The 55,235-nt window shown below is 72.9% G+C and carries 60 protein-coding genes and 1 riboswitch (2 of these 61 cut by a window edge); of the genes, 26 read left to right on the forward strand and 34 right to left on the reverse strand.

Annotated features, from left to right (window positions below; translation table 11 throughout):
- A protein-coding gene (locus IEY30_RS14500; protein WP_030199103.1) for a TrmH family RNA methyltransferase crosses the window boundary here: on the reverse strand, positions 1-4 show its 5' end (the start). 611 nt of this gene lie to the left of the window's left edge; 4 of the gene's 615 nt are visible here — the first part of the coding sequence; the start codon lies at positions 2-4; its stop codon lies off the left edge, out of view.
- 348 nt (positions 5-352) lie between these two features.
- Between IEY30_RS14500 and IEY30_RS14505 the strand changes: the two genes are divergently transcribed.
- The gene (locus tag IEY30_RS14505; RefSeq protein ID WP_030199101.1) at positions 353-1,078 is read left to right on the forward strand and encodes a DedA family protein; all 726 of its coding nucleotides are present in this window, start codon (positions 353-355) and stop codon (positions 1,076-1,078) included.
- Positions 1,079-1,187: 109 nt separating this feature from the next.
- Positions 1,188-2,138 carry a TIGR03086 family metal-binding protein gene (locus IEY30_RS14510; protein WP_030199097.1) on the forward strand — a complete coding sequence of 317 codons (951 nt, stop codon included), beginning with the start codon at positions 1,188-1,190 and terminating at the stop codon, positions 2,136-2,138.
- A 4-nt stretch (positions 2,139-2,142) separates the two neighbouring features.
- On the opposite strand, the gene IEY30_RS14515 is transcribed toward IEY30_RS14510, so the two are convergent.
- From IEY30_RS14515 to IEY30_RS14525, 3 genes are all read right to left on the reverse strand, one after another.
- Positions 2,143-2,859: a cation efflux transmembrane domain-containing protein gene (locus tag IEY30_RS14515; RefSeq protein WP_043416859.1), complete on the reverse strand. Its 717-nt coding sequence runs from the start codon at positions 2,857-2,859 to the stop codon at positions 2,143-2,145.
- Positions 2,856-3,203 (reverse strand): ArsR/SmtB family transcription factor, encoded by a 348-nt coding sequence (locus tag IEY30_RS14520; protein WP_030199092.1) that lies wholly within the window; start codon positions 3,201-3,203, stop codon positions 2,856-2,858. Before IEY30_RS14520 ends, IEY30_RS14515 begins: the two co-directional genes overlap by 4 nt.
- Positions 3,204-3,338: 135 nt before the next feature.
- Positions 3,339-4,079, reverse strand: coding sequence for a LemA family protein (locus IEY30_RS14525; RefSeq protein WP_043416858.1), 741 nt, complete (start codon positions 4,077-4,079; stop codon positions 3,339-3,341).
- Between the two features lie 131 nt (positions 4,080-4,210).
- On the opposite strand from IEY30_RS14525, the gene IEY30_RS14530 reads away from it, so the two are divergent.
- Together IEY30_RS14530 and IEY30_RS14535 are read left to right on the forward strand one after the other, a co-directional pair.
- Positions 4,211-4,504 (forward strand): DUF1905 domain-containing protein, encoded by a 294-nt coding sequence (locus IEY30_RS14530; protein WP_030199086.1) that lies wholly within the window; start codon positions 4,211-4,213, stop codon positions 4,502-4,504.
- On the forward strand, positions 4,501-5,208 hold the full coding sequence (locus tag IEY30_RS14535; protein ID WP_188960150.1) for a hypothetical protein: 708 nt from the start codon (positions 4,501-4,503) through the stop codon (positions 5,206-5,208). Before IEY30_RS14530 ends, IEY30_RS14535 begins: the two co-directional genes overlap by 4 nt.
- Here the strand turns inward: IEY30_RS14535 and pyrE are convergent.
- From pyrE to IEY30_RS14560, 5 genes are all read right to left on the reverse strand, one after another.
- Positions 5,172-5,735 (reverse strand): orotate phosphoribosyltransferase, encoded by a 564-nt coding sequence (gene pyrE, locus IEY30_RS14540; RefSeq protein WP_188960151.1) that lies wholly within the window; start codon positions 5,733-5,735, stop codon positions 5,172-5,174. The two genes, IEY30_RS14535 and pyrE, sit on opposite strands and share 37 nt — an antisense overlap.
- Positions 5,736-5,805: 70 nt before the next feature.
- Positions 5,806-6,846 carry an NAD(P)-dependent alcohol dehydrogenase gene (locus IEY30_RS14545; protein WP_030199075.1) on the reverse strand — a complete coding sequence of 347 codons (1,041 nt, stop codon included), beginning with the start codon at positions 6,844-6,846 and terminating at the stop codon, positions 5,806-5,808.
- A gap of 58 nt (positions 6,847-6,904) precedes the next feature.
- Positions 6,905-7,321, reverse strand: coding sequence for a (R)-mandelonitrile lyase (locus IEY30_RS14550; RefSeq protein ID WP_030199072.1), 417 nt, complete (start codon positions 7,319-7,321; stop codon positions 6,905-6,907).
- A 170-nt stretch (positions 7,322-7,491) separates the two neighbouring features.
- Entirely contained in the window at positions 7,492-7,953 is a 462-nt protein-coding gene (locus tag IEY30_RS14555) for a MerR family transcriptional regulator (protein WP_030199069.1), read from the reverse strand.
- A 130-nt stretch (positions 7,954-8,083) separates the two neighbouring features.
- Positions 8,084-8,860, reverse strand: coding sequence for an SDR family NAD(P)-dependent oxidoreductase (locus IEY30_RS14560; protein ID WP_030199066.1), 777 nt, complete (start codon positions 8,858-8,860; stop codon positions 8,084-8,086).
- A 52-nt stretch (positions 8,861-8,912) separates the two neighbouring features.
- On the opposite strand from IEY30_RS14560, the gene IEY30_RS14565 reads away from it, so the two are divergent.
- A complete protein-coding gene (locus IEY30_RS14565) occupies positions 8,913-9,722 on the forward strand; it encodes an exodeoxyribonuclease III (RefSeq protein ID WP_030199062.1) in 810 nt (269 codons plus the stop codon).
- Positions 9,723-9,820: 98 nt separating this feature from the next.
- On the forward strand, positions 9,821-10,774 hold the full coding sequence (locus IEY30_RS22275; RefSeq protein ID WP_373286725.1) for an alpha/beta hydrolase: 954 nt from the start codon (positions 9,821-9,823) through the stop codon (positions 10,772-10,774).
- Here the strand turns inward: IEY30_RS22275 and IEY30_RS14575 are convergent.
- Positions 10,710-12,446 carry an MFS transporter gene (locus IEY30_RS14575; protein ID WP_043416854.1) on the reverse strand — a complete coding sequence of 579 codons (1,737 nt, stop codon included), beginning with the start codon at positions 12,444-12,446 and terminating at the stop codon, positions 10,710-10,712. The two genes, IEY30_RS22275 and IEY30_RS14575, sit on opposite strands and share 65 nt — an antisense overlap.
- A gap of 7 nt (positions 12,447-12,453) precedes the next feature.
- Positions 12,454-13,164 carry an LppX_LprAFG lipoprotein gene (locus IEY30_RS14580; protein ID WP_030199052.1) on the reverse strand — a complete coding sequence of 237 codons (711 nt, stop codon included), beginning with the start codon at positions 13,162-13,164 and terminating at the stop codon, positions 12,454-12,456.
- Positions 13,165-13,309: 145 nt separating this feature from the next.
- Here IEY30_RS14580 and IEY30_RS14585 point away from each other — a divergent pair, with 145 nt between their 5' ends.
- Positions 13,310-14,017: a hypothetical protein gene (locus tag IEY30_RS14585; protein ID WP_030199049.1), complete on the forward strand. Its 708-nt coding sequence runs from the start codon at positions 13,310-13,312 to the stop codon at positions 14,015-14,017.
- Positions 14,014-14,613, forward strand: a complete 600-nt coding sequence (locus tag IEY30_RS14590) for an HAD family hydrolase (protein ID WP_030199046.1) — start codon at positions 14,014-14,016, stop codon at positions 14,611-14,613. Before IEY30_RS14585 ends, IEY30_RS14590 begins: the two co-directional genes overlap by 4 nt.
- On the opposite strand, the gene clpB is transcribed toward IEY30_RS14590, so the two are convergent.
- The gene (gene clpB / locus IEY30_RS14595; RefSeq protein ID WP_030199043.1) at positions 14,600-17,161 is read right to left on the reverse strand and encodes an ATP-dependent chaperone ClpB; all 2,562 of its coding nucleotides are present in this window, start codon (positions 17,159-17,161) and stop codon (positions 14,600-14,602) included. The two genes, IEY30_RS14590 and clpB, sit on opposite strands and share 14 nt — an antisense overlap.
- 163 nt (positions 17,162-17,324) lie before the next feature.
- Here clpB and IEY30_RS14600 point away from each other — a divergent pair, with 163 nt between their 5' ends.
- Positions 17,325-17,723, forward strand: a complete 399-nt coding sequence (locus tag IEY30_RS14600) for a DivIVA domain-containing protein (protein ID WP_030199040.1) — start codon at positions 17,325-17,327, stop codon at positions 17,721-17,723.
- A gap of 39 nt (positions 17,724-17,762) precedes the next feature.
- On the opposite strand, the gene IEY30_RS14605 is transcribed toward IEY30_RS14600, so the two are convergent.
- From IEY30_RS14605 to dnaK, 7 genes are all read right to left on the reverse strand, one after another.
- On the reverse strand, positions 17,763-18,041 hold the full coding sequence (locus IEY30_RS14605) for a hypothetical protein (RefSeq protein ID WP_052358576.1): 279 nt from the start codon (positions 18,039-18,041) through the stop codon (positions 17,763-17,765).
- An 18-nt stretch (positions 18,042-18,059) separates the two neighbouring features.
- Positions 18,060-18,725, reverse strand: coding sequence for an ANTAR domain-containing protein (locus IEY30_RS21950; RefSeq protein ID WP_052358575.1), 666 nt, complete (start codon positions 18,723-18,725; stop codon positions 18,060-18,062).
- A 194-nt stretch (positions 18,726-18,919) separates the two neighbouring features.
- Positions 18,920-21,991, reverse strand: coding sequence for an ATP-binding protein (locus tag IEY30_RS14615; protein WP_052358574.1), 3,072 nt, complete (start codon positions 21,989-21,991; stop codon positions 18,920-18,922).
- Between the two features lie 299 nt (positions 21,992-22,290).
- Positions 22,291-22,755, reverse strand: coding sequence for a heat shock protein transcriptional repressor HspR (locus IEY30_RS14620; RefSeq protein ID WP_043416906.1), 465 nt, complete (start codon positions 22,753-22,755; stop codon positions 22,291-22,293).
- A gap of 38 nt (positions 22,756-22,793) precedes the next feature.
- Complete coding sequence (locus tag IEY30_RS14625; RefSeq protein WP_030199021.1) at positions 22,794-23,804, reverse strand: DnaJ C-terminal domain-containing protein; 1,011 nt, start codon at positions 23,802-23,804, stop codon at positions 22,794-22,796.
- Between the two features lie 89 nt (positions 23,805-23,893).
- Positions 23,894-24,583: a nucleotide exchange factor GrpE gene (locus tag IEY30_RS14630; RefSeq protein ID WP_030199017.1), complete on the reverse strand. Its 690-nt coding sequence runs from the start codon at positions 24,581-24,583 to the stop codon at positions 23,894-23,896.
- Entirely contained in the window at positions 24,580-26,493 is a 1,914-nt protein-coding gene (gene dnaK, locus IEY30_RS14635; protein ID WP_030199013.1) for a molecular chaperone DnaK, read from the reverse strand. The genes IEY30_RS14630 and dnaK overlap by 4 nt, the downstream gene beginning before the upstream one ends.
- 224 nt (positions 26,494-26,717) lie before the next feature.
- On the opposite strand from dnaK, the gene IEY30_RS14640 reads away from it, so the two are divergent.
- Positions 26,718-27,980 carry a PQQ-dependent sugar dehydrogenase gene (locus tag IEY30_RS14640; protein WP_030199010.1) on the forward strand — a complete coding sequence of 421 codons (1,263 nt, stop codon included), beginning with the start codon at positions 26,718-26,720 and terminating at the stop codon, positions 27,978-27,980.
- Between the two features lie 4 nt (positions 27,981-27,984).
- On the opposite strand, the gene IEY30_RS14645 is transcribed toward IEY30_RS14640, so the two are convergent.
- Entirely contained in the window at positions 27,985-29,694 is a 1,710-nt protein-coding gene (locus tag IEY30_RS14645; RefSeq protein WP_081920504.1) for an alkaline phosphatase D family protein, read from the reverse strand.
- Positions 29,695-29,800: 106 nt separating this feature from the next.
- Complete coding sequence (locus IEY30_RS14650; RefSeq protein WP_030199004.1) at positions 29,801-30,541, reverse strand: dienelactone hydrolase family protein; 741 nt, start codon at positions 30,539-30,541, stop codon at positions 29,801-29,803.
- A gap of 34 nt (positions 30,542-30,575) precedes the next feature.
- Between IEY30_RS14650 and IEY30_RS14655 the strand changes: the two genes are divergently transcribed.
- The 3 genes from IEY30_RS14655 to IEY30_RS14665 all read left to right on the forward strand — a co-directional run bounded on the left by IEY30_RS14655 (position 30,576) and on the right by IEY30_RS14665 (position 32,756).
- Complete coding sequence (locus IEY30_RS14655) at positions 30,576-31,493, forward strand: phosphotransferase family protein (protein ID WP_229675015.1); 918 nt, start codon at positions 30,576-30,578, stop codon at positions 31,491-31,493.
- Between the two features lie 10 nt (positions 31,494-31,503).
- On the forward strand, positions 31,504-31,812 hold the full coding sequence (locus IEY30_RS14660) for a TFIIB-type zinc ribbon-containing protein (RefSeq protein ID WP_030198998.1): 309 nt from the start codon (positions 31,504-31,506) through the stop codon (positions 31,810-31,812).
- 86 nt (positions 31,813-31,898) lie between these two features.
- Positions 31,899-32,756, forward strand: a complete 858-nt coding sequence (locus IEY30_RS14665) for a DUF3626 domain-containing protein (RefSeq protein WP_030198996.1) — start codon at positions 31,899-31,901, stop codon at positions 32,754-32,756.
- A gap of 63 nt (positions 32,757-32,819) precedes the next feature.
- Here IEY30_RS14665 and IEY30_RS14670 read toward each other — a convergent pair whose 3' ends face one another.
- The gene (locus IEY30_RS14670; protein WP_030198993.1) at positions 32,820-33,422 is read right to left on the reverse strand and encodes a hypothetical protein; all 603 of its coding nucleotides are present in this window, start codon (positions 33,420-33,422) and stop codon (positions 32,820-32,822) included.
- Positions 33,423-33,444: 22 nt separating this feature from the next.
- Entirely contained in the window at positions 33,445-35,145 is a 1,701-nt protein-coding gene (locus tag IEY30_RS14675; protein ID WP_030198990.1) for an alpha/beta hydrolase, read from the reverse strand.
- A 98-nt stretch (positions 35,146-35,243) separates the two neighbouring features.
- On the opposite strand from IEY30_RS14675, the gene IEY30_RS14680 reads away from it, so the two are divergent.
- The 5 genes from IEY30_RS14680 (at position 35,244) to IEY30_RS14700 (ending at position 39,133) form a co-directional block, all read left to right on the forward strand.
- Complete coding sequence (locus IEY30_RS14680) at positions 35,244-36,083, forward strand: alpha/beta fold hydrolase (protein ID WP_030198987.1); 840 nt, start codon at positions 35,244-35,246, stop codon at positions 36,081-36,083.
- An 85-nt stretch (positions 36,084-36,168) separates the two neighbouring features.
- Entirely contained in the window at positions 36,169-36,888 is a 720-nt protein-coding gene (locus tag IEY30_RS14685; protein WP_030198985.1) for a DsbA family oxidoreductase, read from the forward strand.
- Between the two features lie 40 nt (positions 36,889-36,928).
- Positions 36,929-37,336, forward strand: coding sequence for an MmcQ/YjbR family DNA-binding protein (locus IEY30_RS14690; protein ID WP_030198982.1), 408 nt, complete (start codon positions 36,929-36,931; stop codon positions 37,334-37,336).
- Between the two features lie 182 nt (positions 37,337-37,518).
- Positions 37,519-38,298 carry a CAP domain-containing protein gene (locus IEY30_RS14695; RefSeq protein ID WP_052358572.1) on the forward strand — a complete coding sequence of 260 codons (780 nt, stop codon included), beginning with the start codon at positions 37,519-37,521 and terminating at the stop codon, positions 38,296-38,298.
- Between the two features lie 19 nt (positions 38,299-38,317).
- Complete coding sequence (locus tag IEY30_RS14700) at positions 38,318-39,133, forward strand: 2-phosphosulfolactate phosphatase (protein WP_030198976.1); 816 nt, start codon at positions 38,318-38,320, stop codon at positions 39,131-39,133.
- Position 39,134: 1 nt separating this feature from the next.
- Here IEY30_RS14700 and IEY30_RS14705 read toward each other — a convergent pair whose 3' ends face one another.
- Positions 39,135-39,827 carry a Type 1 glutamine amidotransferase-like domain-containing protein gene (locus IEY30_RS14705; protein WP_030198974.1) on the reverse strand — a complete coding sequence of 231 codons (693 nt, stop codon included), beginning with the start codon at positions 39,825-39,827 and terminating at the stop codon, positions 39,135-39,137.
- A 186-nt stretch (positions 39,828-40,013) separates the two neighbouring features.
- Entirely contained in the window at positions 40,014-41,396 is a 1,383-nt protein-coding gene (locus tag IEY30_RS14710; RefSeq protein WP_229675016.1) for an NAD(P)/FAD-dependent oxidoreductase, read from the reverse strand.
- A gap of 152 nt (positions 41,397-41,548) precedes the next feature.
- On the opposite strand from IEY30_RS14710, the gene IEY30_RS14715 reads away from it, so the two are divergent.
- Complete coding sequence (locus IEY30_RS14715; RefSeq protein WP_030198972.1) at positions 41,549-42,904, forward strand: aspartate aminotransferase family protein; 1,356 nt, start codon at positions 41,549-41,551, stop codon at positions 42,902-42,904.
- A 91-nt stretch (positions 42,905-42,995) separates the two neighbouring features.
- On the opposite strand, the gene IEY30_RS14720 is transcribed toward IEY30_RS14715, so the two are convergent.
- Positions 42,996-43,754, reverse strand: a complete 759-nt coding sequence (locus IEY30_RS14720) for a YqjF family protein (RefSeq protein WP_030198970.1) — start codon at positions 43,752-43,754, stop codon at positions 42,996-42,998.
- Positions 43,755-43,866: 112 nt separating this feature from the next.
- Here IEY30_RS14720 and IEY30_RS14725 point away from each other — a divergent pair, with 112 nt between their 5' ends.
- Positions 43,867-44,850, forward strand: coding sequence for an L-lactate dehydrogenase (locus IEY30_RS14725; protein ID WP_030198968.1), 984 nt, complete (start codon positions 43,867-43,869; stop codon positions 44,848-44,850).
- A 68-nt stretch (positions 44,851-44,918) separates the two neighbouring features.
- Positions 44,919-45,710, forward strand: coding sequence for a TetR/AcrR family transcriptional regulator (locus IEY30_RS14730; protein ID WP_229675017.1), 792 nt, complete (start codon positions 44,919-44,921; stop codon positions 45,708-45,710).
- 55 nt (positions 45,711-45,765) lie between these two features.
- Here the strand turns inward: IEY30_RS14730 and IEY30_RS14735 are convergent, their stop codons facing one another.
- Positions 45,766-46,149, reverse strand: coding sequence for a VOC family protein (locus IEY30_RS14735; protein ID WP_030198964.1), 384 nt, complete (start codon positions 46,147-46,149; stop codon positions 45,766-45,768).
- A gap of 89 nt (positions 46,150-46,238) precedes the next feature.
- Here IEY30_RS14735 and IEY30_RS14740 point away from each other — a divergent pair, with 89 nt between their 5' ends.
- The 4 genes from IEY30_RS14740 to IEY30_RS14755 all read left to right on the forward strand — a co-directional run bounded on the left by IEY30_RS14740 (position 46,239) and on the right by IEY30_RS14755 (position 50,416).
- Positions 46,239-46,982 carry a TetR/AcrR family transcriptional regulator gene (locus IEY30_RS14740; protein ID WP_043416851.1) on the forward strand — a complete coding sequence of 248 codons (744 nt, stop codon included), beginning with the start codon at positions 46,239-46,241 and terminating at the stop codon, positions 46,980-46,982.
- A 9-nt stretch (positions 46,983-46,991) separates the two neighbouring features.
- Positions 46,992-47,816, forward strand: coding sequence for a thioesterase family protein (locus IEY30_RS14745; RefSeq protein ID WP_030198959.1), 825 nt, complete (start codon positions 46,992-46,994; stop codon positions 47,814-47,816).
- Between the two features lie 192 nt (positions 47,817-48,008).
- Positions 48,009-49,406: a L,D-transpeptidase family protein gene (locus IEY30_RS14750; RefSeq protein WP_081920503.1), complete on the forward strand. Its 1,398-nt coding sequence runs from the start codon at positions 48,009-48,011 to the stop codon at positions 49,404-49,406.
- An 86-nt stretch (positions 49,407-49,492) separates the two neighbouring features.
- Positions 49,493-50,416: a helix-turn-helix transcriptional regulator gene (locus IEY30_RS14755; RefSeq protein ID WP_030198953.1), complete on the forward strand. Its 924-nt coding sequence runs from the start codon at positions 49,493-49,495 to the stop codon at positions 50,414-50,416.
- A 108-nt stretch (positions 50,417-50,524) separates the two neighbouring features.
- Here IEY30_RS14755 and IEY30_RS14760 read toward each other — a convergent pair whose 3' ends face one another.
- The 6 genes from IEY30_RS14760 to IEY30_RS14785 all read right to left on the reverse strand — a co-directional run bounded on the left by IEY30_RS14760 (position 50,525) and on the right by IEY30_RS14785 (position 54,239).
- Entirely contained in the window at positions 50,525-50,989 is a 465-nt protein-coding gene (locus tag IEY30_RS14760) for an OsmC family protein (protein ID WP_188960152.1), read from the reverse strand.
- A 49-nt stretch (positions 50,990-51,038) separates the two neighbouring features.
- The gene (locus IEY30_RS14765) at positions 51,039-52,052 is read right to left on the reverse strand and encodes an LLM class flavin-dependent oxidoreductase (protein WP_229675018.1); all 1,014 of its coding nucleotides are present in this window, start codon (positions 52,050-52,052) and stop codon (positions 51,039-51,041) included.
- A 94-nt stretch (positions 52,053-52,146) separates the two neighbouring features.
- Positions 52,147-52,527, reverse strand: coding sequence for a fluoride efflux transporter FluC (locus IEY30_RS14770; RefSeq protein ID WP_030198945.1), 381 nt, complete (start codon positions 52,525-52,527; stop codon positions 52,147-52,149).
- Positions 52,524-53,045 carry a fluoride efflux transporter FluC gene (locus tag IEY30_RS14775; protein WP_373286720.1) on the reverse strand — a complete coding sequence of 174 codons (522 nt, stop codon included), beginning with the start codon at positions 53,043-53,045 and terminating at the stop codon, positions 52,524-52,526. Before IEY30_RS14775 ends, IEY30_RS14770 begins: the two co-directional genes overlap by 4 nt.
- Positions 53,036-53,578 carry a universal stress protein gene (locus IEY30_RS14780; protein WP_030198940.1) on the reverse strand — a complete coding sequence of 181 codons (543 nt, stop codon included), beginning with the start codon at positions 53,576-53,578 and terminating at the stop codon, positions 53,036-53,038. The genes IEY30_RS14775 and IEY30_RS14780 overlap by 10 nt, the downstream gene beginning before the upstream one ends.
- Before the next feature lie 69 nt (positions 53,579-53,647).
- Positions 53,648-53,725: riboswitch (Fluoride riboswitch) on the reverse strand.
- A 73-nt stretch (positions 53,726-53,798) separates the two neighbouring features.
- Positions 53,799-54,239 carry a DUF732 domain-containing protein gene (locus IEY30_RS14785; RefSeq protein WP_030198937.1) on the reverse strand — a complete coding sequence of 147 codons (441 nt, stop codon included), beginning with the start codon at positions 54,237-54,239 and terminating at the stop codon, positions 53,799-53,801.
- A 15-nt stretch (positions 54,240-54,254) separates the two neighbouring features.
- Between IEY30_RS14785 and IEY30_RS14790 the strand changes: the two genes are divergently transcribed.
- Complete coding sequence (locus IEY30_RS14790) at positions 54,255-54,536, forward strand: hypothetical protein (protein WP_030198933.1); 282 nt, start codon at positions 54,255-54,257, stop codon at positions 54,534-54,536.
- Between the two features lie 12 nt (positions 54,537-54,548).
- Here the strand turns inward: IEY30_RS14790 and IEY30_RS14795 are convergent, their stop codons facing one another.
- A protein-coding gene (locus IEY30_RS14795; protein WP_030198931.1) for a pyridoxal phosphate-dependent aminotransferase crosses the window boundary here: on the reverse strand, positions 54,549-55,235 show its 3' portion. The gene runs 528 nt beyond the window's last position; only the last 687 of its 1,215 coding nucleotides appear in the window; the start codon falls outside the window, past its right edge; its stop codon occupies positions 54,549-54,551.

A 55,235-nucleotide genomic window follows, 5' to 3' on the forward strand; every position in this document is an offset into this window, starting at 1 on the left:
CCACGCGCCGAAGTCTACGGAGGCGAGGACCCGAGGCGAGGACAGGTGGACCGCGGGAGGACCAGGAGGAGGACGGCACGTCCGCCGTCGCGCCCGCCGGAGCGGGGGCGACCCCGAGGTCCCGGCGCGTCGCCGGCCTCCTCCTGCGCTCCCTGAGCTCATGGTGGCCCGGCCCGGCCCACGGACGGAAGGGACGCCCCCACGATCGATACGTCTTCGAGACCTGCGCTGGGAAGTGGCTGGGAGGCCGGTGGGGAGGCGCTGCGGACCCGCCGGGGAGCCGCTGGACACCCACAGCCCACGGACAGCGAGGATTCAGGGGTTCCCGGGCACACGGCATACCCTGTGACCCATGCACCTACTCGCCGCCCTGCCGGCCGTCGCTCCGGCCCTCGGCCCGAAGTGGATGGACCCCACCTACCTGCTGGAGCAGTACCAGGGGGCGTTCTTCGTCATCGCCCTGGTCATCGTCTTCGTCGAGTGCGGTCTGCTCTTCCCGATCCTGCCCGGCGACTCGCTGCTCTTCGCGGTCGGCCTCTTCATCGCCACGGGCCAGATCGACCTCAACCTCGGGCTCGCCATGGCGGCGCTGACGCTCGCGGCCTTCCTCGGCAACGTCGTCGGCTACGAGATCGGCCGGGCGGTGGGCAAGCCGCTCTACAAGCGGCAGGGGCGGTTCATCAACACCGCCAACTTCGACAAGACCAACGCGTTCTTCGACAAGTACGGCAACCGCGCGCTCGTGCTCGGCCGCTTCGTGCCGATCGTGCGCACCTTCATCACCGTCGTGGCCGGCATCGGCCGCATGCACCGCCAGCGCTTCTTCGGCTGGAGCGCCGTGGGCGCCGTGGCGTGGGTCGTCGGCGTCACCCTGCTCGGCTACTTCCTCGGCCAGGCGTTCCCCGGCCTGACGAAGAACATCGAGTACGCCATCCTCCTCGTCGTGCTCGTCTCCCTCCTGCCGATGGTCTACGAGTTCGTCAAGCACCGTCGCGAGGCCAAGGCGATCGCCGCCGAGACCGCCGACGCCGTGGGCGACATCGCCGAGAACGCGACGGGCACCGACCGCCGCTCCTGAGCCGCCACTCCTGAGCCACTGCTCCCGACCCCACCACTTGCGGCGATGCCGTGACGCCGCACCCGCCACCGGCGCACACTGGTGGGTGCAGGGGTGATGGGAGGACGTCGTGGAGACAGGCACCAGGGCCCGGCAGACCGGCCCCGACCTCGGCGAGAGCTACCGCCGGAGCGTGCAGTGGTGGGTCCAGCAGGTGCACGGCGTCGCCGACGACCAGTGGGACCTGCCGACGCCGTGCAGCGACTGGACGGTGCGTGACCTCGTCAACCACGTCGCGGGCGAGGACCTCTGGACCGCTCCCCTGATGCACGGACGCACCATCGCCGACGTGGGCTCGCGCCTCGACGGCGACCTCCTCGGTGAGGACCCGCGCGGCGCTGCCGCATCGGCGGCGACCGAGGCGGTGGGCGTCGTCGACGAGACGCTCCCCACGCACGGAGCCGTGCAGCTCTCCTACGGCGAGGAGTCGATGGACGAGTACGTCCGCCAGCTCGTCGCCGACCACCTCGTGCACGGCTGGGACCTCGCCGTCGCGACCGGCCGCGCCCGCGACCTCGACCCCGCGCTCGTCGCCGACGTGGCCGCCTGGTTCGACGGGACGGAGGACGCCTACCGCTCCGGCGGGGCCGTCGGAGCGCGTATGCCGTCCGGCGGCGACCCACAGACCGACCTGCTCGCGCGCTTCGGCCGGGACGCGGCCTGGGGACCGACGCACGCCGGCTTCGCGCAGTTCGTCGCGGCGTTCGGGCGCGGCGACGTCGAGGCGATCATGGCGCTGATGACCGACGACTGCGTCTTCGAGGCCACGGGGCCAGCGCCGGACGGCATGCGCCACGAGGGCGCGGCAGACGTGCGCTCGGTGTGGGAGTCGCTCTTCACCGAGACAGGCAGCCCCGCCTTCACGGCCGAGGAGTCGTTCGTGGCGGGCGACCGGGGCGTGCTGCGCTGGCGCTTCGACTGGGTGGCCCCCGACGGCTCGCCCGGTCACGTCCGCGGCGTCGACGTCGTGCGCCTGCGAGACGGCAAGGTCAGCGAGAAGCTGTCCTACGTCAAGGGCTGAGCGGTCAGCCGGCGCAGCAGCTGCATCCCGGACCGCACGAGGTGCAGGAGAGGTGCGGGGCACCCTGTCCGGCCGGCACATCGGCGCGTGGGACGTTGGGGGCGCAGCAGGCGTCTCCGCGCCAGGCGTCGAGTCCCTCGCGCGCAGCGATGGCGGCGATACCCAGGGCCGCGACCGGATCGGCCCATGACCACTCGAACCAGGCGTTCACGGCGAGACCGACGAGGAGCACCGCCGACAGGTAGGTGCACAGCAGAGTCTGCTTCGAGTCGGCGACCGCCGAGGCCGAGCCGAGCTCGCGTCCGGCACGTCGTTGCGCCCACGACAGCACCGGCATGACCGCGAGGCTGACCGCGGCGAGCACGAGGCCGACCATCGAGTGCTGCGCCTCGCCGGCGCCGGCCAGGCTGCGCACGGCGTCGACCGTCACGACTGCGGCGAGGGCGAAGAAGGAGCACGCGATGGCCCGCAGCGCTGGCTTCTCCCGCGCCTCCGGGTCGCTGCCTGCGAACTGCCACGCCACGACGGCCGCCGACGACACCTCGATCACCGAGTCGAGCCCGAAGCCCAGGAGCGCCGAGGAGGAGGCTGCTGCTCCCGCACTCAGGGCGATGACGGCCTCGAGCACGTTGTAGGTGATGGTCGCCGCGACGAAGAGCCGGATGCGCCGCGACAGGATCGCCCGTCGGGCGGGGGACGGCCCCAGCGACAGGGCCGTCACGGTCGCACCGCCTCGCGAGCGGCCCCGGCCACGGAGACACCGCCGCAGCAGTCCGGGTCGACCACCAGGACCAGGTCGATGAGGTCACCGAGGGCGTGGCCGATCTGTGCGTCGGTCAGCTCGTACAGCGCCCGCCGGCCCTCGGGGCGGGCGACGACGAGTCCGCACCCGCGCAGGCAGGACAGGTGGTTCGACAGCGACTGGCGTGAGACGCCCAGCGTCTCGGCGAGGTCCGCCGGGTAGGCCGGGCCGTCCTTGAGGGCCAGCAGGACCCGCACCCTCGTGGCGTCGGAGAGCGCGTGTCCGAACCGGGCCAGCGCGTGCGTCGGCGTCGCGGTGATCATGCGGTTGATGATACACGCGACGATGTATCCACCCCAGACTGAACCAGACGCCGGAGAGGCACGCAGCAGGACGCCCCGAGCGGTGGCTGGGGGCGTCCTGCTGCCATGACGGCCCTCGTCGGCCGCGCAGGCGGGTCAGGCGTTGGGCGTGCCCTGCCCGGGAGCGGAGTCGGTGGTCGGGTCGGGCTGGGCCGCACCGGGCGCCTGGGCCTGCGGGAGCGCGCCGGGCGCGGCGCCGGGCTGGGTCGACGGGCCGCCGACGGCGCCGGGCTGGGTCGAGGGTGCGACGGCCGGCGAGCCCGAGCCGCCGACCGCGTCGCCGCCGAAGCTGACGTTGGGGACGACGGCCTCGGTGGCCGGGGCCTCGAAGTACTCGGCCCGCTTGACGCCGGCCATGTTGGCGACGATGTTCGAGGGCACCGACTCGACCTTGGTGTTGAGCTCGCGCACGAGCGCGTTGTAGTAGCGACGCGAGCTCGCGATGCGGTCCTCGGTGCTCGTCAGCTCCTGCTGGAGGGCGAGGAAGTTCTGGTTGGCCTTGAGGTCGGGGTAGGCCTCGGCGACGGCCATGAGGCGACCGAGCGCCTGGCTCAGCTGGCCCTCGGCCTGGGCCGCGGCGGCCGGGGTCGACGCGCCGGACATGGCCGCGGACCGGGCCTGCATGACCTCCTCGAGGGTGCCTCGCTCGTGGGAGGCGTAGCCCTTGACCGTCTCGACGAGGTTGGGGATGAGGTCGTGGCGGCGCTTGAGCTCGACGTCGATCTGGCGCCAGCCCTCCTCGACCTTGTTGCGCAGGCCGATCAGGCCGTTGTACATGACGACGCCCACGACGGCGAGGAGCACGACGAGGCCGAGCAGGATCCAGACGATGATCATGGGTTCTCCCGAGAGCAGGGCGGTCAGTGTGCCGATCCTAGTGCGGGCGACGCACGTGCGGACCGGGCCGCTGGTGCGACGACGACGCCGCTCTCCCGGTTCCTGTCGGTGCCCAGCCCTACGGTGGGTGCATGACGACCCTCCGCTTCACCGCCGACCTCTGGCGGTGGGAGGCGCAGACCGGCTGGTTCTTCGTGACCGTCGCACCGGACGCGTCGGCGCGCATCCGTGAGGTCCCCAGGCCGCCCCGCGGCTTCGGGTCGGTCCGGGTCCGCGCCACCGTCGGCGGCACGTCGTGGACGACGTCCGTCTTCCCGGACGCCTCGCGCGGCGCCTACGTGCTGCCGGTCAAGAAGGCGGTCCGTCAGGCCGAGGGCCTCGGCGAGGGCGACCCCGCCGACGTGCGCCTCGAGGTGCTCGAGTGAGTGCTCCCAGCGGTCCCGCGCGCAACCGGGTCGACCCGTTCGGCGACGTCGTGGCCGCGCCGGGCCTCGGTGCGTGGATGGGCAACCGCGGACGCCTCCACGACGGGGCCGGCAGCCGCGACGTGCGCCGGCACCACGTCGGCCGGGCCTGGATCACGTGCGCCCTCAACTTCCGCGGGCGCAGGGTGCGCCAGTGGGACCCCGGCCACTACACCCCGCTCTTCTTCCTCGACGAGGCGACCGCCCTCGCCGCGGGCCACCGTCCGTGCGCCGAGTGCCGTCGCGCCGACTACACCCGCTTCCGCGACCTCGTCGCGGCCGCGCACCGCACGACCCACCTGCCGGCGACAGGGCTCGACCGCCTGCTCCACGAGGAGCGCTGGGACACCCGTCGACGCACCCGCCGGCTGCACGCGTACGCGTGGGGTGACCTCCCCGACGCCACCTTCGTGCTGCTGGCGTCGGGTCCGGCCGTCGTCCGGGGCGACGACCTGCTCGCCTGGCAGCCCGACAACACGTATGCCGCGTCCGCCCTCGAGCGGCCGCGCGCCGGGACCGCGAGCGTCATCACGCCGCCGTCGTCGGTCGAGGCCCTGCGCGCCGGCTACCCCGTGCAGGTGGGGCCGTTCTCTCCGGTCGGCCAGACCGGCGCCGGCCCGGGCGGGGCTCAGGCGAGCCCGAGCTCCTCGAGGGAGAAGGCGTAGCGGTACTCCACGCCGGCCTCGGCGGTGATCTTGTCGCCGGCGCCGGTCGCCCGGTCGGCGATCGTCGCGACGGCGACGACCTCGGCGCCGTCCTCGCGAGCGGCCTCGACGGCGGCGAGCGGCGAGGCGCCGGTCGTCGTGGTGTCCTCGACGACGAGCACCTGGCGGCCCTTGATGGACGGGCCCTCGATGCGCTGCTGGAGGCCGTGCGCCTTGCCGGCCTTGCGCACGACGAACGCGTCGAGGCGCTCCCCGGCGGCCGCGGCGGCGTGCAGCATGGAGGTCGCGACGGGGTCGGCGCCGAGCGTCAGGCCACCGACGGCGGCATACGTCAGGTCCTTGGTCAGCTCACGCATGACGATCCCGACGAGCGGGGCGGCCTCGCCGTCGAGGGAGATGCGGCGCAGGTCGACGTAGTAGTCGGCCTCCTTGCCGGAGCTCAGGGTCACGCGACCGTGGACGATCGCCTTGTCCTTGATGATCTCGAGCAGGCGGGCACGGGCGGCGGAGGCGTCGATGGTGGTCACGAGGCTCCATCGTAGGGCGCGGGCGCCGGGCGTCCCACCGGTGTGCGCACCGGTGGGACGCCCGGGTGGCTCACGACAGGGTCGAGGCGTCGATGACGAAGCGGTAGCGCACGTCGGAGGCGAGCACGCGCTCGTAGGCCTCGTTGACCTTCTCGGCCGGGATGACCTCGACCTCGGCACCGATGTGGTGCTCGGCGCAGAAGTCGAGCATCTCCTGGGTCAGGGCGATGCCGCCGATCATCGAGCCGGCGAACGAGCGACGGCCGCCGATGAGCGAGAAGACGTTGACGTCGAGCGGCTCGGCCGGGGCACCGACGTTGACGAGCGTCCCGTCGACGGCGAGCAGGCCGAGGTAGGCGTCGAGGTCGATCTTCGCGCTCACCGTGTTGACGATGAGGTCGAAACGGCCGGCGAGCGTCTCGAAGGCGCCCGGGTCTGACGTCGCGAAGTAGTGGTCGGCGCCGAGCCGCAGGCCGTCCTCCTGCTTCTTCAGCGACTGCGACAGCACGGTCACCTCGGCGCCGAGGGCGTGCGCGATCTTGACGGCCATGTGGCCGAGACCGCCGAGGCCGACGACCGCGACCTTCTTGCCGGGGCCGGCCTCCCACTTGCGCAGCGGCGCGTAGGTCGTGATGCCGGCGCACAGCAGCGGCGCCGCCGCGGCGGGGTCGATGCCGTCCGGGACCGTCAGGACGTAGTCGGCGTCGACGACGACGTGGGTCGAGTAGCCGCCCTGGGTCGTCGTGCCGTCGCGGTCCGTCGCGGCATACGTGCCGACCATGCCCTGGGCGCAGTACTGCTCGTCGCCGTTGCGGCAGTTGGTGCACTCGCCGCACGAGTTCACCATGCAGCCGACCCCGACGCGGTCACCGACCGAGTGCCGGCTGACGTCGGCGCCGACCTCCGTGACGCGGCCGACGATCTCGTGACCCGGCACGACCGGGAAGGGCTGCGGGCCCCAGTCCCCGTTGACCGTGTGGATGTCGGAGTGGCAGATGCCGGCGAACTCGATCTCGATGAGGACGTCGTTCGGGCCGACGGCCCGGCGCTCGATCGTGGTGGGAGCCAGCGGCTCTCCGGCGGCGGGGGCGGCGTAGGCGTTGACCTTCATGGGTTCTCCTTCTGGGAGGTGGGTCGTGCGTTTCTGGAGGTGGGTCTGGGGAGGCGGCTCAGCCCTGGGCGGGTGCCGCGGCGTACTCCTCGTCGGTCACCGGCTCGAGCCAGTGCACGACGTCGTGGTCCTCGTCGCCCTCGTTGACGGCGAGGTGGACCATGAGCCGGTTCGGGGCCGCGCCGTGCCAGTGCTCCTCGTCGGCCTCGAAGAGGACGCGGTCGCCGGGGCGGATGACCTCGACGGGGCCGCCGCGGCGCTGGCAGAGCCCGATGCCCTCGGTGACGAAGACGGTCTGGCTCAGGGGGTGGCGGTGCCAGTGCGTGCGGGCGCCGGGCATGAAGTGCACGAGGTTGGCCGAGAGCCTCGACGGGGCGGGGGCGGCGGCCACGGCATCGATGTAGACGTCGCCGGTGAACCAGTCGGCCGGTCCCTTGATGGTGCCGGTCTCGGTGGTGCTGCGGGTGATCTGCACGCTCGTCCTCCTCGGTCGGTGTGCGGGGGTGCTGGTGAGGCATGGCGCAGCGCAGGGCGGCGGGAGCCACGCCGGGGTGGAGCAGCAGGGCGGAGCAGCAGGTGGAGCAGCGGGTGGAGCAGCGGGTGGAGCAGCGGGTGGAACTGCGGGGTGGAGCTGTGGGCCGGGGGCTACTGCGGCCGGACCCGCCTCAGGGCGTCGGCGAGCGCCCGGGCCTGCTCCGAGAGCAGCTCGGCGCGCTCGGGGTCACCGGCGGCGACCGCGTGCCAGTAGTCGACCTTGATCCGCACGTAGCGCTGGCGCAGGGCGACCTGCTCTGCCTCTGCCGCGAGCCGGCGCTGCTGCTCGGTGAGCAGCCGGATCTGCTCGTCGGCCCGCTGGGCGCCGAGCGGTCCGTTGGCGACGTAGCTGCGCATGTCGGCGACGGACATGCCGGTCGCGGCGAGACACGCGACCCACATCAGCTGGTCGAGGTCGCTCTCGTCGTAGACCCGGTGGCCGCTGCTCGCGCCGCGGCTGACGGGGGCGATGACGCCGATGGTCTCGTAGTAGCGCAGCGTGCTGGCCGGCAGCCCGGTCAGGGCCGCGGCCTCCTTGATCGTGTAGGTGTGTCCGGTCGTCGGTGCGCTCACCCCTACGACGGTAGGAACTTCAAGTACTCGAAGTCAAAGGCCGCGCGGGACATCCGGGGTCGCCTGCTGCGGCGCGGGTCAGACAGGTCGGTCAGGGCGCGGGCACGGTCAGGGCACAGTCAGGGCGCGGTCAGCGGCGGACGAGGCGCGCCCGGCTGCGCACCAGCGAGCGCGGGACGACCCGCAGCAGGCCGACGATCGCCTTGTACTGCAGGCCGGGCACCGACAGGACCCGGCCCTTGCCGACGTCGTCGAGGCAGTCGGAGACGAGCCTCGTCGGGTCGAGCCACATGAAGTCGGGTCCGGGCTTGCTGATGCCGGCCCGCTGCTGGAACTCGGTGTTGGTGAAGCCGGGGCACAGGGCCGTCACCGTGACGCCCGAGCCGGCGAGCTCGCTCGCGAGGCCCTCGCTGAAGGTCGTCACCCAGGCCTTGGCGGCGGAGTAGGACCCCGAGGCGATGAAGCCCGCCACCGACGAGACGTTGACGATGCGCCCGCGGCCGCGCTCGCGCATCGCGACCCCGGCCGCGTGGGACAGCACGAGCACTGCACGGGTGAGCACGTCGAACGCCGCCTCCTCGACCGCGACGTCGTTGCGCAGGAAGCTGCGGCGCTGGCCGTAGCCGGCGTTGTTGACGACCACGTCGACAGGCCGGTTCGGGTCGGCCACCCGGTCGGCGACCGACTGCAGCGCCGCCCGGTCGGAGAGGTCGGCGACGAGCACCTCGGCCGACACGGCATACCTGCTCGTCAGCTCTGCGGCCACGGCGTCGAGGCGCGCGCGGTCGCGGGCGACGAGCACGAGGTCGTGCCCGCGGGCCGCGAGCTGCCGCGCGAACTCGTGGCCGATGCCGGCGCTGGCGCCCGTGACGAGGGCCATGGGTCGCGTCGCGCGCTCTGCAGTCATGCGGCTCACCCTAGGCACACGGCGTCGGCGCGGCGGTCTAGGGTGGCCGACTGTGCGCATCGCCACCTGGAACGTCAACTCCATCCGGTCCCGCATCGACCGCGTCGCCGCCTGGCTCGAGCGCAGCGACGTCGACGTGCTCGCGATCCAGGAGACCAAGGCCCGCGAGGACCAGTTCCCCCTCGAGCGGTTCGAGGCCCTCGGCTACGAGGTGGCCCACCACGGCCTCAGCCAGTGGAACGGCGTCGCCGTCGTCTCGCGCGTCGGCCTCGAGGACGTCCGCGTCGGCTTCGACGGCCAGCCCGGCTGGGGCGAGCCGGCCGCGCCCGAGGCCCGCGCCATCGGGGCGCTGTGCAACGGCGTACGCGTGTGGTCCCTCTACGTGCCCAACGGCCGGGCGCTCGACGACCCGCACCTCGGCTACAAGCTGAGCTGGCTCGAGGCCCTCGCGGCTGCCGGCCGGGGCTGGCTCGCCGACGACCCCGACGCGCAGATCGCGCTGCTCGGCGACTGGAACATCGCACCGACCGACGCCGACGTGTGGAGCGTGCCCTACTACGAGGGCCGCACGCACACCTCGCCCGGCGAGCGGGCCGCTTTCCAGGCCGTCGTCGACGCGGGCTACAGCGACGTCGTGCGCCCGCACACGAGCGAGCCGGGCACCTTCACCTACTGGGACTACACCCAGCTGCGCTTCCAGAAGCGCCAGGGCATGCGCATCGACTTCGCGCTGTGCTCCCCCGCCCTCGCCCAGCGCGTCGTCGGCGCCGCCATCGACCGCGAGGAGCGCAAGGGCAAGGGCGCGTCGGACCACGCCCCGGTCGTGTTCCAGGTCGGCGAGGCGTCGGGGTCCGACGCGTGAGGCGCCACGACCGCCGCGGCATCGTCACGCCCGACGGGGCGATCCTGTCCGTCCACACCCACGTCGACCCCGAGCTGCCGCCGGACGCACCGACGCTCGTGCTGGCCCACGGGTGGGCCGTCAACCACGAGAGCTGGCTCCCGGTCGTCGAGAAGCTGGCCGGCGAGCCGGTCCGGATCGTGCTGTGGGACCAGCGTGGGCACGGACGCTTGACGATCGGGCTGCGCCGGACCGAGATCGCCTCGGTGTCGGTCGAGCACACCGGGCGCGACCTCGACGTCGTGCTGCGCAGCGTCGTGCCGCCGTCGTCCCCCGTGCTGCTGGCCGGGCACTCGATGGGCGGCATGACGGTCATGGCGCTCGCGGAGCAGCGGCCCGACCTCTTCGGCTCCCGGGTGCGGGCGGCGCTCCTCGTCGCGACGGCGTCATCCCATGTCGCCCTCGGCGAGCGCACCGGCGAGGCGGCCGTCATGCGCCTGGCCGCCAAGGGCCTGCCGCTGCCCCCCGGGCGGCAACGGCCGGATCCGCGCCCTCGTGCGCGGTCTCTTCGGCGACGGCGCCGACCCGGCGGACGTCGAGGCCGCGTGCGAGCAGGTCGCCGCGACCAAGCTGACGACCTTCGCTGCCTTCTACGGTGCGCTGCTCGGCGTCGACCAGCGCGCCGGCTTCCCCGCGCTCGAACGTGTCCGGGTCTCCATCGTGGCCGGCCGCCTGGACTCGCTCATGCCGGTGACGCGAGCGCGCGCGCTGCGTGTCGCCCTGCCGCACGCGACCTTCGTCGACATCGCCCGCAGCGGCCACATGCTGCCGTGGGAGGCCACCGACGTCCTCGCCGAAGAGGTGCGCGGTCTGCTCGCCGAGATGCGCGCCGGCACCTCGACCGCCTGAGCGGCCCGACCCCGCAACACACCGAGCAGGCGCCAACCGTGACGGCTACAGCCGCAGTGGTTGCCCGCTGCTCGGTGTGTTGCCGGGACGAGGGGTGGGTCAGAGGGCGACGAAGCGAGGCGCGTCGGCGTCGGCCGGCTCGGCCGCGGTCACCCGGCCGCTGACGCCGAGGGTGAACGCCACCGCGGCACCGACGAGGGCGGCGATCGCGCCGCCGAGGAAGACCGTCTGCACCTGGACGACGCCGGCACCGATGAGGGCATCGGTGTCGAGCTGGTCCGGCAGGCGGCGCACCGCCTCGAAGTAGCGGTTGAGCCCGATCGATGTGAGCAGGGCGAGACCGACGACCATCCCGACCATGCGCGCGACGACGACGAGCGAGCTCGCGACCCCGTGCGCGTCGGCCGGTGAGTCCGCGAGCGCGGCGTTGTTGACCGGCGCGAGGGCCAGGCCCATGCCGAGCCCGACGACGACGAGCACGACCGTGGCCGGCAGCGTCTGGCTGACCGAGTCGAGGGTCCAGCGCGACATGACGACCAGGCCGCCGCCGGCGAGCAGGAGCCCGACGCCGGCCACGGCGCCGTCGCCGAGGCGGCGCAGCGACCAGCCGCCGAGGAGCGCGCCGACGGGCACGGCGAGCAGGAAGCGGACCAGCACGAGGGCGGCACCGGTCTCGTCGTAGGTGTCGGTGAGGCGCGCGAGCAGGGGCACGTCGACGACGACCGCCACGAGCGCGGCGCCGACGAGCAGGCTGACGACGAGCGCGCGCAGCCCGCGGGCCCCGACGACCCCACGCGGGATGAGCGGGTCGGCGGCGCGGCGGTGCCACCACGCGAGCACGATGAGGGCGACGGCACCGACCGGCAGCAGGCTGTAGCCGAGCGGTCCGACGACCTCCTTCTCCGGGTCGGACGACGCGAAGGTCAGCACGAGGCTGCCGAGGGCGACGGCCACGAGTGCCGCCCCGACGAGGTCGGCGCGCCGCAGGACGGCCCACCAGCGAGGGGCGGTCAGCACCACGACGACGAGCAGCAGCCCGAGGCCCACCACGCCGATCGGGGTCAGCACCCGCGACGTGCCGCCGAACGGGACGAAGGGCGCACCGAGCGCCACGTCGGTGACGAGCGCCTCGGGCGCCGCGAGCGCGAGCCCGGTGACGCCCAGCCCGAGCACGGTCAGCACCGCCGCCACGACCGGGACGGCCCGCCCTCCGCGGGACCGCGCGGGCTCGGGCGCCGACCCCGACGGGCGCCCGCGGGCGCCGAGGAGGTGGATGACGACATACAGCACGAGGGCCGCAGCGACGTTGAGCCAGAAGATCGCCCGCCAACCCGACCATGCGAGCACGACCGCGCCGATCACCGGCCCGAGCACCGAGCCCAGCTCCTGCACGGCACCGACGACGCCGAGCGGCGTGCCGCGCCGGTGCGGCGGCCACAGGTCAGCGACGAGCGCGAGCGTCGCCGGCACGAGCCCGCCGCCGCCGATGCCCTGGAGCACGCGCCCCGTGACGAGCACCGGCATCTCGACGGCGAGCGCCGTGACGGCCGAGCCGACGACGAAGACGAGGAGGCAGCCGAGCAGGATGCGGCGCCGGTCGAGCAGGTCGGACAGGCGGCCGATGAGCGGCAGCACGGCGATGTAGCCCAGGAGGAAGCCGGAGATGATCGGCGTCGCGCGCTGCAGCGCGTCGATGCCGATGCCGACCCCGGCCATCATGTCGGTCAGGGCGAGGACGACGACGTAGGTGTCGGCGGCGGCCAGGGCCACGGCCGCGGACGCCGCCGAGAGCAGCGCGAAGCGGTGGGTGCCGACGGGCTGGGCGCTGGAGGTCACCGGCAGGTCAGGGCTTGGTGATCGTGACGGGCTTGCCGTACTGGTCGAGAGTCAGGGTGTAGGTCGAGGTCGTGCCGGCCCCGAAGAACGGCCCCGTGATGACGACCTGCCTCAGCTCCTGGGCGTCGGTCAGGCCGTAGGTCGCCGTGAAGGTGCCGTTGGGGTCGCCGATGAGGAAGAGGTCGGTGACCGCCTTGCCCGGCACGCTGCCCTTGATCGTCGTGAGCACCTCGGAGCCACGGCGCACCTGGTCGCCCGCGACCGGCGACGTCGTCGCGGTGAGCAGGGTGGTCAGGCCCTTGTCGGGCGAGAAGAGCACGGCGGGGTCGGGCAGTCCGAAGGCCTTGGGGTCGATCTTGTTGGTGCCCGGGATGAGCGGCAGCTTGGCGTAGACGTCGCCGTCGAGCGAGGTGATCTCGGCGTCGGCCTGCACGCCCTTGAGCGTCACCTTGAAAGTGCCCTTGAACGCCGGCGGGTGCTTGCCCCAGCCGTCGGCCGACACGACGCCGCTCGCCCCCTGGGGCACGTCGGCGCTCGCCAGCGTGAGGTGCACCGACGGCGCGGCGTCGACCTTGGCCTTCGCGGCGGCGAGGCGCTGCGCCGGCGACTGCTGCGTCTGCCCTGCCGAGGAGCCCCCCGGGTCGCTCGAGCAGGACGCCACCGTGACGACGCAGAGCGCCGAGAGGGCGGCGGCGGCGAGCTTTCCCGTGATGCGCATGGGGGTCAGGCTAACCGAGCGGAGCCGCCCCCTCCGGTCGGCCGCGCGGGGCCGCGCTCGGGCGGTCTCGTCGATGTGGGTATGGCTAGGGTCGGGGACGATCACGGCGGGACAACCCCGCCACCTGACGAAGGAGCACGAACCCATGGCCCTGCTCGGAGTGATCCTGCTGCTGATCGGCGCCGGAGCCGGCGTCGTCACCTACCTGGCGACGCACGCCGCCGCCGGGACGGTCGCCGTCTCGGCCTTCGGCTTCACTCGCAACGCGACGCCGCTCGAGCTCGCGATCTACGGCGCCGTCGCGGTCCTGCTCTTCGCGCTCGGCTGGGCGATGGTCTCGGCCGCCGCCCGCCGCCGGGTCCGCCTGCGCCGTGAGGAGAAGGAGTCGGCCCGTCTGGCCGAGGTCGAGGAGAACGCCGAGGCCGCCCGCCGCGACCACGAGCACCGCCTCCAGGAGTCCGGCCTGCGCGACGAGGACCTGCGCCGCCGCGAGAGCGAGCTGGCGGCCCGGCACGAGGGCCTCGACACCCGTGAGGCCGAGCTGTCGCGCCGCGAGGCCGAGTGGCGCGAGCGCGAGGGCCCGTCGGTCGCCGACGTCGTGACTGGTCGCGCCGAGGGCAACGTCCACGAGGGCACCGCGTCGTGGACCGACGACGAGCGCTCCGCCGGCAGCGTCGAGCGCCCGGCCGAGACCCGCGGCAGCCGGCGCACCGACCGGACCGACCAGACCGAGTCGGTCGACCCCACCGGTTCCCACGCCGACACCGGCCACGACACCGGCTCGACCTCCGACTCGACCGCAGACCCCGCCTACGCCGACGAGCGCGCCCAGCAGCGCGACGGGGCGGTGTGAGGGAGCACACGGCATACGTCTTCGACCTCGACGGCGTCGTGCGGGACTTCGCTCCCGGCGACGCGAACCCGGCCATCGAGGCGGCGCTCGGGCTGCCCGCCGGGCACGTCGCGGCGACGGCGTTCCGCAGCGAGCTGCTGCTGCCGACCATCACCGGCCGGCGCAGCTTCGACGAGTGGTATGCCGCCATCTGCGCCGCGCTCGAGGACGTCGTCCCCGAGCCGGCGCGGGTGCGCGAGCACATGACGCGCTGGCGCGAGCACCGCGGCACCGTGATCGACGAGACCGTCGAGCGTCTCGAGACGCTCCGCTCGGCCGGGCACCGCACCTACGTCTTCACCAACGGCACCGACTACGTGCCGCAGGAGATGGAGCTGCTCGGGATCACCCGCCTCTTCGACGGCCTGCTCAACAGCGCGGACTTCGGCGTGGTCAAGCCCGACCCGCTGGCGTATGCCGCCGCCCACCGGGCGATCGAGGCCGACCTCGGGCGCGTGGTGGCCCGTGACGAGGTGTGGTTCACGGACGACCGCGACGAGAACGTCGCGGCCGCGCGTGAGTTCGGTTGGGACGCAGAGGTCTTCAGCCGAGGGTGAGCGACTCCCCTGCGGCGTCGACGCCGACCTGCACGGTGGCGCCGTCGCGGACCTCGCCCGACAGCAGCCCCCGGGCCAGCCGGTCGCCGATCTCGCGCTGGACGAGCCGGCGCAGCGGGCGGGCGCCGTAGGCCGGGTCGAAGCCACGGGCCGCGAGCCACTGGCGGGCGTCGTCGGTGACCTCGAGGGTGATTCGCCGGTCGGCGAGCCGCTCGGCGAAGGCCCGCACCTGCAGGTCGACGATGTGCGCGAGGTCGTCGCGGCTCAGGGCGTCGAAGACGACGACCTCGTCGAGCCGGTTGAGGAACTCCGGCTTGAACGACGAGCGCACGATGCCCATCACCGACTCTCGGCGCGCCTCGGGGCTCAGCAGCGGGTCGGTGAGGAACTGCGACCCGAGGTTGGAGGTGAGCACGAGGATGACGTTGCGGAAGTCGACGGTGCGACCCTGGCCGTCGGTGAGCCGCCCGTCGTCGAGCACCTGGAGCAGGATGTCGAACGTCTCGGGGTGGGCCTTCTCGACCTCGTCGAGCAGGATCACCGAGTAGGGGCGCCGACGCACGGCTTCGGTGAGCTGGCCGCCCTCCTCGTAGCCGACGTAGCCCGGGGGCGCCCCGATGAGACGCGCGACCGAGTGCCGTTCGGAGTACTCCGACATGTCGATGCGCACCATCGCGCGCTCGTCGTCGAAGAGGAAGTCGGCGAGGCTCTTGGCCAGCTCGGTCTTGCCGACACCCGTCGGGCCGAGGAAGAGGAAGCTGCCGGTGGGCCGGTCGGGGTCCGAGACGCCGGCCCGCGTGCGGCGGACGGCGTCGGAGACGGCGCGCACGGCGTCGGTCTGCCCGATGAGGCGGGCGCCGATGTGCTGCTCCATGTGCAGCAGCTTCTCGGACTCGCCCTCCATCAGCCGCCCGGCGGGGATGCCGGTCCAGGCCGAGATGACGTCGGCGATGTCGTCGGCGCCGACCTCCTCCTTGACCATCGGCTCCTCGTCGACGGACGTGGCCGCCGCCTCGCGCTCCTGGGCGGTCGCGAGCTGCTTCTCGAGGGCCGGGATGTCGCCGTAGGCGAGCTTGGACGCACCCGCGAGGTCGCCCTCGCGCTGGAGCCGGTCGGCCTGCACCCGGAGGTCGTCGATCTGCGCCTTGATGTCACCGACGGCGTTGAGGCCGGCCTTCTCGGCCTCCCAGCGGGCGTTGAGGGCGGCGAGCTCCTCGGACCGGTCGGCGAGGTCCTTGCGCAGCCGGGCGAGCCGCTCCTTGCTCGCCTCGTCGGTCTCCTGCTCGAGGGCGAACTCCTCCATCTTGAGCCGGTCGACGGCGCGACGCAGCTCGTCGATCTCGACGGGGCTCGAGTCGATCTCCATGCGCAGGCGTGAGGCGGCCTCGTCGATGAGGTCGATGGCCTTGTCGGGCAGCTGCCGCCCGCTGATGTAGCGGTCGCTGAGGGAGGCGGCCGCGACGAGCGCGGAGTCGGCGATGGTCACCTTGTGGTGCGCCTCGTAGCGCTCCTTGAGCCCGCGCAGGATCGCGATGGTGTCCTCGACCGACGGCTCGCCGACGAAGACCTGCTGGAAGCGGCGCTCGAGGGCGGCGTCCTTCTCGATGTGCTTGCGGTACTCGTCGAGCGTCGTGGCGCCCACGAGCCGCAGCTCGCCGCGGGCCAGCATGGGCTTGAGCATGTTGCCGGCGTCCATGGCGCCCTCGCCGCCGGCGCCCGCGCCGACGACGGTGTGGATCTCGTCGATGAAGGTGACGATCTGCCCGTCGCTGCCCTTGATCTCCTCGAGCACTGCCTTGAGCCGCTCCTCGAACTCACCGCGGTACTTCGCGCCCGCGAGCATGGCTCCGAGGTCGAGGCTGTAGAGCGTCTTGTCGCGCAGGCTCTCGGGCACGTCGCCCTCGACGATGCGCTGGGCCAGGCCCTCGACGACGGCGGTCTTGCCCACGCCGGGCTCACCGATGAGGACCGGGTTGTTCTTCGTGCGGCGGGACAGGACCTGCACGACCCGGCGGATCTCGGCGTCGCGGCCGATGACCGGGTCGAGCTTGCCCTCACGGGCGCGGGCGGTGAGGTCGGTGCCGTACTTCGCGAGCGCCTCGAAGGTGCCCTCGGGGTTGTCGGAGGTCACCGGTCGCCCGCCGCGCAGCTCGGGGATGGCCTTCTCGATCGCGTCGGCGTCGAGGCCGAACTGTCCCGTGCGCGCGATGGCGAGCAGCAGGTGGTCGGTCGAGACGTACGAGTCGCCCATGGCGGTCATGTACTGCTGCGCCTGCTGGATGACGCGCAGTCCCGTGGGCGAGAGCTGCGGCTGCTGGGTGCCGCCGGTGACCTGCGGCATCGAGGCCATGGCGCGCTCGGCCGCGGCCGTCGCGGCGGCGACGCTCGAGCCCGCTGCGGTGAGCAGAGCGGGGGTGGTCGTGCCGCTCTGCGCCGCCAGCGCGAGCAGCAGGTGCGCCGGCTCGATGTTGGGGTGGTGCTTGCCGGTGGCCGTCGTCGCGGCCTGGGCGAAGGCCTCCTGCGCCTTGGTGGTCAGAGACAGGTCCATGCGTGCTCCTGGTAACGGGATGGGTTCACAGGCGTCAACCGGTGCTGACTTGAGTGTATTCCGCTCAACTTCGTGCGTCAGGAGAAGGTGACGTATGCCGCCCGGCGCGCGCCGCCGGGCCCGTTCCCACGCTCCGTCTCCTCCTCCACCTAGTCTCGGGCGCATGGACCGAACCGCTCTCGCCGACGAGCTGCGCACCGCGCGCTTCCGCACGACCCAGTTCCGGGCCGGCTACAAGGAGGACGCGATCGACGACGTCATCGACACCATCGTCGGGCAGCTGACGGTCGGCGCGGCCGACCACGAGATCGTGCAGACGGCGCAGTCCAGCCGCTTCCCGACGACCACTGGCCGGCGCGGCTACGAGATGGCCGACGTCGACGCCCTCCTCGAGCGGGTCGTGACGAGCCTCGGCGGCGCGGCCACCCCGACGTCGCCTCGGGACGGCGCCCCGACGTCGTCGTCGACGCCTCCACAGACGACCTCGACGTCGGCCGAGCCGCTCCCCTCCGCGCTCATCGAGCCGCCCCGCGGCTTCCTGGCGCGCCTCCTCGGGCGCTGACGGCCCCCGACCTCCTCAGGCCCCACCGGCCCCACCGGCTCAGCCGTGCGGGTCGGGGTCGTACCACCCGTCGTGCACGGCGGCGAGCGCCTCGAAGCGCACGGCATACGCAGGGTCGGACGGCGTGCGCACGTAAACCGCCCACTCGTGGGCCTCGGAGTCGTCCTCACCGGCGAGCGCCTCGCGGACGACGCGGACGTCGGAGAGCCCCTCGGCCTCGAGGTCGTCGGCGAGCGACTCGGCCTCGTCCCGCTCGGGCAGCACGATGAGGTGCTCCCTGGTCGCGTTCCCGTCGTCCGCTCGTGCAGTCGTGCCCACGGCGCCAGCGTAGGACGGTCAGACCACCTCGTCCGGCTCGGCACCCGTCTCGATGACGCGCCGGGCCACCTCGCGCAGCTTGACGTTGTGGTCCTGCGACGCGCGACGCAGCACCTCGAACGCCTCCTCGGACAGGATCCGGTGGCGCTCGATGAGGATGCCCATGGCCTGGCCCACGAGCCGGTGGCTCTCGACGGCACGCTCGAGGTTGGCCTCGTTCTGCCGGAAGCGGTCCACCATGACGATGCGGTCGACCGCATGGGCGAGCGAGTGCAGCAGCAGCTCCGCGACGACGCAGTCGGCGACGCCGGGCTGCGCGGTCACGGCGCCCCCCACCCACACCCGGCAGGTGGCGCGGGCGCCCGACGACTCGAGCAGGATCCCGCGCCCGTCCTGGGCGCGGGCCTCACCGGCGGCGGTCGGCGCGGAGAGGACCGAGCGCACCGAGGGCGACAGGGCCGCCGGCGGCACGACTCCGGAGGCGCTCGCGTGCAGGTCGTGCTGGGTCGCCGTCACGCGCAGCACCGCCTCGCCGCCGAGCACGGCGCCGATCGTCGAGGCCGCCACGGCGAGGGCCTCCTCGAGGTCCTCGGAGCACACGAGCAGCCGGGCCGCCGCGGTGACGCGGGCTGCGTGCTCGACGCTGTCGTCGTTCGCAGCCGTCGCCGGTGGCAGGGCGGTCACGGGGCCTCCTGGGTACGCGTGGGAAGGCCCGCGAACTTGGAGGCAGCACAGTGTTGCATCCCGCCCCACCACCGGACAAAACCAGACACGGTGCAATCTCCTGATGGGCACGTCGACGCCCGTCGCAGATGTGCCGGGACGCCGCGGCCCCCGGAGCCGCGAGGGCGCCGGGGGCCGTTGGGGTGCGGGTCGGGTCAGGCCCGGTCGGGGTCCTGACCGCTCTCGACGACGCGGGCCGCGATCTCGCGCAGCTTGATGTTGCGGTTGAGCGACGCCTGCCGCAGCATCTCGAAGCTCTGCTTCGCCGTGATGCGGTGGCGCTCGATGAGGACGCCGACGGCGTGGCCGATGAGCCGGTGGCTCTCGATGGCCTGCTCGAGCTGGTGCTCCTTCTCGGCCCGCGCCTGCTGGGCGACCACCCGGTCGACGGCCTGGCCGAGCGACTGGGCGAGGAGGTCACCGACGATGAGCTCGTCACTGGAGACGTGGCGCGGCTCGTCGAACTGCACCCAGGCCCGGCAGTCGGACTCGTGCGCCGAGGGCAGGAGCAGCAGTCCCTCGCGCTTGTCACCGAGGAGCACCTCGTGGCCGTACGGCGAGGACATCAGCCCCTCGCGCACGCCGTCCTCGAGCTCCGAGACGTCGACCCGTCCGCGCGGGGAGAGCACGACCGGCTTGCCCTTGGTCGGGGCCACCCGCAGCGTCACCCCGCCGTCGAAGAGCACGGTGAAGCCGGTGACGGCGGTCGCCAGCACCTGGTCGAGGTCGTCGGCCGTCGCGAGGTCGGCGGCGATGCGCGCGGCGAGCTCGCGCCGCATGCGCGACTCCCGCTCACGGGTCTCGTCGCGCAGCACGACGATGGTGAAGCCGTCGTACTCGGCCGTGCCGGGCACGCTCGCGGCCCGGACGTGGACCCACGCCTCGCCGCCGCCGCGCCGCAGGATGCGGTAGCGGTCGTCCTCGACCGGCCGGCCCGCCTGCAGCAGCTCCATGCGTCGCTCGTGCTGGCGCCGCTCGTCGGGCGACTCCGACTCGGGGATCCACCACGGGTAGGGCGGCACGAGCGGGCCGTCGGCGAGCGACCACCCGAACGTGCGGGTGAAGACGTCGTTGACCTCCACCACGAGACCGTCGACGTCGGTGACGACGAACGGCTCCTGGATGGCGCCGAGGATGGCCCGCAGCCACGCCGCGTCGCGGGACCGTGACCGGGACCGGACGAGGTTGGCGGCGAGTCGGGCCCGCAGCTCCTCGGGCTGGAACGGCTTGACGACGTAGTCGTCCGCGCCCTGGAGCAGCCCGGTGGTGCTCGCCTCGACACCGGCCCGTGCCGACAGCAGCACCACCGGCAGGTCCCGCAGCGCAGGGTCGGCCCGGATCTCTCGCACGAGCGTCAGCCCGTCCATGCGGGGCATCATGACGTCCGCGAGGACGATCGCCGGACGACGCAGGCGCAGGTGCTCGAGGGCCTCGACCCCGTCGCGCACCGAGACGACGTCGTAGTCGACGACGCAGTGCCGTGCGATGTAGTCGCGCATGTCGTGGTTGTCCTCGACGACGAGCAGCGTCGGCCGGGCTCCCTCGAGCGGCGACGAGCTCGGCGCGCTCGTCCCGGCAGCGGCGCGGGAGGTCGCGCCGGCCGCCACGCTCGCATCCATGCCGGCCGCGACGTCGTCGCGGATCACCCAGCTGCTGGCCTCGTCGATGAACGACTCGGCCGACCGCACCGTGATCGAGGGGCGCAGCGCCGCGCGCGACGCCGGCTCGCCCCACGGGAACGACACCGTGAAGGTGCTGCCTCGGCCGTGGACCGACTCGACCCAGACGCGCCCGCCCATGAGCTCGACGAGCTGGCGCACGAGAGACAGGCCGATGCCGGCCCCCTCGCGCGAGCGGCGGTCCTCGCCGCGGTCGAGCTGCCGGAACCGGTCGAAGACGAGGTCGAGGTCCTTCTCGAGGATGCCGATGCCGGTGTCGCTGACCGCCACGGCGAAGCCCTCGTCGCTGCCGGTCAGCCGCAGCGTGATGCCGCCCCGCGGGGTGAACTTCAGCGCGTTGGAGAGCAGGTTGAGCACGACCCGCTCGAACATGTCGACGTCGACGAACGCCTCGTGGTCGAGCTCGTCGCAGCGCACCTCGAAGGTCAGGCCGGTGCGCTCGATGGCCGGCCGGAAGTTCGCGGCGATGCCGGTCGTGAGCTCCTCGACGTCGGCCGACACCCAGTGCGGCTCGACGGCTCCAGCCTCGACCCTGGTCAGGTCGAGGATGCGGTCCACGAGGGCGGTGAGCCGGTCGGTGTTGCGGCGGATCAGCTCGAAGCGCTGGCGCTGCTCGGGCTCGAGCCCGTCGGCCGCCAGGGCGTCCTGGACGGGTCCCGCGATGAGTGTGAGCGGCGTGCGCAGCTCGTGGCTGACGTTGGCGAAGAAGTCGGACTTGGCGGCGTCGAGCTCGGCCAGGGCCTCGGCGCGGTGCCGCTCGTCCTGGAGGCTGCGGATGCCCCTGAGCGCGCTCGCCACGTGGGCGGCGCACAGCTCGGCGTACGTCTGGAGCTGCGCGTCCCACGGCCGCTGGGGGTTCTCGGTCAGCAGCAGGTGCGCCGTGGGGTCGGCGAGGCCGGGCTCGACGACCGGGACGACGTGCACGCGTCGTCCTTCGTCGTCGACGGCCGGGGTGTCGGCACCGGGCGGACCCCAGCGCAGGTCGGTCGTGACGTGGTCGTGCCGGTGCGCGCGCAGGACGTCGAGGGCGCGGACGCGTACGTCCTCGGGAGTCCCGGCGCCGGCGAGCGCGGAAGCCAGGCTCGAGGAGACCTCGGTGCGACGCTCGGCGAGAACCTTCACCGTCGTCTCGGTGGCCACGTTGAGGATGCCGACGACAGCGCCGGACTCGTCGTGGATCGCGCCGTAGGACCACGTGAAGTAGGCCTCCTCGAGGAAGCCCGCACGGTCGACGACGAGCAGCTCGTCCTCGACCCACGTCGCCGCGCCACCGCCCGTGACCTCGGCGAACATCGGTCCGATGACGTCCCAGACCTCGGGCCAGACGTCACGCACGGGCCGTGCCCACGCACCGGGGTGCTTGCTCTCGCCGAGCAGGGTGCGGTAGCCGTCGTTGTAGACCATGACGAGGTCGGGTCCCCAGCACACGAGGATGGGGAAGCGGGACGACAGGCTGACGTCGACCATGACGCGCAGCGTGTCAGGCCACGACTCGAGCGGGCCGAGCGGCGTCGTTGCCCAGTCGGTGCTCTCGAAGAGGCTCGCCATCTCGCCCTGGTGCGCGGCCCCGTCGGCAGGGAGGTGCGCCGACGATGAAACCGGGAGGTCGCCCTCCGGATGGTGCGGGGTCACACGACCTCCGGGAGTGGGATCAAGATGCAGCCTCCGGCGGCTTCACACGGGCGCGCCCCATCTGCTTGAGGCCGCTGCACAGTCTGTCACATGAGCGCGGCCCGGCGGCCCGCTACGCGGAGGACCACACCGCGCGACGTCGGGGGCGATCCCTCCCAGGGCTTGCGGCAGGGCCTGCGGCACCACTTGCGGCGGGGCTCGGGCCCCGCCTCAGCTCACGCCTGTCGTCCGCGGTCGGGTCGCCAGACGACGAGGGCCTGCGAGGAGGGCGACCGCGGCGGTCGCTGGCCGGGGCGGACGGCCACGACCTCGCCTCGCGGCCCGACGGCGAAGACGCGGGCGCCCGACGACAGCGCGACCTGCGCGGCCGCCAGCTCGGAGCTCAGCTCCTCGACGCGAGAGCGGAGGGCTGCGACGTGGTTCTCGAGGTCGAGGATGCGCTGGATGCCGGCCAGCGACACCCCCTCCTGCGACAGTCGCTGCACCTCGCGGAGCAGCTCGACGTCGCGCGTGCTGTAGCGGCGCCCACCGCCGCGCGTGCGCGACGGGGAGACGAGCCCGAGGCGGTCGTACTGGCGCAACGTCTGGGCGTGCATGCCGGCGAGCTCGGCCGCGACGGAGATGACGAAGACCGGGGCGTCGTCGTCGTGCCCGCCGGTGCGGGCGCTCTTGCGGGCCATCATCGCCACCTCCTCTCGTCGGGCTCTCGTCAGGCGCGTCAGGCTCGGGCGCGCTGGAACAGGTCGGCGCGCGGGTCGTGGCCGTCCTCAGCCGCGGCCATCTTCTCGACGGCCTCGCGCGCCTCGTCGGTCAGCCGCTGCGGGACCACGACCTGCACCTTGGCGAGGAGGTCGCCGACGTGGTCGCCTCGCTTGACCCCACGGCCCTTGAGCCGCAGCACGCGGCCGCTCGGCGTGCCGGGAGCGACCTTGACCTTGACCGAGCCGCCGTCGAGCGTGGGCACGGCGACGGTCGCGCCGAGAGCGGCCTCGGCGAAGGTGACCGGGAGGTCGAGCGTGAGGTTGTCGCCGTCGCGCCCGAAGACCGGGTGCTTGTCGACCGAGACCGTGAGGATCAGGTCACCGGCCGGGGCGCCGGGGTCGCCCTGACGGCCCTTGCCGCGCAGACGGATCCGCTGACCGTCCTTGACGCCCGCCGGGATGCGGGCGTTGATGCGCCCGAGGTCGGGCGAGCTGAGCGAGACCGTGGAGCCCTGCACGGCGTCGCGGAAGGCGATGTGGGTGCTCGCCTGGACGTCGGCGCCCGGGCGGGGGCCGGGCGTCGCGCCGTATCCGCCGTAGCCGGCGCCGGGTGCGCCGCCGCCGAACATCTGGCCGAGGATGTCCTCGAGGTTGGGCTGGCCCCCGGCACCACCGGTGTTGAACCGGACGCGCTGGCCACCGGGGCCACCCGCGCCACCGAAGGCCGAGAAGATGTCCTCGAAGCCGGCACCCTGACCTCCGGCGCCACCCGCGGTGAAGCGGGCACCGCCGTGGGACATGGCACGGATCGCGTCGTACTCGCGGCGCTTCTCGGGGTCGGACAGGACGGCGTACGCCTCCCCGACCTCCTTGAAGCGCTCCTCGGCCTTGGCGTCCCCGACGTTGTGGTCGGGGTGCATCGTGCGCGCGACCTTGCGGTAGGTCTTCTTGATCGTCGCGGCGTCGGCGTCCTGGGGCACGCCGAGGATCGCGTAGAAGTCCTTCTCGAACCAGTCCTGACTAGCCATGGCGCACCTCCTCCTTCGCGGTGACTCTCACGCTGCTCCCATCATCGGGTATGCCGCCGGGCTGCGGGTGCAGCCCGGCGGCGGACGTCTCAGGCGGGGTCGGCAACCGACACCCGCGCGGCCCGGACGAGCCGGTCACCGATGCGGTAGCCCGGCTGCAGCACCTGCACGACGGTGGTGCCCGTCGCGCCCTCGGGAAGCTCGGCCTCGACGTGCATGAGGGCCTCGTGCACGTTGGGGTCGAACTCCTGCCCAGCCTCGCCCAGGCGCTCGACGCCGTAGCGACCGAGGGTGGACTCGAGCTTGTCGGCGATGGCCGCGAACGGGCCACCGGCAAGGTCGCCGGCCTGGCGCGCCATGTGGATGTCGTCGAGCACCGGCAGCAGCGACTCGACGACGCTGCCCACCGCGGTGTGCCGGATGACCTCGCGGTCGCGGTCGACGCGCTTCTTGTAGTTGACGTACTCGGCCTGCAGTCGCTGCAGGTCCGCGAGCAGCGTCGCGGCCATGGTGTCCTCCTCGGCGAGGGCGACGCCCTCCTCCGGATCGGAGGACGGAGCGGAGTCGCCTGCGGGGTGGTCGAACTCGTCCTCGCCACCGGGCTCGGACGAAGCGCCCGGGCCGCCCTCGTAGTACGTGTGGTGGCGCTCCCCGTGCTGGGACTCGCCGGAGCCGCCCTGGGGCGGGGTGCCGGCGGCGTCGCCGCCGGCACCCGTCGCGCCCGTGCCGGTCACATCGGCCTGCTCGCCGGACGTGCCCTGGTTCGGGGACTCGGTCACTTGGCGTCCCTGGCCTCGTCGTCGTCGACGACCTCGGCGTCGACGACGTCCTCGTCGGCGTTGCCCGACGCGTCCGACGTGCCCGACGTGCTCTCACCCGAGGGCGAGCCGTCCTGCGCACCGGCGGCGTTGGCCGAGGCCTGCTCCGAGGCGTAGACGGCCTGGCCCATGGCCTGGGACTTGGTGTTGAGGTCCTCGACCTTGGCCTTGATGTCGTCGGCGCTGGCCTCGGAGCCCTCGGCGATGGACGCCTTGAGGTCGGCGAGCGACTCCTCCACCGGCGTCTTGACGTCGGCCGGGACCTTGTCGCCGGACTCCTTGAGGAAGGACTCGGTCGAGAAGACGAGCTGCTCGGCCTGGTTGCGGACCTCGGCCTCCTCGCGACGCTTCCGGTCCTCGTCGGCGTGCGCCTCGGCGTCCTTGACCATCTTGTCGATCTCTTCCTTCGACAGCGCCGAGCCGCCGGTGATCGTCATCTTCTGCTCCTTGCCGGTGCCCTGGTCCTTGGCACTGACGTTGACGATGCCGTTGGCGTCGATGTCGAAGGTGACCTCGATCTTCGGCACGCCGCGCGGGGCCGGCGCGATGCCGGTCAGCTCGAAGGTGCCGAGCGACTTGTTGTGCTGGGCGATCTCGCGCTCACCCTGGAAGACCTGGATGAGGACCGACGGCTGGTTGTCGTCGGCGGTGCTGAAGATCTCCGAGCGCTTCGTCGGGATCGCGGTGTTGCGCTCGATGAGCTTGGTGAACAGGCCACCCTTGGTCTCGATGCCGAGCGAGAGCGGCGTGACGTCGATGAGCAGGACGTCCTTGCGCTCACCCTTGAGGACACCGGCCTGCAGGCTCGCGCCCATGGCGACGACCTCGTCGGGGTTGACGCCCTTGTTGGGGGCCTTGCCGCCGGTCAGCTCGGTGACGAGCGCCGTGACGGCCGGCATGCGGGTGGAGCCACCGACGAGCACGACGTGGTCGATGTCGGCGACCTTGATGCCGGCGTCCTCGATGACCTTGTGGAACGGCGCCTTGGTGCGGTCGAGGAGCGACTTGGTCATCTGCTCGAACTGCGCACGCGTCAGGGTCTCGTCGAGGTGGATCGGGCCCTCGGGCGTCATCGAGATGTACTGCGCCGAGATGTTGGTGCTCGTCGCGGTGGAGAGCTCCTTCTTGGCGCGCTCGGCCTCGTCCCGGAGGCGCTGCATCGCGATCTTGTCCTTGGACAGGTCCTGGCCCGTCTTGTTCTTGACCTGCGTGATGAGGTGCTGGACGACGACGTCGTCCCAGTCGTCTCCACCGAGGTGGTTGTCACCGTTGGTCGCGCGCACCTGGATCGTGGCGAAGCCGTCCTCGGCGTCCTTGCCGACCTCGAGGAGGGACACGTCGAACGTGCCGCCACCGAGGTCGAAGACGAGGATGAGCTCGTCCTCCTTGCCCTTGTCGAGACCGTAGGCGAGAGCCGCGGCGGTGGGCTCGTTGACGATGCGCAGGACGTTGAGGCCGGCGATCTCACCGGCCTCCTTGGTGGCCTGGCGCTCGGCGTCGTCGAAGTACGCGGGGACGGTGATGACGGCGTCGGTCACCGACTCGCCGAGGTAGGACTCGGCGTCGCGCTTGAGCTTCTGGAGGATGCGGGCGCTGATCTCCTGCGCCGTGTAGGTCTTGCCGTCGATCTCGGGCGACTTCCAGTCGGTGCCCATGTGGCGCTTCACGGAGCGGATCGTCCGGTCGACGTTGGTGACGGCCTGGCGCTTGGCGACCTCGCCGACGAGCACCTCGCCGTTCTTGGAGAACGCGACGACGGACGGGGTCGTGCGCCCGCCCTCGGCGTTCGCGATGATGCTCGGCTCGCCGCCCTCGAGGACGGAGACGGCCGAGTTGGTGGTACCGAGGTCAATTCCGACCGCACGTGCCATGGGTGACTCCTTGTGAGCTAGGTGGAGATCGTGATGCTGATGGTCTGGTGAACAGGTCCTCGCTCAATCTGCTCCGGCCCGGCCATGATTGTCAAAACCGGACTCGCAAATCTTGCGTTCACTCGACTCAACTCTGGGGTCGCCCCGATTGTTCCCGGCGATGGACCGGGGTCATCCCGGAGGGCGCACAGGCTCGCTCGCTACCGTCGGTGACGGAGGTCCCCATGCCCGAGCGCACCGGCCGGGTCGCCCTCGCCGCGACCGTGGCCCTCGCCCTGTCCGCCGCCGCCTGCTCGTCGGGCGCCCCGTCATCCGGCACCAGCACCTCGCCCGCGAGTGGCCCGGCCACGACGTCTACGTCGACCACACCGGCGCAGACACCGTCGACCACACCGGCGACGACGGCCCCGACCCCACCTGCCTCGACGACGACGCGCACCGCCACTCCGTCGAGTCCGGCACCGACCTCGGTCGCCGGCCGCCCCACGGGCAACGCGACGGTGGTGCGCACGCTCGCGACCGGCATCGACGTGCCATGGGGCCTCGCGCGCCTGCCGGACGGCAGGGTGCTCGTCTCGGCCCGCGACAGCTACCGGATCGACCGGCTCGACGTGGCCGCGGGCCGGCTCACCCGGGTCGGCACCGTGCCCGGCGTCGTGTCCAACGTGTCCCAGCAGGGCGAGGCAGGCCTGCTCGGCATCGCGGTCTCGCCGACGTTCACGCGCGACCGCCTCGTCTACGCGTACTTCTCGACGGCGTCGGACAACCGGATCGCCGCGATCCCCTGGGACCCTTCGGCGCCGGCCGGGCGGCAGCTCGGCACGCCACGCGTGCTCGTGCGCGGCATCCCTCACAACGTGCACCACAACGGCGGCCGCCTCGCGTTCGGCCCGGACGGCTACCTCTATGCCACGACGGGCGAGGCGCAGCGGCCCGCACTGGCCCAGGACAAGGGCTCGCTCGGCGGCAAGATCCTGCGGATGACGACCTCCGGCCGGCCGGCCCCGGGCAGCCCGTTCGGCACGCTCGTCTGGTCCTACGGCCACCGCAACGTCCAGGGCATCGCCTGGGACGCGGCCGGGCGCCTCTGGGCCTCGGAGTTCGGCGACCACAGCGCGGACGAGCTCAACCTGATCCGCCCCGGCCGCAACTACGGGTGGCCGCAGACCGAGGGACGCACGAGCCGCGCGGGCATCACCGGGCCGGTCGTCCAGTGGGGCCCGCCGCAGGACTCCCCCAGCGGCATCGCCATCGCCGGGGGCTCGGTGTGGATGGCGGCGCTGCGCGGGCAGCGGCTGTGGCGGATCCCGCTCGACGGCGCCCGCACGACCGCAGCGCCGCAGGACTTCCTCGTCGGCCGCTACGGCCGGCTGCGCAGCGTGCTCGCCGTCGACGACCGGACCATCCTCGTCACGACGAGCAACCGCGACGGGCGACAGGCCCCAGGCGCCGGCGACGACCGGATCCTGCTCGTCCGCGTCACCTGACGCGTCAGCCGGTCGGCAGCCGCACGCTCGAGACCGTCGTCAGCACGGGGTGGGCGTCGTCGCCGTCGCGGACCTCGCCGCCGCGCCAGACGATGGAGAGGTCACGCCCCTGCACGGTCAGCTCGGCGAGGCAGTTGTCGAACCACGGCCCGTCGGTGACCACCCAGGGGTAGGCGGGGTCGGGCACGCGCTTGGACCGCTCGGCGACGAAGCGCATCGGCCGCACCAGCCCCCGCGCGAACGCGGACATCATGACGCGGATCGCCCGTGGCATCGGGTTGCGGATCGGCGAGCAGACGGCCTGGATGACCCGCGAGGTGGCGCCGTGGCGCGTCCTCGCGTCGACGACCTCGGCGACGTAGGAGTTGTGGACGTCGCCGGAGAGGAAGACGACCGTGGCCGGGGCGCGGCCCCGCTCGCCGCGCGCAACCTCCATGACCATGTCGAAGACCTCGACGAAGCCGTCGTTGAAGGCCGCCCAGTGCTCGAGGTCGATGGACTGCCGGGCCTTCTCGGCGACCTGGGCGACGAGCTTGCCGCGCGTGCCCGTCGCGAGCACCTCGTCGATGGCCTCCAGGTCGTGCAGGCCGGGCGGCAGCATGAAGGGCAGCGACGTGCCGATGAGCAGGTGCTCGACGTCGCCCGTCAGCTGCTCGTCGAGCCAGCGCATCTCGTCGGGGTCGAGCATCGAGCGGTGCTGCGGCTCGAGCACGCGCGCGGCCCGGGAGTCGACGACGACGAGCCGGCTGTCGCCGAGGTCGCGCCGGAAGCTCCAGCGGTAGACCTCCGGGTGCCGGTCCGAGCGCCGGGCGAGGTCGAAGACCGCCTCGGTGAGGTCGAGCTCGCCGACCCCGTCGTCGTCACCTGCCTCGCCGCCGGCGATGACCCGCGCATAGATCTCGTCGTCGGCGAGCTGCGCGGGCGAGAGGTTGCCGATGTGCTGGTAGACCCAGTACGACGACAGGCCGCCCATGAGGCGCTCGTGCCACCACGGGGTGCGGTTGATCTCCTCGTGCCAGGTCCACGAGGTGTTCCAGTCGTCGCGGATGTCGTGGTCGTCGAAGATCATGCAGCTCGGCACGGTGGACAGCAGCCACCGGTTGGCGTCGTCCCCCCAGGCAAGGCCGTAGAGGTGGGCGTACTCCTCGTAGTCCTTGATCTCCTCGCCGGGCGGCTCGTCGAGGCTCCGCCGCGCAGCGATGAACTCGCGCATCGCCTCCGACGTCTCGTCGGCGTAGACCTGGTCGCCGAGGAAGGCGACGAGGTCGGGCCACTCCTCCTCGCCGCGCGCGAGCGCGAGGGCGAGGGTGCGCAGGGCATCGACGCCGTTGGTCCGGTGGCCCTTCCGGTCGTGCGGGACGGTGGTGCGGCACGACCCAAAGAGCAGCCGCGTCGGACGCCCACGGTCGATGGTGCGGATGCGCGGCGCCGGGAACGGGCTGTCCGGCTCGGGCCACACGGACGCACCGTCGATGCTCACGGCATACGACCAGTCACCGCCGGGCTCGAGGCCGTCGACGACGACGAGGGCGTAGTGGTGGCCCTTGACCGAGAAGGTCGGCGCCCTCCACTCGCGACCGTCGGCGTGCACGGTGGCCACCCCGGGTCCGGACGTCTCGAGCCACACCGTCGCGTCGGTCTCGCCGACGTAGCGCAGCATCGGGCCGAGGACGAGCGGGCCCCGGCGGGCGGGCGAGCGGTCGGGTTCGGTCATGCCACAGGCTTACTCCACGCGCGCCGCCGCCGGGCAGGAAAGCCCTGTGCGAGACCTGTGGGCCAGAAGCCAGGGAAGCCCGAGGGGCCCGACGCAGGCGCCACGCTCACCGCGCCACGTGCTCGCCGAAGAACGCGAGCGTGCGCTCCCACGCGTCGGCGGCGACCTCGGCGTTGTACTTCGAGGGTGAGGTGTCGTTGAAGAAGGCGTGCCCGACCCCGTGGTAGACGCGCGCCGTGAAGTCGACGCCGGCCTGCTCCATGCGCGACTCGAGCTCGGGGACGCCGTCGGTGATGCCGTGGTCCTCCTCGCCGTAGAAGGCGAGGACGGGGCAGGTGATGGTCGCGGGGTCGGCGTTCTCGGGGAAGGTGCCGTAGAAGGGCACCGCGGCGCGCACCCGCGGGTCGGCGGCCGCGAGGGCATAGGCATACGTCCCCCCGAAGCAGAAGCCGACGACGCCGACGCGCCCGTCGACACCCTCCCCCTGCACGAGCGCGTCGACGACGGCTCGCAGTGCCGGGACGGCCCACGCGGCGAACTCCGGCTGGCGCGCGGGAGTGGTGGCCGCTCGCATCTGCGGCTGCGCGGCGAGCCGGTCCTCCTCGGAGGCGCTGAACATCAGCTCGAAGATGCGCGCCCCGACCTCGGGCGTCAGCCCGACGTGGCCGAGCAGGTCCGGCGCGACGGCGACGTAGCCCTCCGCGGCGATGCGGTCGGCGACGTCCTTGATGTGGTCGGCCAGGCCCCAGATCTCCTGGATGACGACGACCGCGCCGCGCGGCTGCCCGCTCGGGTCGGCGCGGTAGGCGGTGAGGTCGTGCTCGGGGAAGTCGATCATCGTGCCCATGCACCATTCCTACCCCTCCGGCGACAATCAGGTGGTGACCCTGGACACGACCGCCGCGTGGCTCGACCGGCTCGCCGCCGACCTGGCGGGTGGTCATGGCCGCGACCACGGGAATTCCGTGGATCAGGTCGTATGCCGTCTGCTCCCCTCCGGCGCCGAGCTGGCCTTCGTGGGCGGGGTGGTCGTCAAGCTGCACCACCCCCGGACCGACGCCGCCGCGCTGGGCAGGCGCCTGCGCCAGGTGACGAGCGGTGCGGGACCGTCGCTGTGGGTCCAGCCGCTCCAGGTCCTGCCGCGCCGTGCGCCGGACGGGCGCTGCGTGACCGTCTGGCCCCGGGTCGAGGTCGTTGCCCCCGAGGACGCCGCGCTGCCGTGGGCCGACTCGGGCCGGCTGCTCGCGCGGCTGCACCTCGCCTCCGGCGAGGCCGGGGACGCACCCGACCGGAGGCCGCTCCCCCGCCACGGCGGACCCGCACGGGTCTCCCGGGCGCTCCGACGGGCGGGGCGTCTCGACCGTCCAGCGGCTCCGATGCTGACCGAGCTCGGCCGCCGGCTCCTCAAGGAGATCGAGGAGATCGAGGAGATCCCCACGAGCCCGGCGCCGGCGGTCGTCCACGGTGACTGGCACCTCGGACAGCTCGCCCGCACCCCGGCCGGGCTCCGGCTCCTGGACGTCGACGACCTCGGGACCGGAGACCCGGCCTGGGACCTCGCCCGCCCCGCGGGGCTCTGGGCCGCGGGGGCGCTCGAGGACGCCGACTGGCGGACGTTCCTCACGGCCTACCGGACGGAGGGCGGTCCGGGCGTCCCGGCGTATGGCGACCCGTGGCCCCGCCTCGACCTGGCGGCCCGCTGCGCCGTCTACGTGGCGGCTGTCCGGGCCCTCGCCGTCCAGCCGGCTCACAGCGCAAACCCAGCCGAGGCCCTGTTGGAGGCCTGCGCCCGGATGTGAGGATGAGGGCATGAGCCAGCAGCCGCCCCCGTTCCCGCACCAGGACTCGACCGGTGCCGCCTACCAGCCGCAGGGCTTCGTGTGCCCGAAGTGCCGCGGGACCATGCGCACCTACGACCGCAACGGCGTGCACGTCGAGCAGTGCGACCAGTGCCGCGGGATCTTCCTCGACTTCGGCGAGTTCGAGCACCTGAGCCAGCTCGAGAGCCGCTTCGTCGCCCAGCCGCCGCCCCAGCAGTACGGCGGTCCGTCCTGGGGCAACCGCGGCGGCAAGCACTACCGCAAGAAGGGCATGGCCGGCCTCTTCTTCTCGAGCTGACGCCCTCGGGGGACGGCCACATCGCTTATGCCGTGTGAGCGCGTCCCCGAGGGGCGCTGGCGACCTGAGGGTGTGAGGATGACGGCGTGCCCGACCATCCCGCCGCCGTCGACCGGGCTCTCGCACACGTGCGCGCGCTCTCCGTGGGCCCGCCCCTCGACCCGACGCTGCGGATCACGCTGAACTTCCACCCCGACCGGCTCGTGGGCGGCGAGCCCATCCTCACGGCGATGGCCCGGGACGGGGTCTACCGGTCCCAGTTCGAGACCCGGACGAGCAACGGCGGGCTGACGGCGCACCCCGGCGGGGACCGGTGGCGCTGGGAGAGCCGGATCTTCGGGGGCGCCTATGACGACGCCGAGCCCGCGCTGCGACCGAAGTACGGCGCGCTCGACCTGCACCGCCGTCCCCACGGCGCCGCGCCCCGGTTCGGCTCGGCCCACGTGCGGCTCGCGGCGCACACGCTGGAGCGCGCGACGTTCTGCTTCCCCGACAGCGTCTTCGAGCCCGAGCACTTCGGCAGCTCAACGGGATTCGCGCTCGCAGAGCTCGTCGCCGCTGCAGACCACGACCTGCTCGACGACTACGTCGAGGCGCACGTGCACGGGGTGGTCCACCTCGTCGACGACGTCGAGGCGCTCGTCCTCGACCCCGGCTACCGGGGCACCGACGTCGAGGCCGACGCGCTCGCCCTCGGGGTGCCGGTGGAGTGGCACCCCGGCTACCGGCTCGACGTCGCGACGCTGGCTGCGCACCCGGACTACCGCGGCCCCGAGTTCGTCGCTCTCGGTGAGTCGCTGGCCGTCGACGGGGTCCTGACCCCGCAGGTCATCGGTGCCGCGTCACGCGAGGGACGGCACGACGAGCAGGCGCTCAAGAGGGTCTGGCACTACGTCGCCCGCTTCGGCGCCGTCGAGTGCCCAGAAACCCATGTCAGGAACTGAGCACTCGATCCCGAATTTCCGTCGAGTGCCAAAACCCACGTCAGGAACTGGGCACTCGACGGGTCAGGGGGTGACGACCGTCGTCACGACCGAGGTGACCGAGGGCGTCGGCGGGGTCGACGAGAAGCCGAACCGGCACGGCGGGTCGACCCGGGCCAGCGTCCCGAGCGGCGACCCCTCGAAGCTGCCCTCGAGGGACGTCACGGCGTGCAGGTCGGTCGCGCCGTAGTACTCCCGGCGACCCTCGAGCGCCGTGCCGCGGGTTCGCACGCCGCGCAAGGCGACTCGTGCGATCGGGTCGACCGCGGTCGCCCACGACCGGCTCGTCGCGACGCGCGACGGCACGAGCCGCAGGAGCCGACCGAGCGGCATACGCCCACCGACCGTGAGGTCGAGCGTCAGCGACGGTGACTCGACGTGCCACGCGTGGCCTCCAGCGGTCACGGTGATCGGCTCGAGACGCACCTCGTCGAAGGCGTAGGTCGCCCCGATGAACGCCGCCACCTCGGGACTCGGCGCGACGAGCACCCGGTGGCCGGCGGCAGTCTCGACCATCGCGTCGCCGAAGGAGCCGAGCGGCGTCCGCTCCCACGACCCGACGACGACGCGGACACCCGACGCCGACCCGACGCCGGCGATCTGACCGTGGAACCGCTCTGCTGGCACGACCCGAGCGTAGGCGCGCCACTCAGGCCACCCGGTTGACCGTCTCCTCGATGCCCGCGACGAGCTTCGTGTAGTCGTCGGTCGGTGACCCACCGAGCACCGAGCCCCACGCGGGGACGAGCTCCGGGCCGTAGCGGTGGCCGTAGCCGTCGGGCGGGTCGTGTCCGACCGCCATGTCGGTCGTCAGCTGCCAGAACGTCACGAACGGGATCCATGTGACGTCAGGGTTGACGTCGTGCCCGCGGGGCTCGCGCAGCCAGTCCGGCTCGGCGCCGAGCAGGGCCGGGTTCCACCAGACGACGGGGTCGGACGCGTGCTGGGCGTAGACGAAGCGGGGGAAGTCCCACGCGCCGTAGTCGCGGCCGTAGTAGTCGTGGGTCAGCTGGTCGCCGCTCGCCGCGAACCGGATGTGCAGGCCGGCGTCGACGACCGGGACGATCTCGGGCGAGCCCTCGTTGCGCCGGGCGGTCAGCGACCGCCAGATGCCGGTGAAGCTCGGCGTGCCCACCCACACGCCACCCTGGGCGCGGGCCAGCATGTCGTCGGCGCTCGAGAAGGCGGCCTGGCCGCCGTAGGAGCCGAGCGACTCGCCGCCGACGACGAGCTGCGGACGGTCGTCCTCGGGCAGCGTGCGCCACACGGCATACACCTTGTCGAAGAGCGCCTTGCCCGCCTCTCGGGGGGTGTCTCGGTCGGTCATCATCGACATCGCGCTCGGGAGGTAGGAGTACTGCATGGCGGCGATCGCGCTGTCGCCGTTGCTGAGGTACTCGACCGACTGGGCCGACCAGTCGTCGACCCAGCCGGTGCCCGTCGTCGTGAAGACGGCGAGGACGCGGCGGTGGAAGGCGTTGGTGCGCTTGAGCTCCGCGACGACCGCCGCGGCGACGTCGTCGACCGACCGGTCCGGCGTGCGGCCGGCGTAGACGCGGATCGGCTCGATGGCCCCCCGGTCGGTCGCGGCCGTGATCTGCTTCGGCGTCGGAGCGCTCGTGACGAACATCTGCCCCTGGTAGCCGAGGCTGTCCCACGACTCGAGCGACCCCGGCCCGCCTGAGCGCAACGGCGACGTCGGCGCGGCACGGCCGGTGGGCGCGGTGTTGACCTGGGCCGCGACCCCGGCGAAGGCCTGCATGCCACGGTGGAAGAGCACGCTGTCGGTGACCCACGCCGTCGCGGTGGCCACGACGACGACGGCGATGACGGTCGCGATCGTCTTGGGCAGCACGTGACCGGCAGCCTGGGCGAGCTGGTGGGTCGCGCCGCGCAGCCCGCGCGCGATGGCGAGGAAGAGCACCGCGACGAGGGCGGCGAGCGCGAGCGCCAGCGCCCAGTCGACCGGGTCGAGTGGGGCCAGCCGGACGACGGCCGCCGTGCGCGCCTGGGCCCTGACGTTGGCGACCGTCAGGCCGAGGACGGCGACAGCGCCGAAGACCGGGGCCGCGACGAGGAGCCAGTGTCGCGCCTCTCCGCTCACGGTGACGTGCAGGTCGATGAGGTGCGAGACGCGCCTCACCACCCAGGCGACGAGCACGCCGAGCGCGTAGCCGGCGGCGGCGCACAGGCCGCTGATGAGGCCCTGGTAGTACCACGTGCGGGGCAGCAGGCTCGGCGCCATCGAGGTGAGGAAGTAGGCGGCGCCGAAGAACAGCCCGGTGCGCGAGAGGTGCCACCACGCGCGGCCGGCGCCGGGGCGGCCGGGCGTCTCGGGCGCGTCGGGCATGCCTCAACAGTAGGTCGGGGCGGTCACCGCCCGCTTCGGGTTTGTCCCCTACGGGACGTCCCTGACCGGTAGGCGCCCCGCCGGGGCACGATGGGGGCATGGCAGCGCTCGAGCAACGCATCACGACCTTCAGCCGCGACGGGCTGCGCTTCGACGTCACCGACGAGGGCCCGGTCGACGGGGACGTCGTCGTGCTGCTCCACGGCTTCCCCACCGACCGCACGAGCTGGGACCGGGTCGCGGCCCGGCTGCACGAGGCGGGGCTACGCACGCTCGCCCCCGACCAGCGCGGCTACTCCCCCGGCGCGCGACCGGCGGGCGAGGACGCCTACCGCCTCGACGAGCTCGTCGCCGACGTCCTCGCGCTCATCGACGCGTCCGGACGCGAGCGGGTCCACCTCGTCGGGCACGACTGGGGCGGCGCGCTCGCCTGGCTCGTCGCCGGCAACCACCCGACGCGCATCGCCTCGCTCACCGTCCTGTCGACCCCGCACCCGGCCGCGATGTCGCGGGCCTGGCGCAGGGGCCTCGACCAGAAGCGGCGGTCCTGGTACATGGCCGCCTTCCAGGTGCCGTGGGTGCCCGAGCGCGCGCTCGCGGCGGGCTTCAACTCGCTCATGGCGCGCTCCGGCCTCCCGCTCGAGGACAGCAGGAGGTATGCCGCCCGCCTGGCCCGCCCAGACGCGCTCACCGGGCCGGTCAACTGGTACCGCGCCGCCCGCCACTCGGGCGTCGGGGCGCACCGCGTGGAGGTGCCGACCACCTACGTCTGGGGCTCGAGGGACGCGTTCCTCGGCCGCACCGCCGCCGAGCTGACGCGTGAGCACGTCGGCGCCGACTACGAGCTGATCGAGCTCGACGCGGGGCACTGGCTCCCCGAGACCTGCGACGCGGAGTCCGCCGCAGCGATCCTGCACCGCGTCGCGCGGGCGAGCTGAACGGCATACCCCCTCTCACCCGGAGGGTGACGGACGCCTCGCCCGATGCGGGGAACACGACCACGCCCGGGTAGGTTGCACGACCGTGAAGATCGACATCTGGAGCGACATCGTGTGCCCGTTCTGCTACATCGGCAAGCGTCGCCTCGAGGCTGCCGTGGCGCAGTTCGAGCACGCCGACGAGGTCGAGGTGCAGTGGCACAGCTTCGAGCTGGACCGCGGCGCCGCTCCCGTGTCGGAGCAGCCGCTCGTCGACCTCGTCGCCGCGAAGTACGGCACGACGCGCGAGCAGGCAGCCGAGCAGCACCGCTCGATGGCGGCCGCCGCGGCCGAGCTGGGCCTCACGTTCAACTGGGAGCAGGCCCGCTACGGCAACACCTTCGACGCGCACCGCGTCGTGCACCTGGCGGCCGAGCAGGGCCTCGCCGACGCCGCCCACGAGCGGCTCATGCGCGCCTACTTCACCGACGGCCTCGCGGTCGGCGACCGGGACGTGCTCGTCCGGCTCGCCGTCGAGATCGGCCTCGACGAGGGCGCCGTGCGCGAGATGCTCGAGTCCGACGACTACGGCAACCACGTGCGCAGCGACGAGGCGACGGCCAAGATGCTCGGCATCGAGTCGGTCCCGTTCTTCGTGCTCGACCGCAAGTACGGCGTCTCCGGCGCCCAGCCGGTCGAGGTCTTCGCCCAAGCGCTCGAGACGGCGTGGGAGCACCGGCACGAGGTGCTCGAGCCGGTCGCCGCGGGCGGTGGCTGCGGGGGCGGCTGCGGCGCCGGCGGCTGCGGCGGGGTCTGCGGCGCCTGAACCGCCCGACCGCCGCCGTGCGGGCCTAGCGTGGGTGGGCATGTCCCACCCCCAGATGTTCGACACCGGCGACCCCTACCTGCGGCGCCTGCGCGAGATCTGTCTCGCGCTGCCCGGCGCCGACGAGAAGGTCTCGCACGGCCGCCCCAACTTCTTCACCCGCAAGGTCTTCGCCATCTACGGCGGCGTCGTCAAGGGCGACCACGACCCCGAGCCCTACCGCCACGCCGTCATCGTGCAGCCCGACGAGTCCGACCGGGCGGCGCTGCTCGAGGACCCGCGCTTCGTCGTGCCCGGCTACTACGGTCCCTACGGCTGGCTCATGCTCGACCTGCGCAACAACCGCGCCGCTGACGGCGTCGACTGGGACGAGGTCGCCGAGCTCGTCGACGCGTCGTACCGCCGCACCGCGCCGGTGCGCCTGGTCCGCGAGCTCGACGCGCGCTGACTCGCCCGCAGCGACCGGGCGGCGACCGGGCGGCGACGGGGCGGCGACGGGGCGGCGACGGGGCGGCGACCGGGCGGTAGGTCACGGTGACGTGACGATGCGCCGCTACGCCCCTCGCTCATCCGGCTGCATCCCCGCCGGGGCGCGTAAGGTACCGGTCGCTGGGTCGACGAAAGGCGCACATGGGACGGCACACCGATCCCGCGGTCATCGGATCGCGGCGCGCCGCGGTGGTGACCCTAACGGTGTCGGCACTGCTCGTGATCGGCGGCTTCGTCATCCTGGGTCGCTCCGGCGACCTGCGTCTCGGCCCCGGACCGTCGCCGACGGCGCCGGCCACGCCGACGGGACGCATGGGCGGCGTCGAGAGCTCGAGCACCGTCTCGCCGTCCACGTCCCCGACCCCGTCGGCCACGCCCTCCACCTCGCCGAGCTCGACGGGACCGACACCGACGCCGTCGCTGACCACCCGGGCTCCCGCGCCGCTCGTGACGGCGCCCACGCCGACGCGCTCAGCGACCCCGGTCCCCACGCGGACGCCGTCCCCGACGAGCACGGCCGTCGCCGCACCACCTCCTCGCGCGGGCGTCGCCCACCAGGTCGTGGCCCTCGTCAACACCGAGCGCGCCCGGGCCGGGTGCGGACCGGTGTCGATCGACGCGGCGCTCCAGCGGGCGGCGCAGCAGCACAGCGACGACATGGCGACGCGTGGCTACTTCTCGCACACGAGCCCCGACGGGTCGACCTTCGCCGACCGCATCCGCGCGGCCGGCTACCGCGGCGGGGCGATCGGCGAGAACATCGCGGCCGGGCAGCGCAGCGCCAAGGAGGTCATGAGCGGGTGGATGGCGAGCCCGGGGCACCGCGCGAACATCCTCAACTGCGCCTACCGCGACATCGGCGTCGGCTACGCGACGGGTGGCCCGTACGGCACGTACTGGACCCAGACCTTCGGCGGCTGACCACCCGTAGGTTGTCGTCATGCACCCCTGGCACTCGCAGGACCGTCACGTCGTCCGCCTCGACTGGGGACCCACCGCGGCCGAGGCCCTGACGAGGTATGCCGTCGCCGCGGGGTCTCCCGTATGCGCGGTCGTCGTCGACGTCCTCAGCTTCACGACGTGCGTCTCGGTGGCCGCCGACGCCGGCATCCGCGTGCACCCCTACCGCTGGAAGGACGAGTCGGCCCGCGCCTTCGCCGAGGAGCGTGGCGCCACCCTGGCTCGGACGCGGTCGGCGACGCGGGCCGAGGGCGGGGTCAGCCTGTCACCGGCCTCGATCCGCGCGGCCCGTGACGTCAAGGACCTCGTGCTGCCCTCGCCCAACGGGTCGACGACCAGCACCGTCCTCGCCGAGGCCGGCGCGCAGGTCGTGGCGGCCTCGCTGCGCAACCGGGCGGCAGTCGCCGCCTGGATCGTCGACTGGCTCGAGTCGTCGAGCGGCTCCCGGGCCCGGCCGGCGGTCGTCGTGGTCCCGGCCGGCGAGCGCTGGCCCGACGACTCGCTGCGTCCGGCCGTCGAGGACCTCTGGGGCGCCGGGTCCGTCGTCGCGGCGCTCGCCCAACGGCTCGAGCACCGCGGCGGCCCGCTGCTCCTCAGCCCCGAGGCCGAGGCGGCGGGTGCGGCCTGGCTCGCCGTGGAGGACCGGGCCGCGGCGGCGCTGCGCTCCTGCGCGAGCGGGCTGGAGCTCGTGGCGCAGGGGTGGCCCGACGACGTCGCGATCGCCGCCGAGCTCGATGCGTCGGGCGTCGTCCCGGTGCTGACCGACGGTGCGTACACCGGGCACCCCGCTCCCTGACTCACCTGCCGGCGGAAGCGACCTCCTCCCGCCTCATGAGCTGCCACGTCCCCTCGGAGACGACCTCGACGACGCCGTCGACGACGGCGATGGCCGTCTGCCCGTCGATGACGTAACCCGGTCCGGAGATGCCCTGGATCCAGCTCTCCGCCTCGGCCAGGGTGTTGCCGGGCATGCCCTCGGGAGCGACGTGCGGGAAGATCGAGAAGTCGACGAGCCCGAGGGGGCTGATGTCGCCGGTCTTCGGCCTCCACTGGATGAAGTCCTCGCCGACCTCGGGGGTCATCACCATGCTGCCGGCGCTCAGCCCCACCCACACCGTCTTCTCGAGCGACGGCAGCAGATCGGTCAGCCCCGACTCCCGCATCCAGTAGGCGAGGTACAGCACGTCCCCGCCGGAGACCAGCAGGACGTCCGCCTCCTCGACGAGGGGCACCCAGCGGTCGGCGTCGATGCTGGGCAGCGCGGTGAGCTCGAGCACCCCGACGGACTTCCAGCCCAGGTCGACCATGGGGTTCTCGGACGTCCCGCTGATGAACTGCCAAGCCCTGTCGAGGCCGGCCCTCGGGTGCCCGTACATCCCGGTGGGGATGCACAGGGCGTGCGACTCGGCGATCGGCCTGTCCAGCATCCCGACGAGTGCCGCATGGATGCTCGGGTTGGTGACTCCACTGTCTGTCAGCAGGAGCTTCATGGGTCTGGTCCTCCGGGTCTCAACGGTGCGTGGTCACTGGGACCACGAACGACCTGGGGCGAATACGACAGGTCCCGACCAAGAATGGGACATCCGGCCGACTGACGGGGCCGGACCGAGCACGGGACCTGCACGCCGTGCCCGGGCGACACGGCATACGCGATCGGTGGAAGGGACGCGAGTCGCCTACTGGCCCAAGGCGGTCCAGAAGGCCGATGCGGCCCGCGAGGGGCGCCCGGTGCGACGCTCGGACCAGTCGGCCGACGTCATGAGGGCGGTCACCGCGTTGACGCCCAGCCAGCGGAGTGGCTCGGGCTCCCAGTCACGGGAGGTGCGCCCGGCCCACGGCAGGGAGGCGAGGTCGTCCGGGTCGTCACCGCGGATCGTCGCGGCCAGCGTGCGGCCCGCGAGCGCCGAGGTGGCCACGCCGTCGCCGACGTAGCCGCCGGCGAAGGCGAGGCCGGTGTGCCGGTCGTGGCGGACCGAGGGGAACCAGTCGCGCGGCACGCCGAGGTTGCCGCCCCACGCGTGCGTGAACTCCACCCCGTCGAGGACGGGGAAGAGCTCGAGCAGGATCCGGCGCAGGGCGGTGTGGACGCGCTCGTCGCGGTCGTAGAGCGGCGACACCTTGGAGGCGTAGTGGTAGGGAGCACCCCTGCCACCGAAGGCGATCCGGCCGTCACGGGTGCGCTGGCCGTAGATCGTCAGGTGCCGGTTGTCGGCGAAGGTCGTGCGCTTGTCGAGGCCGATCTGCGCCCACGTGTCGTCGGGCAGCGGCTCGGTCGCCGTCATGAGCGAGTAGATGGGCGCGATGGCGCGTCGCCGACCGGCGACGGTGGGCGTGTAGCCCTCGGTCGCGAGGACGACGTGGTCGGCGCGGACCGTCCCGTGCGCGGTGACGACGCGGTGGCTGCGCACGTCGACGGCCGCCGTGCGCTCGTGGATGACGACCCCGCGCCGCTCGACCGTGTCGGCGAGGCCACGCACGAGTCGCGCCGGGTGGATCGCCGCGCAGTGGGGCGTGAAGGAGCCGCCCAGCGCGTCGCTGACCCCGGCGATCTCGGTGACCTCGTGGGCGTCGAGGAGGCGGTGGTCCTCCTCGCCGAAGCCCCACGCACGGTGGTTCGAGACCTCCTCACGGACCCGCTCGAGCTGCGCCGGGTTGCGCGCGACGGACAGGTAGCCGCCCTGGTCGAAGTGGCAGTCGATCCCCTCCGCGGCGGCGACCCTGCCCACGTCGGCCACCGTGTCGTGCAGCAGGTGCTGCATCCGCACCGCCGCCTCACGGCCGCGCTCGGCCGCCATCCGCTTGAGCGAGGCCGGGAAGAGCGCGGAGCACCAGCCGCCGTTGCGGCCCGACGCGCCGAAGCCGGCGACCTCCTTCTCGATGACGGCGACGCGGATCGTCGGGTCGGCCGTGACGAGGTGGTATGCCGTCCACAGGCCTGTGTAGCCGGCCCCCACCACGGCGACGTCGACCTCGAGGTCGGTGGTGAGGCCGGGGCGCGGTTCGATGTCACCGATCGTGTCGTGCCAGAGGCTGAGGCCTCGGTAACCGCTCAAGGGCATGGCCGGGATCATGCCACCTCCGGGGGGCGCGAAACGGACTCGGAACCTGTGCCTTTTCGGTTGAATCCCCTTCCAGCACCTACGGAATCCGTGGTCCTGCAGGGTTTGGGCCATCACTTCCACTGCCGGGCGCCGCACGGCATGATGCGGGCATGAGCACCGTCGATCGCGCCCGTCTCGCCGAGCTGCACGCCCGGGAGCGCGCCGCCTTCACCGCCGCCCGCCCGCGGTCCCGGGCGCTCGCCGAGCAGGCCGCTGCACACATGCCGGGCGGGGTCCCGATGAGCTGGATGGTCAAGTGGCCCGGGGACTTCCCCGTCTTCGTCGAGAGCGCGGAGGGCGCGCACTTCACGTGCGTCGACGGCATCGACCACGTCGACCTCTGCCTCGGCGACACCGGCGCCATGATGGGCCACTCCCCCGCGCCGACGGTCGAGGCCGTGACCCGGCAGCTCTCGCGCGGGATCACGACGATGCTGCCCACCGAGGACGCCATCGCCGTCTCCACCGGCCTCGCCGAGCGGTTCGGGCTGCCCTACTGGCAGTTCACGCTGACGGCTACTGACGCCAACCGGCACGCGATCCGCTACGCCCGCCACCTCACCGGCCGCAGCAAGGTCGTCGTGCACAACTGGTGCTACCACGGCTCGGTCGACGAGGCCTTCGCCACGCTGGGGGCGGACGGCACCACCGTGGACCGACCGGGGAACATCGGCGCCCCGGTCGACACCGCGGAGACGACCCGGGTCGTCGAGTTCAACGACCTCGAGGCGCTCGAGCGGGCCCTGGCCCACGGCGACGTCGCCGCGATCCTCGTCGAGCCGGCCCTGACGAACATCGGCATCGTCCTGCCCGACCCCGGCTACAACGAAGGGGTCCGCGAGCTCGCCACCCGCTACGGCGCGCTCCTCATCAACGACGAGACGCACACGATCTGTGCCGGCCCGGGCGGCTACACCGGAGCCCACGGCCTGCAGCCCGACATGCTGGTCATCGGCAAGTCCATCGGTGGCGGGATCACTTGCGGCACCTTCGGGTTCAGCCAGGACATCGCCGACCGGATCGTCCGGTCGGTCGAGCTCGAGGACATCGACGTGGGCGGCATCGGCGGCACGCTCGCGGGCAACGGCCTGTCGATGGCGGCGATGAAGGCCACCCTCGAGCAGATCATGACGCCGGCCGCCTTCGAGCACATGGTCCCCCTCGCCGACGCGTGGGCCGACGGCGTGCAGGCGGGGATCGACGCCGTAGGGGCCGACTGGCACGTGACGCGGCTCGGCGCCCGTGCTGAGTACAACTTCTCCGGTCGCCCCTCGCACGACGGCCAGGAGGCGCACGACGCCGACGACTTCGAGCTGCAGCAGTACCTCCACCTCTACGCGCTCAACCGCGGCATCCTGCTGACGCCGTTCCACAACATGGCGCTCATGAGCCCGGCCACGACGGCGGCCGACGTCGACGCCCACACGACGATGTTCGAGGCCTGCCTGCGCGAGCTCTTCGCCTGACCCAGCCCGTCCGGCTGGGACGACGGGCTGGCAGTCCACGACGCGGCATACGCCCGCGGTGCGGTGAGCGAGCACTGCTGCCAGCCGGTCGTCACCCCACGCGGGAGGGCCGTCCGAAGCGGGTGGCCACCCCCGGCGACCACAGGGCGCGCAGCCGCGGCCCCGCCGGCACGACACCGCTCGCCCCGAGCAGGTCGTCGGCGAGCTCGACGACTCCCGCGGCATACAACGGCCACGCCTCGTGCTCGTTGGGGACCCACAGCGTGCGCCCGGCGACGCGGGTGTGGGCACCCCAGCGCGCGGTGAGCCACGTCTCGAGCGGCGTCGGCTCGACCCGGTCGCCGACGCGCACGGTCAGCAGGCTCCGCAGCCCGCGGGACGGGGCACGCCGCCGGCTCTCGTACGTCAGGAGGTCACCGTCGCGGCGCAGGCGCATGCGGGCCCACGTGTAGGGGATCCCCAGTCCGGCGCGCGCCGCGGCCACGACGAGCGCGCGCTCGGTCTCGAGCGACCGGAAGAGCACGCCGTGCCGGCCGGCGTCGTCGACGGAGTAGAGACGGATGTTCGTCTCGAGGAAGCTGCCCAGCCACGGCAGGCGCGGCGACGGCGCCCGACCGAGGCGGATGCCGTCCATGACGAACGGCACGAGCGCCACGTAGGTCAGGCCGTCGGCGAAGACGTCCGGCCTCGTGCCCGCCGGGAAGAGGTGGCGCACGGAGTCGGGCTCGACCGGCCAGTGCACGAACGTCAGGTCGCGCCACACCTGGTCGAAGACGACGGGCGGGCGCAGCGGCGGGGGCTGCACCGGGTAGCCGGCCGGCAGCGGGAGGGTGTCGACGGGCAGGTCCACGACACCATCGTCACACGCATCGCCGGACCGACCCTCGACACGGCGCTCGCCGACTAGCGTTGGCGGCACCGGACCGACGGGCGGCCCGGACGACGAGCGACGGAGGACCCCCATGTCCGTGGAGGCACTCGCAGGCGGCACGCGCCGCCGACGCACGACCAAGTTCGGCATCGTCGGGGCGGGCGCCGTCGGCGCCACGCTGGCGTATGCCGCGTTGATGCGTGGCGTCGCCCAGAACGTCGCGCTCTTCGACGTCAACGCCGCCAAGGTGCACGCCGAGGCGCTCGACCTCAGCCACGGCATCCAGTTCGTGCCGATGGCCCACGTCGACGGCTCGGACGACGTCGAGGTGCTCGCGGACTCGGACGTCATCGTCTTCACGGCCGGGGCCAAGCAGAAGCCCGGTCAGTCGCGGCTCGACCTCGCCGAGTCGACGATCGGCATCATGCGCGCGATCCTGCCGCGCCTCGTCGAGGTGGCCCCCGACGCCGTGCACGTCATGGTGACCAACCCCGTCGACGTCGTGACGTATGCCGCCCTGCAGGTCTCGGGACTGCCGCCGGAGCGCCTCTTCGGCTCGGGCACCGTGCTCGACTCGTCCCGGCTGCGCTTCCTGCTCGCCGAGCACACCGGGGTCGCGGCCCAGAGCGTGCACGCCTACGTCATCGGCGAGCACGGCGACTCCGAGCTGCCGCTGTGGTCGTCGGCCTCGATCGGCTCCGTGCCGCTGCTCCAGTGGCGCACCCCGGACGGGCGCATCGCGCTCGACGAGGAGGCCCGCGACCGCATCGCGACCGACGTCGTGCAGTCGGCCTACCGCGTCATCGAGGGCAAGGGCGCGACGAACTACGCCATCGGACTCGCCGCCACGCGCATCATCGAGGCGGTGCTCTACGACGAGCGCCGGATCCTCCCGGTCTCCTCGCTGCTCGAGGACTACTACGGCATCAGCGACGTGTGTCTCTCGGTGCCGGCGATCATCCACGCCGGCGGTGTCGGCGAGCGCATCGAGGTGCCGATGACCGACGCGGAGCTGTCCGGGCTGCGCGCGTCCGCCGAGGCCGTGCGTGGCACCGCGCGACGGTTCGGGTTCTGACCGCGGCGCCGGCGTCCGTCCCGCGGCCGGGTGGCGCGTCTCGTCGAGCGCGGGAGCATGATGGGGGCGTGAGCCCGTCCGCCGCCTTCGACTCCGTCGGCTCCGTCGACTCCCTCGGTGCTGCAGACGGCCTCGACACCACCGACACCGGGGACGCCGTCGACCGCGTCGGCGCGGCCGGGCCCGCCGACGCGACGGGCAGCCCGTCTGGCGGCCCCGCGGCGCGAGGCACCTACCACCACGGCGACCTGCGACGCGCACTGCTCGAGGCCGGGACCGAGCTGGCCCGGGAGGGCGGCCCCGACAAGATCGTGCTGCGTGAGGCGACCCGCCGCGTCGGCGTCTCGGCCAACGCGGCCTACCGCCACTTCGCGGACCGTGACGCCCTGCTCGGCGAGGTGGTCTCGCGGGCCCAGGCGCGCGCCGCCGACGTCATCAGCGCCACCATGGACGCCGTCCCCGACGACCTCGGCCCCGGGGCCCGGGCGCGTGGCCGCTTCCGGGCGGTGGGCGTGGGCTACCTGCGCTTCGCGATGGATGAGCCGGGGCTGTTCCGCGCCGCCTTCGCCGTGCCAGTCGACCTCAGCCGGGCCGCGTCGCCGGACGCGGCCGGCGCCTGTGGGCGCACGCCCTTCCAGCTGCTGTCGGACTCGCTCGACGAGATGGTCGACGCCGGGGTCATATCCGACGACGAGCGCCCCGGCGCCGAGCTGCTCGCGTGGTCGGCCGTGCACGGCATGGCGATGCTGGCCCTCGAGGGCCCGCTGCGCGACCTGCCTCCGGGGGCCGTCGACGAGCTCGCCCCGCGGCTCGTTCGGATGGTCGACCTCGGGCTCGGCCTCTCCGACGTCACCGGCTGACCGCGCTGACCGGGCTGACCGGGCGGGCCGGGCGCCTAGCGACCGGGCGTCCCGCTCAGACCCACTGCACGAGCTGGACGACGATCCCGTTCGGGTCTCGGTACTGCACGAAGCGCTCGCCCCACGGCTCCGTCTCCGGCGGGGTGACGACGTCGACACCCTCGGCCACGAGCCGCTCGTGCCACGCGTCGAGGTCCTCGACGACGAAGGCGAGCAGCAGGCCATCTCGAGCCGATCCCGCCACCTCGGCGGGCTTGAAGCTCGGCAGGCCGGTGCGCAGGAAGACGATGTTCGAGCCGCCTCCGGGCTGGCGGAGCGAGACGAAACCGTCGTCGCGCATCTCGACCTCGAGCCCGAGGTGGGTGACGAGGAACTCGGCGGAGGCGTCCGGGTCGGGGACGTTGAGCGAGAGGGCGGAGCCGATGACTGCTCTGGACATGAGGACCTCTTTCCGTACGGCGTACGGACATTAACGTACGGCATACGGAATCGTTCCCGACGCGATTCCACGGACGGAGGAGTCGACCGGTGGGCACCGTTGCACTGCTGTGGCGACACGAGCACCCCCTCCCGCCCCGCCCGGGCCGACGACCCACGATCACCCTCGACGCCGTGGTCGCCGCCGGCATCCACGAGGCCGACGAGCAGGGGCTGCACGACTTCTCCCTGCGCCGGGTCGCCCAGCGTCTCGGTGTCGGCGTCATGACGCTCTACGGGCACGTCGAGAACAGGTCCCAGCTCGTCGAGCTGATGGTCGACCAGTGCCGCCTCGACATGGAGTGGGCACCACTGACCGGGCCCTGGGCAGCGCGGCTCGAGCAGGTCGCCGACGAGAACCTCGCGCTGCTGGCCCGGCACCCGTGGCTCGCCCACGTCGAGACCGAGCGTGCCGTGCTCGGCCCCGGAACCCTCACGAAGTACGAGCGGGAGCTCGGCGCCGTGGACCCCCTGCCGCTGGACGACGTGGGCAAGGACCAGGCCCTGGCGCTCGTCCTGGACTTCGTCCGGTCGTCCGCGAGAGCCCTCGAGGCGGCCCGCGCCGAGCGCACCGAGGAGACCCCCGAGCAGTGGTGGGCCCGCGAGGGCGCCGAGCTGGCCGCCCTGCAGGTCGAGGAGCGCTTCCCGCTCGCCGCCCGGGTCGGACAGGCCACCGGTGAGGCGACGAACGCCGCCGCCGATGCGGCCGCGGCCCACGTGTTCGGTCTCGCCGTCCTGCTCGACGGGCTCGCAGCTCGAGCGGGCGTCTCCCGGGAGCGCTCGGCACCTGCCTAGGGTGGACCCGTGACCAGCGAGACCCGCGACAGCACGAGCCACGAGCTCGACCGCGACACGGCAGCCTTCTACCGCCGGATCGGCCCCGGGCTCTACGCCCCGACCGTCCACGTGCAGGGCGCGTGGCGCGACGACGAGCAGCACATGGCCCCGGTCAGCGGCATCCTCGCCCACGAGATCGACCTGCACGAGCCGCGCGAGGGCATGCAGCTCGCGCGGATCTCCTTCGACATCCTCGGGTTGATCCCTGCGCGGCCCAGCCGCATCGAGGTCCGTACGACTCGCCCCGGCCGCACCATCGAGCTCGTCGAGGCGACGATGGTCGTCGACGACCGGGCCGTCGTGCGCGCCCACGCCTGGCGGCTCGCCGAGCACGACTCCGAGCCGGTCGCGGGCGTCGAGCTCGAGCCGATCCCGGGGCCCGAGGCCATGGAGCCGTGGGCCGGGGCCGACACGTGGGAGGGCGGCTACATCGAGGGCCTCGAGTTCCGCGTCGACCCCGAGCGCCGGCCCGGACGCACCCGCGCCTGGATCCGCGCAGGTCACCCTCTGATCGAAGGTGAGTCCTGCTCTCCCACAGCCGATCTCGTCCGCCTCGCGGACACCGCGAACGGCATCGCCGTGCGCGTCTCACCCCGCGAGTGGATGTTCCCCAACGTCGACCTCAGCGTCCACCTCTTCCGCGAGCCCGTGCGCGGCTGGGTCGGCTTCGACACCCGCGTCACCATGGGCCCGACCGGGCTGGGGCTGACCTCGACGACCCTGCACGACGAGCAGGGACCCGTCGGTCGCGCCGAGCAGATCCTCACGGTCCGCCGGATGCCCGGCGCCTGACGCACCCGGCGGTCCCGAGCCGCAGGACCGTCCCGGAACCCGGTCGAGGACGGCGACAACTTTCCGGCGGGACGACGCGTCGAGGGTGGTGTCGGTACGCCGCGCCAAAGCGGGTGCCGCCTGCCACAATGAAGGGCGCGACCGCGCCGACACTCACCCGCCGCAACGCGGTCCGGACACAGGGGACACACCATGAGGACCATCCGCATGGCCAGACAACGCACCGTCGGCGGGGTCGCCACGGGACTCGTCATCGCCGCGCTCGTCGCCACCGGGTCGGCCGCGCACGCCGACCCGCTGACGGGCACACCGACCCCGTCGACCAGCTCGTCAGGTTCGACCGCGAGCAGCCTTGCGGCTGAGGGCGATCCGACCGACACGACGACCACCACCACGACCACCAGCGAGTCGACGACCACGACGACGACGGCGACCGAGACGGCGACGACCACGCCGACGACGCCGGTCCCGACCGCGACGGCGACGCGCCCCATCACGCCGAGCCCGGTCGTCATCGCCGCCGGCACCATCAGCGACCGGGTCAAGGACGTCCAGGTCAGGCTCCGGCTCGTCAAGCCCGCCTACTGGACCTACGCGATCAACGGCCGCTACGGCGTACTCCTCGGACAGAGCGTCCTCGCCTTCCAGCGCGACCAGAGACTCCCCCTGTCGGGCGTGCTCGACCAGCGCACGTGGCGCCGGCTCGTGGCCGTCACCGCGACCCGCACCCTGCTGGCGCGCGACAGCAGCGGCAACGCCGTCAAGGACCTCCAGGTCCGTCTGCGCGCTGCCGGCGCCACCTACTGGCCGTATGCCGTCAACGGCTACTTCGGGTGGACCGTGGGCCAGCGCGTGAGCACCTTCCAGCGCGACCAGGACCTGCCGCAGTCCGGCGTGCTCGACCAGCGCACGTGGAGCCGTCTCGTCGCGCTGACGGCCACCCCGGTCGTCCTCAACGCGTCGTCACCGAAGGCCAACCTCCAGGAGCTGCAGCGCCGCCTGGGCGCCAGGGGTCTCTGGCCGTATGCGTTCTCGGGCTCCTACGGCGTGACGCTGGGCCAGAAGGTCCTGGCCTTCCAGCGCGCCTACGACCTCCCGCAGTCGGGCACCGTCGACCGCCGCACCTGGGCCCGACTGGTGGCCCTCACCTACACCGCCGGCACGTTCGACAAGCACCGCTACTACTCCGGCCTGCGACCGCTCATGCCGACGCTCTCCTCGCTCGACCAGCGCTGCCGCACCGGGCGCGTCATGTGCGTCGACAAGAGCACCCGCACCCTGACGTGGGTCGTCGACGGCAAGCCCCTCATGGTCATGTGGGCCAGGTTCGGCGGCCCGGGCCGCGAGACCCGCGAGGGGACCTTCCGCGTCTCGCGCATGTACGAGTACGTCATCTCCAACCTCTACTTCACCCCGATGCCGTACTCCATGTTCTTCTCCGGCGGTCAGGCCGTGCACTATTCGTCGAACTTCGCCCGCATCGGCTATGCCGGCTCGAGCCACGGCTGCGTCAACATCGCCGACCTCGCCCAGGTGAAGTCGCTCTTCTTCAAGGTGCGCGTCGGTGACAAGGTCGTCGTCCACCCCTGACCTGACGCGTCCGGTGGACGAGCGGCGTTGTCAGCCGAGCAAACCCGATCAAGTGGTCGGGTCGGACCAGCGCGCAGGATCGTGACGTGACCGGTTCCCGAGACACCTTCGCCGCCTGGCTGGACGTGCTCGTCGACACCCTCGACGAGCCCGGCCTGACGGGAGAGCAGATCGCGGACCGGCTGCACCTGTCACGGTTCCACCTCGACCGGATCATCAGCGCCGCCGCGGGTGAGGCGCCGAGCGCCCTGCGCCGCAGGGTCCTGCTGGAGCGCTCCGCGTTCCGTCTCGCGGCGAGCCGTCGCCCCGTCCTCGACGTCGCCGTCGAGGCGGGCTACGGCTCGCACGAGGCGTTCACGCGGGCGTTCCGCCGCGCGTACGGCACAACGCCGTCCGCGTGGCGCGCCCGTCCGGGCGTCATCCGTCTCGAGGTGACCAACGACATCCACTTCCACCCACCCGGCGGCATCCGCCTGCCGGCCCAGCGAAGGGTCACCGCCATGGATCTCGTGCAGAAGATGGTCGAGCACCACATCTGGCTCACCAGCCAGCTCATCGAGTGCGCCACCCAGCTCACGGACGAGCAGCTCGACGAGCCCATCGTCGTCAACGTCGACGACGACCCCGACCCGTCGACGCTGCGGCGCATCATCAGCCGCCTCGTCGGGCAGATGGCCATGTGGAACGCCACCATGGCGAGCCGCGAGTACGACTTCTCGCTCGAGGAGCACGAGTCGCTCACGTCGGCGAGGCGCCGGCTCGCCGAGGCGGCGCCGGTCTTCCTCGACCACGTGCGTCAGGCCACCGACCAGGGGCGCCTCGACGACGTGTTCGTCGACGCGACGTGCGACCCGCCCTACGTGTGCTCCTACGGGGCGATGATCGGCCACGTGCTGACGTTCGCCGCTCACCGGCGCACCCTGGCGGTCCGCTCTCTCGACAAGCACGGTGTCGGCCGGCTCGGGTGGGGCGACCCCATCGAGTGGATCGACGCAGCGCACCGCGCCTGACGGCATACGCCCTCGGCCCGTGAACGTGCTTCGGTCCGGCGACCTGTCACCCGAACGGGTGCAGATCGCCGGACCGAAGCGCTGTCTCGGGACCCAGGGGGCCTGCGGTCACTCGACGGTCGTCGTGACCGGCGTGCCCATCTCGACGGTGCGGCTCACCGTGCACCACTCGTCGTGCGAGCGCTTGACGAGCTTGGGCAGCATCTCGCGCGCGGCGTCACCGCCGTCTCCCTCGGGGAAGCGGACGCGGAAGCGCACCTCGATGTCCTGCAGGTGGTTGCCGTGCTCGTCCTTGACCTTGTCGGCCGTCACCTCGATCTCGAACTGCTCGGGCTCGGCACGGCGCGTCGTCACGGTGTCGACGTCGACGGCGGTGCAGCCGGCGATGCCGGCGAGGAGCAGCTCGACCGGCGAGAGCTCGTCGGTGCCGGAGCTCAGCGTGATCGAGCCGCCGCGGTCGTTGCGCGCGGTGTAGCGGCCGACGCTGTCACGGGTCAGCGTGACGCGGCGCAGGTCCTTCGGGTCCCTCTCGGAGGTGCTGGCGGTCGTGCTGTCGGTCGGGCTCTCGCTCATGGGTGCAGCCTCTCAGAGGTCGGGTTCGGGGCGGCGCCGGGTCCGTGGCTCAGCTCCACGCGTCGGCGAGCAGCTCGTAGGAGCGCAGCCGGTCCTCGTGGTCGTGGGCGCCGCACGTGACGATGACCTCGTCGACGCCGGTCGCCTCGACGAAGCCGGCCAGCCCGTCGCGGACCTCGTCCGGCGTGCCGACGAGCGACACACGCGTCATCTCGCTGACGGCCTGGCGCTCGGCCGGCGACCACGTGGCCATGAGGCTCGCGATGTCGCCCTGCGGCTCGGGCAGGCCGGCGCGGCGACCGGTGACGATCCCGTGGAAGCGCTGGAGCACGCTCGTGAAGAGCCGCTCGGCCTCGGCGGTGGTGTCGGCGACCATGACGTTGACGCCGGCCATCGAGCGCGGCGCGTCGAGGCCGCCGGGCTCGGTCGACGGGGTGAAGCGCGAGCGGTAGACCTCGAGCGCGCTCATGAGCGCAGCCGGGGCGAAGTGCGACGCGAACGAGTAGGGCAGGCCGAGGGCGGCCGCGACCTGAGCGCCGCCGTGGCTCGATCCGAGGATCCAGATCGGCACGTGCGTGCCCTCGCCGGGGATGGCCCGCACCTTGGCGTCGGGGTCGGGGTCGCCGAGGTAGCCGATGAGCTCCTCGACCTCGCCGGCGAAGTTCATCGCGGCTGCCTCGTTGCGGCGCAGGGCCCGGGTCGTGAACGGGTCGGTGCCGGGCGCGCGGCCGAGCCCGAGGTCGATGCGGCCGGGGTGGATCGTGGCGAGCGTGCCGAACTGCTCGGCGACGACGTAGGGCGCGTGGTTGGGCAGCATGATGCCGCCGGCCCCGACGCGGATCGTCTCGGTCTGGTCGGCGACGTGCCCGATGAGGACCGCCGTCGAGCTGGACGCGACCCCGCGCATGTTGTGGTGCTCGGCCATCCAGTAGCGCTGGTAGCCCCACTTCTCGGCGTGGCGGGCGATGTCGACCGTCGAGGCGATCGCCTCGCCGGCCGTGCCCCCGTCGAGGACGGGCACGAGGTCGAGGATGTTCAGCTGGGCTTTCGGGGCAGGACTCACGTGGGTGCCAACAGGCAGCGTGGGGCGCGGTATTCCGAGGCCGTATGCCGGGTGCACCCTCCCGCGCCCACGGCGGGCCGGGCCTCCCCTTCCCTCACCCGAGCAGGTGACCGACGCCGATCCCGGCGGCGGCTGCGGCGACGCCGAGGACGAGGGTGGTCGCGGCGTACCCGATGCCGGTGCCCCGCCCTTCGGCGAGCCAGAGGCGCATCGACTCGACCGACGCCGTGCTGAAGGTCGTGTAGCCCCCGCAGAAGCCGGTGCCGATGATCGCCTTGACCGCCGCCCCCGACGAGTCGGCCGACGACAGGGCGAACAGCCCGGTCAGCAGACCGAGCAGGAACGACCCCGTCACGTTGATGACGACGGTGCCGACCGGCATACGCAGGCGGTTCCGGCGGGCGATGGCACCGTCCGTCACGAAGCGGGTCAGGGCACCCGCCCCACCCGCGAGGGCGATCAGCAGCGTCGTCATCGGGTCGGCTCCCCGGCGCGGTGGCCGAAGGCCCGGCGCGCGAGGCGGTAGCCGGCCGCGGCAGCCGTCACGCCGAGCACCACGCTGCCGACGGCGTACGACAGCCCCACGGCGAGGCTCTGCGGGGTCAGTCGTTCGACGGCCTCGACCGCGAAGGTGCTGTAGGTCGTGAAGCCGCCGAGGACGCCCGTGCCGAGGCCGAGACGCGCGACGCGTCGGCTGCCCTCGTCGGGGCCGGTGCGCGCGAGCGACTCGAGAAGCAGCCCCAGCAGCAGGGACCCGACGACGTTGATGACCAGGGTCGTCCACGGCACCTCCCCCGGACGTGCCGGCGCGGCCTGCTCGAGCAGCGATCGCACGAGCGTGCCCACGGCGCCGCCCACGAAGATGACCACCCCGAGCAGCGGCGACCGCCTCAGCACCCCACCGGCGGGGCGTGCGGGCGTCCTTGCAGCAGAGGCGGGCTCGAGGTCGGCATCGACCTCCGGGTCGAGGTGGCGGTCGTCGCTCACTCCCACGGCGCCCGACCCTCCCAGTCGACGACCTCGACGGGCACGACGAGAACCGGCCGGTGCTGGTGGTGCGAGAGGTGCAGGGCCGTCGAGCCGTTGACGAAGTCCTTGAGCCGACGGTGTCGCCCGACGTGGCTCCCGACGACGAAGCCGGCCGCGTCGACCGCCCGGGCCAGGTGCGTCAGCGCCCGGTCGACCCGCCCGGCGAGGTAGCGGAAGTGCCACGGCACGTCCTGCCCGTCCATCCACCCGGCCACGAGGCGGGTCAGCTCCTGCTCCCGCTGCGGCCACGTCTCGTCGTCGATGTCGGGGTCGATCGACAGGTGGCGCACGGTGCCGTCAGGGTGCTCCTCGTCGGCGTAGCGCGAGGTGTCGACGTAGGCGAAGTAGAGCGCCGAGGCGCCGGTCGCCCGGGCCAGGTTGACCGCCGTCAGCGCGACGAGGGCAGGCTGGTCCGGGAGCACGGCGACCACGAGCGGGTGGCCGGCGAAGTCGGTGATGCGGGACGGGTGCGGCTGCGGTGGGACTCGATCGCCCATCGGTGACTCCCTCGGACTCGTCGACGGGCCGGCACGCGCCCGCCCATCGCAACGGTCGCGCGGGACCGTCGATGAACAGGAACCATCAGCCGGTCGGCGGTTCGGACGTCGCAGGACGTCCGGGCGGGATCCATCGCCACGCACACTCTACCGACTGCCACCTGTCGGAGACGTCGCGGTCAGGCCGTGTCCGGAGGTGTCGGGCCGTGCCGGGACGGCGTCAGGGCAGCTTGAGCTGGGCGATCTGCCCGTCGTAGTCTGGGCAGAGGGCCTGCACACCGGCAGCCATGAGCTGCTTCGTGCGCAGCGCGTCGCCGGTGTTGGGCAGCGGCTTGTCGTCGTCGTCCACGGCGATCTGGGCCAGGTCGACGCCGCCGTTCTTGAGCGCCCAGCACGTCGTCGTGCCCGTCTCGATGTCGTCGTCGACCGTGTCGCCGGTGACGGTGGCCCCGAGCTTCTCGGCCGCCAGCACGAACTTCGCCTCCTCGGCGGAGATGCTCGGTCGAGCGCTCGCGACGTCGGAGGGCAGGTCGCTCAGCGTCGGTTGCGAGTCGCCGCACTCGGACAGCGCCAGGGCGACGAGCACGCCGGTGCAGGCGGTGACCACGGGGGCGAGCGCTCGGCGCGGAGCCCGGCGGACGGCATACGTGCTCTCGTTCATCGTTACCCTGAACGCGTGAGCGAGCCCGATCGTCCCCGCGACGCCACGTCCGCACGGCTGGCCGCCGAGGCACCGCTCGCGCGCGGCGCCGTGGTCGCGTCGCTGTCGGCGGTCGTCTTCGGGTTCGTCTTCCTCCCGCAGCTGCTCGGGCTGGCGCTGGCGGGGCTCAGCCTCGCGCGCCGCGAGCCCGGCGGGCGACGGCCCGCGCTGCTCGCCGTCGGCATCAGCCTGCTGCTCACCGTCGTGTGGGGCACCGTGCTCGGCCTGCTCCTCAAGTGGTGGGCCACCTCCCGCTGAGCGCACGAGCCGCTACTGGGAGTACGTCGAGAGGAACTTCTCGAGCCGGCCGACGGCGTCCTCGAGGTCCTCGACGCGCGGCAGGAAGACGAGCCGGAAGTGGTCGGGCGTGGCCCAGTTGAAGCCCGTGCCGTGGACGACGAGCATCTTCTGGTCGCGCAGCAGGTCGAGGGCGAATCTCTCGTCGTCGCGGATGTCGTGGACCTTCGGGTCGAGCCGCGGGAAGAGGTAGAGCGCCCCCTCCGGCTTGGTGACCGAGACTCCCGGGATCTGGTTGAGCATCTCCCACGCGACGTTGCGCTGCTCGAGCAGCCGGCCTCCGGGCAGGATCAGCTCGTTGATCGACTGGTAGCCACCGAGCGCGACCTGGATCGCGTGCTGCGCCGGCACGTTGGCGCACAGGCGCATGTTGGCGAGGATGTCGAGGCCCTCGAGGTAGTTGCGCGCGTGCTCCTTGGGCCCGGTGATGACGAGCCAGCCCGAGCGGAAGCCGGCCACGCGGTAGGCCTTGGACAGGCCGTTGAAGGTCAGGCACAGCAGGTCGGGCGCGAGGGACGCGATCGAGGTGTGCGTGGCGCCGTCGTAGAGGATCTTGTCGTAGATCTCGTCGGCCATGATGATCAGCTCGTGCTCGCGGGCGACCTGGGCGATCGCCTCGAGGACCTCGCGCGGGTAGACGGCGCCGGTCGGGTTGTTGGG

The sequence above is a fragment of the Terrabacter tumescens genome, assembly GCF_014646815.1.
Classification (GTDB): domain Bacteria; phylum Actinomycetota; class Actinomycetes; order Actinomycetales; family Dermatophilaceae; genus Terrabacter; species Terrabacter tumescens.

Coding starts and splice junctions, on each gene's coding strand:
- IEY30_RS14680 (WP_030198987.1), top strand. CDS start 35,244: ATGGCAGCGCTCGAGCAACGCATCACGACCTTCAGCCGCGACGGGCTG.
- IEY30_RS14715 (WP_030198972.1), top strand. CDS start 41,549: ATGAGCACCGTCGATCGCGCCCGTCTCGCCGAGCTGCACGCCCGGGAG.
- IEY30_RS14760 (WP_188960152.1), bottom strand. CDS start 50,989: ATGAGCGAGAGCCCGACCGACAGCACGACCGCCAGCACCTCCGAGAGG.
- IEY30_RS14530 (WP_030199086.1), top strand. CDS start 4,211: ATGACGACCCTCCGCTTCACCGCCGACCTCTGGCGGTGGGAGGCGCAG.
- IEY30_RS14710 (WP_229675016.1), bottom strand. CDS start 41,396: ATGCCCTTGAGCGGTTACCGAGGCCTCAGCCTCTGGCACGACACGATC.
- IEY30_RS14520 (WP_030199092.1), bottom strand. CDS start 3,203: ATGATCACCGCGACGCCGACGCACGCGCTGGCCCGGTTCGGACACGCG.
- IEY30_RS14785 (WP_030198937.1), bottom strand. CDS start 54,239: ATGAACGAGAGCACGTATGCCGTCCGCCGGGCTCCGCGCCGAGCGCTC.
- IEY30_RS14585 (WP_030199049.1), top strand. CDS start 13,310: ATGGCCCTGCTCGGAGTGATCCTGCTGCTGATCGGCGCCGGAGCCGGC.
- IEY30_RS14770 (WP_030198945.1), bottom strand. CDS start 52,527: ATGACGACGCTGCTGATCGCCCTCGCGGGTGGGGCGGGTGCCCTGACC.
- IEY30_RS14505 (WP_030199101.1), top strand. CDS start 353: ATGCACCTACTCGCCGCCCTGCCGGCCGTCGCTCCGGCCCTCGGCCCG.
- IEY30_RS14600 (WP_030199040.1), top strand. CDS start 17,325: ATGGACCGAACCGCTCTCGCCGACGAGCTGCGCACCGCGCGCTTCCGC.
- IEY30_RS14620 (WP_043416906.1), bottom strand. CDS start 22,755: ATGGCCCGCAAGAGCGCCCGCACCGGCGGGCACGACGACGACGCCCCG.
- clpB (WP_030199043.1), bottom strand. CDS start 17,161: ATGGACCTGTCTCTGACCACCAAGGCGCAGGAGGCCTTCGCCCAGGCC.
- IEY30_RS14780 (WP_030198940.1), bottom strand. CDS start 53,578: ATGGGCGATCGAGTCCCACCGCAGCCGCACCCGTCCCGCATCACCGAC.
- IEY30_RS14545 (WP_030199075.1), bottom strand. CDS start 6,846: ATGAAGGTCAACGCCTACGCCGCCCCCGCCGCCGGAGAGCCGCTGGCT.
- IEY30_RS14725 (WP_030198968.1), top strand. CDS start 43,867: ATGTCCGTGGAGGCACTCGCAGGCGGCACGCGCCGCCGACGCACGACC.
- IEY30_RS14690 (WP_030198982.1), top strand. CDS start 36,929: ATGTCCCACCCCCAGATGTTCGACACCGGCGACCCCTACCTGCGGCGC.
- IEY30_RS14695 (WP_052358572.1), top strand. CDS start 37,519: ATGGGACGGCACACCGATCCCGCGGTCATCGGATCGCGGCGCGCCGCG.
- IEY30_RS14705 (WP_030198974.1), bottom strand. CDS start 39,827: ATGAAGCTCCTGCTGACAGACAGTGGAGTCACCAACCCGAGCATCCAT.
- IEY30_RS14660 (WP_030198998.1), top strand. CDS start 31,504: ATGAGCCAGCAGCCGCCCCCGTTCCCGCACCAGGACTCGACCGGTGCC.
- IEY30_RS14560 (WP_030199066.1), bottom strand. CDS start 8,860: ATGACTGCAGAGCGCGCGACGCGACCCATGGCCCTCGTCACGGGCGCC.
- IEY30_RS14615 (WP_052358574.1), bottom strand. CDS start 21,991: ATGGCGAGCCTCTTCGAGAGCACCGACTGGGCAACGACGCCGCTCGGC.
- IEY30_RS14675 (WP_030198990.1), bottom strand. CDS start 35,145: ATGCCCGACGCGCCCGAGACGCCCGGCCGCCCCGGCGCCGGCCGCGCG.
- IEY30_RS14750 (WP_081920503.1), top strand. CDS start 48,009: ATGAGGACCATCCGCATGGCCAGACAACGCACCGTCGGCGGGGTCGCC.
- IEY30_RS14700 (WP_030198976.1), top strand. CDS start 38,318: ATGCACCCCTGGCACTCGCAGGACCGTCACGTCGTCCGCCTCGACTGG.
- IEY30_RS14645 (WP_081920504.1), bottom strand. CDS start 29,694: ATGACCGAACCCGACCGCTCGCCCGCCCGCCGGGGCCCGCTCGTCCTC.
- IEY30_RS14625 (WP_030199021.1), bottom strand. CDS start 23,804: ATGGCTAGTCAGGACTGGTTCGAGAAGGACTTCTACGCGATCCTCGGC.
- IEY30_RS14580 (WP_030199052.1), bottom strand. CDS start 13,164: ATGCGCATCACGGGAAAGCTCGCCGCCGCCGCCCTCTCGGCGCTCTGC.
- IEY30_RS14640 (WP_030199010.1), top strand. CDS start 26,718: ATGCCCGAGCGCACCGGCCGGGTCGCCCTCGCCGCGACCGTGGCCCTC.
- IEY30_RS14650 (WP_030199004.1), bottom strand. CDS start 30,541: ATGGGCACGATGATCGACTTCCCCGAGCACGACCTCACCGCCTACCGC.
- dnaK (WP_030199013.1), bottom strand. CDS start 26,493: ATGGCACGTGCGGTCGGAATTGACCTCGGTACCACCAACTCGGCCGTC.
- IEY30_RS14525 (WP_043416858.1), bottom strand. CDS start 4,079: ATGATCATCGTCTGGATCCTGCTCGGCCTCGTCGTGCTCCTCGCCGTC.
- IEY30_RS14735 (WP_030198964.1), bottom strand. CDS start 46,149: ATGTCCAGAGCAGTCATCGGCTCCGCCCTCTCGCTCAACGTCCCCGAC.